The sequence below is a fragment of the Mesorhizobium ciceri biovar biserrulae WSM1271 genome (assembly GCF_000185905.1).
In the GTDB taxonomy this organism is placed as follows: domain Bacteria; phylum Pseudomonadota; class Alphaproteobacteria; order Rhizobiales; family Rhizobiaceae; genus Mesorhizobium; species Mesorhizobium ciceri.
The window spans coordinates 4,009,128-4,063,822 of record NC_014923.1 but is presented as its reverse complement, the minus strand read 5'-3'; the positions used below and the strand labels follow the sequence as shown (position 1 = coordinate 4,063,822).

General features: G+C 60.8%; 60 protein-coding genes and 1 tRNA gene (2 of these 61 cut by a window edge). 31 read left to right on the top strand and 30 right to left on the bottom strand.

Going from position 1 to position 54,695, the window contains the following annotated elements; translation table 11 throughout:
• Positions 1–674, top strand: partial view of a nicotinate-nucleotide--dimethylbenzimidazole phosphoribosyltransferase gene (locus MESCI_RS19760; RefSeq protein WP_013531715.1) — the 3' portion only. Its footprint begins 325 nt before the window's first position; only the last 674 of its 999 coding nucleotides appear in the window; the start codon falls outside the window, past its left edge; the stop codon is at positions 672–674.
• A gap of 11 nt (positions 675–685) precedes the next feature.
• Here the strand turns inward: MESCI_RS19760 and MESCI_RS19755 are convergent, their stop codons facing one another.
• Positions 686–2,206 (bottom strand): sensor histidine kinase, encoded by a 1,521-nt coding sequence (locus MESCI_RS19755; RefSeq protein ID WP_013531714.1) that lies wholly within the window; start codon positions 2,204–2,206, stop codon positions 686–688.
• Between the two features lie 75 nt (positions 2,207–2,281).
• Here MESCI_RS19755 and MESCI_RS19750 point away from each other — a divergent pair, with 75 nt between their 5' ends.
• From MESCI_RS19750 to MESCI_RS19735, 4 genes are all read left to right on the top strand, one after another.
• Positions 2,282–2,902: a thermonuclease family protein gene (locus tag MESCI_RS19750; RefSeq protein ID WP_013531713.1), complete on the top strand. Its 621-nt coding sequence runs from the start codon at positions 2,282–2,284 to the stop codon at positions 2,900–2,902.
• 43 nt (positions 2,903–2,945) lie between these two features.
• Positions 2,946–3,557 (top strand): glutathione S-transferase, encoded by a 612-nt coding sequence (locus tag MESCI_RS19745; protein WP_013531712.1) that lies wholly within the window; start codon positions 2,946–2,948, stop codon positions 3,555–3,557.
• On the top strand, positions 3,497–4,177 hold the full coding sequence (locus MESCI_RS19740; protein WP_013531711.1) for a uracil-DNA glycosylase family protein: 681 nt from the start codon (positions 3,497–3,499) through the stop codon (positions 4,175–4,177). Before MESCI_RS19745 ends, MESCI_RS19740 begins: the two co-directional genes overlap by 61 nt.
• Before the next feature lie 108 nt (positions 4,178–4,285).
• Positions 4,286–4,777, top strand: coding sequence for an Lrp/AsnC family transcriptional regulator (locus MESCI_RS19735; protein ID WP_006205209.1), 492 nt, complete (start codon positions 4,286–4,288; stop codon positions 4,775–4,777).
• A 27-nt stretch (positions 4,778–4,804) separates the two neighbouring features.
• Here the strand turns inward: MESCI_RS19735 and MESCI_RS19730 are convergent, their stop codons facing one another.
• The 12 genes from MESCI_RS19730 to moaA all read right to left on the bottom strand — a co-directional run bounded on the left by MESCI_RS19730 (position 4,805) and on the right by moaA (position 14,094).
• Positions 4,805–5,374, bottom strand: coding sequence for a DUF3299 domain-containing protein (locus MESCI_RS19730; RefSeq protein WP_013531710.1), 570 nt, complete (start codon positions 5,372–5,374; stop codon positions 4,805–4,807).
• 124 nt (positions 5,375–5,498) lie between these two features.
• Positions 5,499–6,203 (bottom strand): DNA alkylation repair protein, encoded by a 705-nt coding sequence (locus tag MESCI_RS19725; RefSeq protein ID WP_013531709.1) that lies wholly within the window; start codon positions 6,201–6,203, stop codon positions 5,499–5,501.
• A gap of 9 nt (positions 6,204–6,212) precedes the next feature.
• Positions 6,213–7,082, bottom strand: coding sequence for an NAD(P)-dependent oxidoreductase (locus MESCI_RS19720; protein WP_013531708.1), 870 nt, complete (start codon positions 7,080–7,082; stop codon positions 6,213–6,215).
• Between the two features lie 117 nt (positions 7,083–7,199).
• Positions 7,200–8,021, bottom strand: a complete 822-nt coding sequence (locus tag MESCI_RS19715; protein ID WP_013531707.1) for an ABC transporter permease — start codon at positions 8,019–8,021, stop codon at positions 7,200–7,202.
• On the bottom strand, positions 8,018–8,737 hold the full coding sequence (locus MESCI_RS19710) for an ABC transporter permease (RefSeq protein ID WP_013531706.1): 720 nt from the start codon (positions 8,735–8,737) through the stop codon (positions 8,018–8,020). The genes MESCI_RS19715 and MESCI_RS19710 overlap by 4 nt, the downstream gene beginning before the upstream one ends.
• A gap of 80 nt (positions 8,738–8,817) precedes the next feature.
• Complete coding sequence (locus MESCI_RS19705) at positions 8,818–9,603, bottom strand: ABC transporter substrate-binding protein (protein ID WP_013531705.1); 786 nt, start codon at positions 9,601–9,603, stop codon at positions 8,818–8,820.
• 157 nt (positions 9,604–9,760) lie between these two features.
• Positions 9,761–10,270, bottom strand: a complete 510-nt coding sequence (mobB, locus tag MESCI_RS19700) for a molybdopterin-guanine dinucleotide biosynthesis protein B (RefSeq protein WP_013531704.1) — start codon at positions 10,268–10,270, stop codon at positions 9,761–9,763.
• Entirely contained in the window at positions 10,267–10,893 is a 627-nt protein-coding gene (mobA, locus tag MESCI_RS19695; RefSeq protein WP_013531703.1) for a molybdenum cofactor guanylyltransferase MobA, read from the bottom strand. Before mobA ends, mobB begins: the two co-directional genes overlap by 4 nt.
• A 55-nt stretch (positions 10,894–10,948) precedes the next feature.
• On the bottom strand, positions 10,949–11,869 hold the full coding sequence (locus MESCI_RS19690; RefSeq protein ID WP_013531702.1) for a DMT family transporter: 921 nt from the start codon (positions 11,867–11,869) through the stop codon (positions 10,949–10,951).
• 220 nt (positions 11,870–12,089) lie between these two features.
• Positions 12,090–12,449: a hypothetical protein gene (locus MESCI_RS19685; RefSeq protein ID WP_013531701.1), complete on the bottom strand. Its 360-nt coding sequence runs from the start codon at positions 12,447–12,449 to the stop codon at positions 12,090–12,092.
• A 119-nt stretch (positions 12,450–12,568) separates the two neighbouring features.
• Positions 12,569–13,042, bottom strand: a complete 474-nt coding sequence (locus tag MESCI_RS19680; protein ID WP_013531700.1) for a hypothetical protein — start codon at positions 13,040–13,042, stop codon at positions 12,569–12,571.
• Between the two features lie 56 nt (positions 13,043–13,098).
• Positions 13,099–14,094, bottom strand: coding sequence for a GTP 3',8-cyclase MoaA (gene moaA, locus MESCI_RS19675; RefSeq protein ID WP_013531699.1), 996 nt, complete (start codon positions 14,092–14,094; stop codon positions 13,099–13,101).
• Positions 14,095–14,293: 199 nt separating this feature from the next.
• On the opposite strand from moaA, the gene MESCI_RS19670 reads away from it, so the two are divergent.
• Positions 14,294–14,647 (top strand): gamma-butyrobetaine hydroxylase family protein, encoded by a 354-nt coding sequence (locus MESCI_RS19670; protein ID WP_013531698.1) that lies wholly within the window; start codon positions 14,294–14,296, stop codon positions 14,645–14,647.
• Positions 14,648–14,719: 72 nt separating this feature from the next.
• Positions 14,720–15,331: a pyridoxamine 5'-phosphate oxidase family protein gene (locus MESCI_RS19665; RefSeq protein ID WP_013531697.1), complete on the top strand. Its 612-nt coding sequence runs from the start codon at positions 14,720–14,722 to the stop codon at positions 15,329–15,331.
• A gap of 18 nt (positions 15,332–15,349) precedes the next feature.
• Here the strand turns inward: MESCI_RS19665 and MESCI_RS19660 are convergent, their stop codons facing one another.
• Positions 15,350–15,802 carry a MarR family winged helix-turn-helix transcriptional regulator gene (locus MESCI_RS19660; RefSeq protein ID WP_013531696.1) on the bottom strand — a complete coding sequence of 151 codons (453 nt, stop codon included), beginning with the start codon at positions 15,800–15,802 and terminating at the stop codon, positions 15,350–15,352.
• 47 nt (positions 15,803–15,849) lie between these two features.
• On the opposite strand from MESCI_RS19660, the gene MESCI_RS19655 reads away from it, so the two are divergent.
• Complete coding sequence (locus MESCI_RS19655) at positions 15,850–16,758, top strand: alpha/beta hydrolase (RefSeq protein ID WP_013531695.1); 909 nt, start codon at positions 15,850–15,852, stop codon at positions 16,756–16,758.
• Between the two features lie 13 nt (positions 16,759–16,771).
• Here the strand turns inward: MESCI_RS19655 and MESCI_RS19650 are convergent, their stop codons facing one another.
• Together MESCI_RS19650 and MESCI_RS19645 are read right to left on the bottom strand one after the other, a co-directional pair.
• Positions 16,772–17,167, bottom strand: a complete 396-nt coding sequence (locus MESCI_RS19650) for a rhodanese-like domain-containing protein (protein ID WP_013531694.1) — start codon at positions 17,165–17,167, stop codon at positions 16,772–16,774.
• Between the two features lie 55 nt (positions 17,168–17,222).
• Entirely contained in the window at positions 17,223–17,837 is a 615-nt protein-coding gene (locus tag MESCI_RS19645; protein ID WP_013531693.1) for a TetR/AcrR family transcriptional regulator, read from the bottom strand.
• A gap of 99 nt (positions 17,838–17,936) precedes the next feature.
• Between MESCI_RS19645 and MESCI_RS19640 the strand changes: the two genes are divergently transcribed.
• Together MESCI_RS19640 and MESCI_RS19635 are read left to right on the top strand one after the other, a co-directional pair.
• Positions 17,937–18,683: a 3-oxoacyl-ACP reductase family protein gene (locus tag MESCI_RS19640; protein ID WP_013531692.1), complete on the top strand. Its 747-nt coding sequence runs from the start codon at positions 17,937–17,939 to the stop codon at positions 18,681–18,683.
• Between the two features lie 210 nt (positions 18,684–18,893).
• Positions 18,894–20,783 (top strand): L,D-transpeptidase family protein, encoded by a 1,890-nt coding sequence (locus tag MESCI_RS19635; protein WP_013531691.1) that lies wholly within the window; start codon positions 18,894–18,896, stop codon positions 20,781–20,783.
• A gap of 1 nt (position 20,784) precedes the next feature.
• Here the strand turns inward: MESCI_RS19635 and MESCI_RS19630 are convergent, their stop codons facing one another.
• Positions 20,785–21,267: a hypothetical protein gene (locus MESCI_RS19630; RefSeq protein ID WP_164919948.1), complete on the bottom strand. Its 483-nt coding sequence runs from the start codon at positions 21,265–21,267 to the stop codon at positions 20,785–20,787.
• 153 nt (positions 21,268–21,420) lie between these two features.
• Entirely contained in the window at positions 21,421–21,678 is a 258-nt protein-coding gene (locus MESCI_RS19625; protein WP_013531689.1) for a PepSY domain-containing protein, read from the bottom strand.
• A gap of 671 nt (positions 21,679–22,349) precedes the next feature.
• Here MESCI_RS19625 and MESCI_RS19615 point away from each other — a divergent pair.
• The 8 genes from MESCI_RS19615 to MESCI_RS19580 all read left to right on the top strand — a co-directional run bounded on the left by MESCI_RS19615 (position 22,350) and on the right by MESCI_RS19580 (position 28,683).
• Positions 22,350–22,703: a hypothetical protein gene (locus tag MESCI_RS19615; protein WP_013531688.1), complete on the top strand. Its 354-nt coding sequence runs from the start codon at positions 22,350–22,352 to the stop codon at positions 22,701–22,703.
• A gap of 613 nt (positions 22,704–23,316) precedes the next feature.
• Positions 23,317–24,636: a site-specific integrase gene (locus tag MESCI_RS19610; protein WP_013531687.1), complete on the top strand. Its 1,320-nt coding sequence runs from the start codon at positions 23,317–23,319 to the stop codon at positions 24,634–24,636.
• Between the two features lie 4 nt (positions 24,637–24,640).
• Positions 24,641–25,420: an immunoglobulin domain-containing protein gene (locus MESCI_RS19605; protein ID WP_164919947.1), complete on the top strand. Its 780-nt coding sequence runs from the start codon at positions 24,641–24,643 to the stop codon at positions 25,418–25,420.
• A gap of 85 nt (positions 25,421–25,505) precedes the next feature.
• Positions 25,506–25,736, top strand: coding sequence for a MerR family transcriptional regulator (locus tag MESCI_RS19600; protein ID WP_013531685.1), 231 nt, complete (start codon positions 25,506–25,508; stop codon positions 25,734–25,736).
• Positions 25,737–26,112: 376 nt separating this feature from the next.
• Positions 26,113–26,322 carry a hypothetical protein gene (locus tag MESCI_RS19595; protein WP_013531684.1) on the top strand — a complete coding sequence of 70 codons (210 nt, stop codon included), beginning with the start codon at positions 26,113–26,115 and terminating at the stop codon, positions 26,320–26,322.
• Positions 26,313–27,668, top strand: a complete 1,356-nt coding sequence (locus MESCI_RS19590) for a phage/plasmid primase, P4 family (RefSeq protein ID WP_013531683.1) — start codon at positions 26,313–26,315, stop codon at positions 27,666–27,668. Before MESCI_RS19595 ends, MESCI_RS19590 begins: the two co-directional genes overlap by 10 nt.
• A 71-nt stretch (positions 27,669–27,739) precedes the next feature.
• Positions 27,740–27,967, top strand: a complete 228-nt coding sequence (locus tag MESCI_RS19585) for a hypothetical protein (RefSeq protein ID WP_164919946.1) — start codon at positions 27,740–27,742, stop codon at positions 27,965–27,967.
• Between the two features lie 272 nt (positions 27,968–28,239).
• Positions 28,240–28,683, top strand: coding sequence for a terminase small subunit (locus MESCI_RS19580; RefSeq protein ID WP_013531682.1), 444 nt, complete (start codon positions 28,240–28,242; stop codon positions 28,681–28,683).
• 85 nt (positions 28,684–28,768) lie between these two features.
• Here MESCI_RS19580 and MESCI_RS19575 read toward each other — a convergent pair whose 3' ends face one another.
• Positions 28,769–29,212 (bottom strand): hypothetical protein, encoded by a 444-nt coding sequence (locus MESCI_RS19575; RefSeq protein ID WP_013531681.1) that lies wholly within the window; start codon positions 29,210–29,212, stop codon positions 28,769–28,771.
• Positions 29,213–29,517: 305 nt separating this feature from the next.
• On the opposite strand from MESCI_RS19575, the gene MESCI_RS19570 reads away from it, so the two are divergent.
• A complete protein-coding gene (locus tag MESCI_RS19570) occupies positions 29,518–30,291 on the top strand; it encodes a recombinase family protein (protein WP_013531680.1) in 774 nt (257 codons plus the stop codon).
• A 195-nt stretch (positions 30,292–30,486) separates the two neighbouring features.
• Here MESCI_RS19570 and MESCI_RS19565 read toward each other — a convergent pair whose 3' ends face one another.
• On the bottom strand, positions 30,487–31,050 hold the full coding sequence (locus MESCI_RS19565) for a hypothetical protein (protein ID WP_245268551.1): 564 nt from the start codon (positions 31,048–31,050) through the stop codon (positions 30,487–30,489).
• Positions 31,051–31,227: 177 nt separating this feature from the next.
• Between MESCI_RS19565 and MESCI_RS19560 the strand changes: the two genes are divergently transcribed.
• A complete protein-coding gene (locus MESCI_RS19560; protein WP_164919944.1) occupies positions 31,228–32,829 on the top strand; it encodes an adenylosuccinate synthetase in 1,602 nt (533 codons plus the stop codon).
• Entirely contained in the window at positions 32,822–33,514 is a 693-nt protein-coding gene (locus MESCI_RS19555) for a DUF7002 family protein (protein WP_013531677.1), read from the top strand. Before MESCI_RS19560 ends, MESCI_RS19555 begins: the two co-directional genes overlap by 8 nt.
• Before the next feature lie 32 nt (positions 33,515–33,546).
• On the opposite strand, the gene MESCI_RS19550 is transcribed toward MESCI_RS19555, so the two are convergent.
• Positions 33,547–34,905 carry a hypothetical protein gene (locus tag MESCI_RS19550; protein ID WP_013531676.1) on the bottom strand — a complete coding sequence of 453 codons (1,359 nt, stop codon included), beginning with the start codon at positions 34,903–34,905 and terminating at the stop codon, positions 33,547–33,549.
• 305 nt (positions 34,906–35,210) lie between these two features.
• Between MESCI_RS19550 and MESCI_RS19545 the strand changes: the two genes are divergently transcribed.
• The 3 genes from MESCI_RS19545 to MESCI_RS19535 all read left to right on the top strand — a co-directional run bounded on the left by MESCI_RS19545 (position 35,211) and on the right by MESCI_RS19535 (position 37,794).
• On the top strand, positions 35,211–36,248 hold the full coding sequence (locus tag MESCI_RS19545; protein ID WP_013531675.1) for a hypothetical protein: 1,038 nt from the start codon (positions 35,211–35,213) through the stop codon (positions 36,246–36,248).
• On the top strand, positions 36,245–36,820 hold the full coding sequence (locus MESCI_RS19540; protein WP_013531674.1) for a hypothetical protein: 576 nt from the start codon (positions 36,245–36,247) through the stop codon (positions 36,818–36,820). Before MESCI_RS19545 ends, MESCI_RS19540 begins: the two co-directional genes overlap by 4 nt.
• 113 nt (positions 36,821–36,933) lie before the next feature.
• On the top strand, positions 36,934–37,794 hold the full coding sequence (locus MESCI_RS19535) for an ATP-dependent DNA ligase (protein WP_013531673.1): 861 nt from the start codon (positions 36,934–36,936) through the stop codon (positions 37,792–37,794).
• A 48-nt stretch (positions 37,795–37,842) separates the two neighbouring features.
• Here MESCI_RS19535 and MESCI_RS19530 read toward each other — a convergent pair whose 3' ends face one another.
• The gene (locus tag MESCI_RS19530) at positions 37,843–38,673 is read right to left on the bottom strand and encodes an eCIS core domain-containing protein (RefSeq protein WP_013531672.1); all 831 of its coding nucleotides are present in this window, start codon (positions 38,671–38,673) and stop codon (positions 37,843–37,845) included.
• Between the two features lie 267 nt (positions 38,674–38,940).
• Positions 38,941–39,234 carry a hypothetical protein gene (locus MESCI_RS19525; RefSeq protein ID WP_013531671.1) on the bottom strand — a complete coding sequence of 98 codons (294 nt, stop codon included), beginning with the start codon at positions 39,232–39,234 and terminating at the stop codon, positions 38,941–38,943.
• 647 nt (positions 39,235–39,881) lie between these two features.
• Here MESCI_RS19525 and MESCI_RS19520 point away from each other — a divergent pair.
• Positions 39,882–40,961 carry an MrcB family domain-containing protein gene (locus tag MESCI_RS19520; RefSeq protein WP_013531669.1) on the top strand — a complete coding sequence of 360 codons (1,080 nt, stop codon included), beginning with the start codon at positions 39,882–39,884 and terminating at the stop codon, positions 40,959–40,961.
• Between the two features lie 136 nt (positions 40,962–41,097).
• Positions 41,098–42,108: a hypothetical protein gene (locus MESCI_RS19515; protein ID WP_210161351.1), complete on the top strand. Its 1,011-nt coding sequence runs from the start codon at positions 41,098–41,100 to the stop codon at positions 42,106–42,108.
• A 104-nt stretch (positions 42,109–42,212) separates the two neighbouring features.
• Here MESCI_RS19515 and MESCI_RS19510 read toward each other — a convergent pair.
• Both MESCI_RS19510 and MESCI_RS19505 read right to left on the bottom strand, forming a co-directional pair.
• Positions 42,213–42,287: transfer RNA gene (locus MESCI_RS19510), tRNA-Val, on the bottom strand.
• 129 nt (positions 42,288–42,416) lie between these two features.
• The gene (locus MESCI_RS19505) at positions 42,417–43,100 is read right to left on the bottom strand and encodes a phosphoglycolate phosphatase (RefSeq protein ID WP_013531667.1); all 684 of its coding nucleotides are present in this window, start codon (positions 43,098–43,100) and stop codon (positions 42,417–42,419) included.
• 319 nt (positions 43,101–43,419) lie between these two features.
• Between MESCI_RS19505 and rpiA the strand changes: the two genes are divergently transcribed.
• The 3 genes from rpiA to gor all read left to right on the top strand — a co-directional run bounded on the left by rpiA (position 43,420) and on the right by gor (position 46,248).
• On the top strand, positions 43,420–44,151 hold the full coding sequence (rpiA, locus tag MESCI_RS19500) for a ribose-5-phosphate isomerase RpiA (RefSeq protein WP_013531666.1): 732 nt from the start codon (positions 43,420–43,422) through the stop codon (positions 44,149–44,151).
• The gene (locus MESCI_RS19495) at positions 44,138–44,740 is read left to right on the top strand and encodes a DUF2059 domain-containing protein (RefSeq protein WP_013531665.1); all 603 of its coding nucleotides are present in this window, start codon (positions 44,138–44,140) and stop codon (positions 44,738–44,740) included. The genes rpiA and MESCI_RS19495 overlap by 14 nt, the downstream gene beginning before the upstream one ends.
• Before the next feature lie 116 nt (positions 44,741–44,856).
• Positions 44,857–46,248 carry a glutathione-disulfide reductase gene (gor, locus tag MESCI_RS19490; RefSeq protein ID WP_013531664.1) on the top strand — a complete coding sequence of 464 codons (1,392 nt, stop codon included), beginning with the start codon at positions 44,857–44,859 and terminating at the stop codon, positions 46,246–46,248.
• Positions 46,249–46,308: 60 nt separating this feature from the next.
• On the opposite strand, the gene mgtE is transcribed toward gor, so the two are convergent.
• Positions 46,309–47,673 carry a magnesium transporter gene (gene mgtE / locus MESCI_RS19485; RefSeq protein ID WP_013531663.1) on the bottom strand — a complete coding sequence of 455 codons (1,365 nt, stop codon included), beginning with the start codon at positions 47,671–47,673 and terminating at the stop codon, positions 46,309–46,311.
• A 272-nt stretch (positions 47,674–47,945) separates the two neighbouring features.
• Entirely contained in the window at positions 47,946–49,850 is a 1,905-nt protein-coding gene (locus MESCI_RS19480) for an ABC transporter ATP-binding protein/permease (RefSeq protein WP_164753936.1), read from the bottom strand.
• Positions 49,851–50,452: 602 nt separating this feature from the next.
• Between MESCI_RS19480 and MESCI_RS19475 the strand changes: the two genes are divergently transcribed.
• Entirely contained in the window at positions 50,453–50,881 is a 429-nt protein-coding gene (locus tag MESCI_RS19475) for a hypothetical protein (protein ID WP_013531661.1), read from the top strand.
• Between the two features lie 38 nt (positions 50,882–50,919).
• Here MESCI_RS19475 and MESCI_RS19470 read toward each other — a convergent pair whose 3' ends face one another.
• Complete coding sequence (locus tag MESCI_RS19470) at positions 50,920–51,600, bottom strand: DsbA family oxidoreductase (RefSeq protein WP_013531660.1); 681 nt, start codon at positions 51,598–51,600, stop codon at positions 50,920–50,922.
• A 17-nt stretch (positions 51,601–51,617) separates the two neighbouring features.
• On the bottom strand, positions 51,618–53,438 hold the full coding sequence (locus MESCI_RS19465) for an extracellular solute-binding protein (RefSeq protein WP_013531659.1): 1,821 nt from the start codon (positions 53,436–53,438) through the stop codon (positions 51,618–51,620).
• Positions 53,439–53,698: 260 nt separating this feature from the next.
• On the opposite strand from MESCI_RS19465, the gene MESCI_RS19460 reads away from it, so the two are divergent.
• The gene (locus MESCI_RS19460; protein ID WP_013531658.1) at positions 53,699–54,328 is read left to right on the top strand and encodes an invasion associated locus B family protein; all 630 of its coding nucleotides are present in this window, start codon (positions 53,699–53,701) and stop codon (positions 54,326–54,328) included.
• A 73-nt stretch (positions 54,329–54,401) separates the two neighbouring features.
• On the opposite strand, the gene hspQ is transcribed toward MESCI_RS19460, so the two are convergent.
• Positions 54,402–54,695: the 3' portion of a heat shock protein HspQ gene (hspQ, locus tag MESCI_RS19455; RefSeq protein WP_027161605.1), read on the bottom strand. 30 nt of this gene lie beyond the right edge of the window; 294 of the gene's 324 nt are visible here — the last part of the coding sequence; the start codon falls outside the window, past its right edge; the stop codon is at positions 54,402–54,404.

The following is a 54,695-nucleotide window of genomic DNA, read 5'->3' as shown; positions in this document are numbered from 1 at the left end:
TTGCCTACGATCTCGGGCTTAAGGTCTTCGATCTTGCCCTGCACATCCCGACCGCCGACATCACCGAAGAGGCCGCGCTGGACGAGCGTGGCTGTGCCGCCACCATGGCCTTCGGCATGGAAGCGATCGCCGGCGGCACCGATCTCTTGTGTCTCGGCGATCTCGGCGTCGGCAACTCCACCGTCGCCGCCACCCTGTTTGCGGCGCTGTTCGGGGGTAGGGGCGCCGACTGGGTCGGCCCGGGGTCAGGTGCCGATGCGGCGATGCAGGCACGCAAGGCCGGCGTGGTCGATGCGGCGCTGGCTTTTCATGGCGGCCATCTCGGCGACCCGCTCGAGGCGCTGCGCCGGGTCGGCGGTCGTGAGTTCGCAGCGATCGCCGGTGCCATCCTCGCCGCGCGGATGCAGAAGATCCCGGTGCTGCTCGACGGAGTGGCCGCGACGGCAGCCGCAGCGGTACTGCATGGCGTCAATCCCGCCGCGCTCGATCATTGCCTGCTGGCCAGCCTGTCGCCGGAACCCGCGCATGCACGCGCCGCCCAACGGCTCGGCCTGCGCCCGTTGCTTGATCTGGGCATCAGCCATGGCGAAGGGGCAGGGGCCGCCCTTGCCGCGGGTCTGGTCAAGGCCGCCGCCCTGACCAGTTCGGGCATGGCTGCGGCGGTACGCGGTTAGGGCTTGAGGTATTACCGCCGTCGAGCCGCCACCGCTGCTGTCGGCAGTGCTGGCAATTCCTCCATCACCCGGCTCAGCGGGAAGATGGCGATCGCCTCGGTGCCTTCGCGCAGCTTGGAATGAAGTTCGAACTCGCCGCCATGCATTGCGAGCAGCCCTTGCACGATCGGCAGGCCAAGCCCGGTGCCTTGCTCGGCGCTCTTGATGGCGATGGAGCCCTGGCCGAAGGCGGAAAGCACGATCGGGATCTCGTCTTCCGGTATGCCCGGGCCATTGTCCTTGATCGAAATGTATTGTCCGCCGCCCGCCGTCCAACCGACACGGACACGGATTTCGCCGCCGGTGGCGGTGAATTTTATCGCGTTCGACAGAAGGTTGAGCGTGATCTGCCGCACGGCCCGTTCATCGGCGAACAGCCGAGGCAGCTCGTGCTCGAAATCCTGGACGACACGGATATCCTTGTTGCGCGCCCTCAACTCCATCATGTGACAGCAGTCCTCGACGATACCAAGCAGCATCACCGGCTCTTCATTGAGCTGGTAGCGGCCGGCCTCGATGCGTGACAGGTCGAGAATCTCGTTGATCAGGTCGAGCAGATGCTGGCCGGATTCGTGCACGTCATGGGCGTAGTCACGATAGGTGGGATTGCTCATCGGTCCCAGCACCTCGTTCGACATCACCTCGGAAAAACCGAGAATGGCGTTGAGCGGCGTGCGCAATTCGTGGCTCATCGAGGCGAGGAACCGCGATTTCGCCAGATTGGCGTCCTCGGCCCGCCGCCGCGCTTCGTCCGACATCGATTTCGCCGTCTCCAGTTCGGCGATCAGCGCATCCTTTTCGGAGCGGAACGACAGCATCATCAGGGACGAGTGGTTGAGATGACGGGCCACATAGGCGAGAAACGGCAGCGACACGACCAGCAGCGCGGCCATGATCGCCTCGACCGGCATCCATAGCTTGGCGCCGGCATAGGCGTAGAGCGCCACGGGAACGGCAAAGGTCGCCAGCAGCGCGCCGCGCAGAGACGAGGTCATCACCGCGGTCGCCGCCATGGCGAACAACAGCACCACGGCCTTGACGATGTGGAACGGATCGACCTCGCAGACGCTGCAGCCAAGCCACACGAACCAAGCCCAGCCGAGACCGCACAGGAAATGGCCGATCAGGAATTCCCGCCGTGCTTGCAAAGGGTTGAGCTCGGAAGCTTCAGTGCGCTCTATGCGCCGCGCCATGAAGGCAACGATAGTGTAGCAGGTTAGCGTGAACAGCGCCCAAAGCCCGATCTCGTTGCCGATTCCGGCCAGCCGGCCACCCGCGGCAATCGCCAGCACGAGAAGCGGGATGGCGATGGCGCCGCTTGTCATCGCTCGGGCATGCAGCTTCAGCAGTTCGCGATCGAAATCGGGATTGCCGGCCTGCTGCGAAAGACGGTCACGCGTCTTGCGCACCGCGCGCGCGACATCGCTGTTGCGATGGCGTTTCCTGCGGTCCACAATGAACTTGTCCGCTGTGTTCGAGCGTTGCAAGGGCATCAAAACTTCAATTTATGCGAGCAGCGGTTTCCAAGTGTTAAGCTACGTTCGAATGATTAACCAACCGTTTGCCATATGAGCCGTTCATGGTCGCCGAAGCCGCGCCGGCGATACGTTGCGCGCCCCAGAAGCCTGTGGCGCCGGCTGGTGGATTACGGGCTTGCCGTCATCATCCTCGGACTGCTGATCCTGCTGGCGGCCCGCCTCGACCGGGTGGAGACACGCAAGACGCAAGGCGTGGCAATCATCAACGACGGCGATTCGATCACGCTTGGCACCGAGCGTATCCGCATGCGCGGCATCGATGCTCCGGAATACACGCAGACCTGCCGCAAGAACGGCGCGGACTATTCCTGCGGCACGCTTGCGCGTCAGTCGCTCGTTCGCCTGATCGCCGGCAAGCCCGTCTCTTGTACCGGCTGGCAGCGTGATCGTTATGGCCGGCTGCTCGGCGACTGCACCGCCGGCGGCAAGGATCTCAACCGCGCGCAGGTCGAGGCGGGCTGGGCGGTTGCCTATGGCGACTTCGAGAGCGAGGAAGCCATTGCCCGCGCGGCAAAGGCCGGCATCTGGGCGGGAACGTTCGATCAGCCGCAGAATTGGCGAGACAGCCATCACGGCGAAGTCGTCGAGAAGAAGCACGGCACACTGGCGTCGATCGGCGATGCCGTGCGCGAGATTTTTCGCTTCTGGTGATGCGCATCCTGGAACTGGAACCGAGGACGAACAGGAGGATGGAATGAAGCTCTTCGACGGTGGCCGGGCGCCCAATCCAAGGCGGGTCCGCGTTTTCCTGGCCGAGAAAGGCATCGAGGTTGCGCAGGTGCCCATCGATATGGGCGCGTTGGAACACAGGCAACAGGCGGTCAGCTCGCGCAACCCCTTGCAGCGTCTGCCGGTGCTGGAACTCGACGACGGCACCGTCATCACCGAATCCGTCGCCATCTGCCGCTATTTCGAGGAACTGCATCCGGAGCCCGCTTTGTTCGGGCGTGGCGCACTCGGCAAGGCGCAGGTCGAGATGTGGCAGAGGCGGATGGAATTCAATTTACTCAGCTGCGTCACGCAGGCCTTCCGGCACATCCATCCTGCCATGAAGGAATGGGAAATCCCGCAGGTCCCTGATTGGGGTGAGGCCAACAAGCCGAAGGCCGTGGCGTTCCTCAGGCTGCTGGACGGCGAACTGGGCAGCCGGGAGTTCATCGCCGGTGACAGCTATTCGATCGCCGACATCACCGGCCTGATCGCTGTCGACTTCATGAAGCCGGCACGCATCAAGGTACCGGATGAGTGCGCGAATGTGTTGCGCTGGCATCAAGCCGTTTCCAGCCGGCCGAGCGCATCAGCCTGAGAATGACTGCCGAACTCGAAAACCTCGTCGCCAGGGTCCGCGCCTGCCGCATCTGCGTGGAAAATCCGGCCGGCAAGCCGTTGCCGCATGAGCCGCGACCAGTGCTGCGCCCATCATCCACCGCCCGGATCCTGATCGCCAGCCAGGCGCCCGGCACCAAAGTGCATCTGTCGGGCATGCCGTTCACCGACGCTTCCGGCGACCGCCTGCGCAGCTGGCTTGGCGTGACGAGCGACGAATTCTACGACATCGAAAAATTCGCAATCGTCCCGATGGGCTTCTGCTTTCCCGGCCAGGATGCCAAGGGGGGAGATCTGCCGCCGAGGCGCGAATGCGCGGCGGCCTGGCGCGCACCTTTGATGGCCTCTATGCCACGGATCGATCTGGTGCTGACGATCGGTATCTACGCGCAGTCCTGGCACATGGGTGCGGCGCGCCGGCCCTCACTGACGGAAACGGTCATGGACTGGCGCTCCATCTGGGAGAATTCCATCGGTCCGAAAGTGCTGCCGCTGCCGCATCCCTCGTGGCGCAACACGGGCTGGCTGAAGAAGAATCCGTGGTTTGAAATGGATTTGCTGCCTTTTCTGCGTTCGGAAATCCGCTATCGTCTCGGCTGACCTTTCAGCAAGAAATCACTCGCTTTTTGCCCGATCAGCAGAATTTCTTTCTTGTGAAAGGCCTGGATAAGGCAGAGTATAGGCATTCTATTCCCTTGGGAGCACGATATGGATCGCCTCGATAGAAAAATTCTCCGCCTCTTGCAGGAGGACGCGACACTCGCGGTCGCCGATGTCGCCAAGAAAGTCGGGCTGTCGACGACGCCTTGCTGGAGACGCATCCAGAAGCTCGAGGAAGAGGGTGTCATCAAGCGGCGCGTTGCCATTCTCGACCATGAAAAGGTCAATGTGCGCGTCACCGTCTTCGTGTCGATCCGCACCAATTCGCATAGCCATGAATGGCTGCGGCGTTTCTCGGAAGTCATCCAGGAGTTTCCCGAGGTGGTCGAGTTCTACCGCATGAGCGGCGACGTCGATTATCTCCTGCGCGTCGTGGTGCCCGACATCGCCGCCTATGACGCCTTCTACAAGCGGCTGATCGCCAAGATCGAAATTCGTGACGTGTCGTCGTCCTTCGCCATGGAGCAGATCAAGTACACGACCGAAATCCCGCTCGACTACATGGTTCTGGACAAGGAATCGGGTGCCAACGCTGCCTGAGCTGAACGTCACATAAAGTCATCTCGCTTAGTTCTTCTTTTTGTTGAGGAAACTCCAGGGTGAGTTCACCGGCAGCGTGATCGTATCCGGCACGGTCTCGACGCTCACCACATCTGCCTTGCGCACGCTGTAGCCAGACTGGATGATGCTGACGCCGTCGAGGATGAACAACTGGCTCTTCTCCATGTCCGGCTTCAGCGCGCCGGTGACCGCTACAGGCTGATAGGCCTCGGACATCTTGTAGGGACGGGCCGGCGTAACCAGGACAATCTGGTTGGGCGGCGGCGTCGGCATGTGACTGCAGGCACCCGTCCAGGGTACCAACAGGAACTGGTAGACAAGATCACCGTCGCGATCGACCGGCAATGCGTAGCCGGCTAGCTGAATGCTTTTGTCCTGAAGATTGACGGACAGCGTTTCGCCATGGTCGGGCAATTTTGCCGCGATCATCGGCAGCCCGACGTTTTCGGCGGCGGATTGCGTAGCCGGACGCAGATCCTTCCAGAATATGTGCGCAGTCTCGGCCGAGGCATCGGCGGCAGCGGACACAAACAAAGCGGCAGCGAGCGCCAGGGTTGATTTTAGAGGATTGCTCATCGGCCGCTTCCTTTGAGCCTCAAGTAAAGACGCCGCTGCCAAAGACGTCAACGCTCGAGGCGCATCACATGTCGGCAGCCACTTCACATGTCGGCGAGATCCTGACATGGCGGAACGCGCGCCGTCAGCCTTTCCTGGCGGCGATCCGCGCGAGCGTCTTGGCATTGGTCAGCTCCCTTACGGCGTCCTTGCCGATCCAGCGCGCCGTCTTGTCTGCCGACTGCGCCAGCCGTTCGGCGACAGCCAGTGCGGCACCGTGCATGTCCATCGATCGTTTGCCGATCGACCGAAGCGCCCAGTTAACGGCTTTCTTCACGAAATTGCGGCTGTCGGCGGCATACGCTTCGATGATCGGCAGGAAGGCGAGGAAGGTCGTCTCCGGCTCCTGCTTCCGGTGGACGACAGACCAGGCCATCATGGCAAAGGCCGTGCGCCGAACGAATTCCCGCTCGTCGGCCGCAAACTCGGCGATCAGTTCTTTCCAGGCGTCCGTATCGACAAAGAGATCCGAGACGCCGTCGACGATGTCCCAGGAGTCGAAACTCGCCGCCCATCTCCTTGCATCTTCAGCAGAAAACCGTTTCGGGTCAGCCGTGACGGAAGCGATGAACTGCGCCTCCACGATGCCGGTGTCCCACAGCTCGAAGGCGCGCTCGTGGTTGCGTTTGATCGTCCTGGCGATCTGCCGCTGCATACCGTGCGAGATGCCAAGTGCACGGTCGATCTTGATGCCGTAGCGCAACATGCCGAGGCGGTTCTCCTCGGATCCGATGGCGCGCAGATGGGCGACGATTTCCGCGGCACTGGATTGAGGCGAGAGCTCTGCCACGGCAGAGACCTATTTTTCGAGACGGGCGAGCAGCGAGGACGTGTCCCAGCGCTTGCCGCCCATCGCCTGCACATCCTTGTAGAACTGGTCGACGAGTGCGGTGACCGGCAGTCTGGCGCCATTGCGGTCGGCCTCGGCCAGGCAGATGCCGAGATCCTTGCGCATCCAGTCGACGGCGAAGCCGAAATCATATTTGCCGGCGTTCATCGTCTTGTGGCGGTTCTCCATCTGCCAGGAGCCCGCGGCGCCCTTGGAAATCACCTCGATCACCTTCTCGATGTCGAGCCCGGCCTTCTTGCCGAAATGGATGCCTTCGGCCAGGCCCTGGACGAGGCCGGCGATGGTGATCTGGTTGATCATTTTGGTGAGCTGGCCGGCACCGGCCGACCCCATCAAGCCGACCATGCGGGCAAAAGCGTCGATGACAGGCTTCGCTTTGTCGAAAGCGTCCTGCTCGCCGCCAACCATCACGGTCAGCACGCCGTTCTCGGCGCCGGCCTGGCCGCCCGAGACCGGCGCGTCGAGAAACGAAAATCCGCCGGCTTGCGCCGCCGCTGCCAACTCGCGAGCGACCTCGGCCGAGGCGGTGGTGTTGTCGATGAAGACCGAACCCTTCTTCATCGATTTGAAGGCGCCTTCCGGACCGGTCGTCACCGAACGCAGATCGTCGTCATTGCCGACACAGGAGAACACAAAATCCTTGCCCTCGGCGGCCTGCGCAGGGGTCGCCGCCAGGCTACCGCCATGCTGGCCAACCCATTGCTCGGCCTTGGCCTTGGTGCGGTTGTAGACGGTGACGTCATGGCCGCCCTTGTTCTTCAAGTGTCCGGCCATCGGATAGCCCATCACGCCAAGACCGAGAAATGCCACAGATGCCATGAGCTTGCCCTGCCCTTCAGAATGGAAACGGAATTTGCTGCGAAAGCTCTAGGCTCTGCGCTCAATTCGTCAAGACGCGTAGAGCCTGATCGACTGGTGCAGCCGAATTGAAAATCGTCAGCGTTTCAGGTGAACGGTGATCCGGCGCTCGATCCATTCGACGCCATGCCGCAAGATCTCGACCATCACCAGATAGACGAGGGCGACCCAGATATAGGCCTGGATGTCGAACGAGTTGGCGAAGGCGAGCTTGGCATTGCCCATCAGATCGTAGACCGTGATGATGGCGACGATGGCGGACGCCTTGACCATCAGGATCAGTTCATTGCCATAGGGCCGCAAGGCAACGATCAGGGCTTGCGGCAGGATGATCTTGCGCAACGTCTGCAGCTTATGCAGGCCAAGCGAGGCCGCCCCTTCCCATTGCCCTCTTGGCACGCTCTCTATGGCGCCGCGCAGAATCTCCGCCTGGTAGGCGGCCGTGTTGAGCGCAAAGGCAAAGACGCCGCAATTGAACGCGTCCTTGAAAAAATCCCAGAGGCCGACCGACTGGAGTTCGACGCGGAACGAACCCAATCCGTAGTAGACCAGATAGGTCTGGACCAGCAGCGGCGTGCCGCGGAAGAAATAGACGTAGCAATAGGCGAGGCCGGACAGGATCCGGTTGCTGGACATGCGCCCGTAAGCGACGGGCACCGACAGGATCGCGCCGAGTACCATCGATATGGAAACCAGCGCCAGCGTGACCCCAAGCCCGCTCAGATAAGCCGGCGCATATTTGGCAAAGAAATCAGGATTCCAGGCAAAGAAGAGATAGCTGACGATGCCGATACCGAACAAAATCCATAGGCCCACCAGCGCGTAACCGGCGATACGCCTGCGCGGCCAGCCGCGCGCCCGTGGCGGCGGACGTTCGACCATGGTGGCCGTGGCGCTCATTGCTGCGCCTCCCGCCGGCCAAGCGAGCGCAGGATCGCATTGGTGGCGAAGGACGACAGGACGGCCAGGCCAAGAAAGACCAGCGAGGCGACGCCGAAGAACAGGAAAGCGTGCTTGGTGACGCGGGCCGCAATGCTGGCATTGCGCAGCGTCTCGGCCAGGCCGACGACCGACACCAGCGACGTGTCCTTCAGCAGGCTGAGCCAGCAGTTCTCCAGTCCAGGAAACGCGATGCGCAGCAGCTGCGGCACGATCACCTTGCGCATGGTCAGCCAGTTCGAAAGACCGATGGCGTAGCCGCCCTCATACTGGCCTTTGGGAATGGCGCGGAAGGCGGAAAGGAAAACCTCACTGGCATAGGAGGAGAAGATCAGTGCAAGCACGATCATGCCGGCGACAAAGCTGTTGACGTCGATGGTGACGTCAGGCCGGAAATACCTGACGAGATGCTGCAGCAGGATCGGCATGCCGAAAAAGAACAGGAACAGCGTCACCAGTTCCGGCAGGCCGCGAAAGACGGTGGTGTAGATGTTGGCGGCAAGGCGCAGCGACGGTTCTTCGGACTGCTTGGCGAGTGCAATGAAAAAGCCGATCGTCAATCCGATGGGCAGCGTGGCAAGCGCCAACGCAATGGTGATCAGTGCGCCATAGGCAATATCGTCAAGCCAGCCTTCAGGTCCCCAACTGAGAAGTGTCCATATGCTCTGGGCTGGCATCGACCGGTCTTATCCCCACGGCATTCCCAAGACGAATAGAAAGACGGCGGGGAAATTCCCCGCCGTCTTGACCTGGCTTATCAGGACTCGGCGCCGTAGACGTCGAACTTGAAATACTTGTCGTTGATTTCCTTGTATTTTCCATTCGCGCGAATGGCGGCGATGGCCGAATTGAGCTTGTTGACCAGGTCGGTTTCGCCCTTGCGTACGGCAATGCCGGCACCAGGCCCGAAAATCTCGACCGGCTGCGGCGAAGGTTGGCCGAGGATCTTGCAGCAGGCGCCGTCAGGCGAGTCCAGAAACTGCTGCAGCACGACGATATCGTCCTCGATGGCGTCGAGACGACCATTGGCAAGATCGGCCTGCTCCTCGGGGCTGCTCGGATAGCCCTTCACGGTGCTGTCGGTGTAGGTCTTCGAGGCATAGTTGAAATGCGTGGTGGTGGTGGCGACGCCGATGGTCTTGCCGGCGAGATCTTCCTTGGTCACGCCTTTCAGCGTGCTGTCCTTCGGCACGGCGATCGCCGAGGGCGTGTTGTAGTATTTGTTCGAGAAGTCGACCTTCTCCTTGCGCTCCGGCGTGATCGACATCGAGGCGACGATGGCGTCGAATTTACCGGCCTGGAGGGCTGGAATGATGCCGTCCCAATCCTGGGCGACGAAGGTGCACTTGACCTTCATCTCATCACAAAGCGCCTTGGCGATGTCGATATCGAAGCCCACGAGCTGGCCATCGGCGGTAAGGTTGTTGAAGGGCGGGTAGGCGCCTTCGGTGCCGATCCTCAGGGTCTTTTCCTGGGCCTGGGCGACGCCGAGCGTCAGCAGCGCGGCCGAAGCGGCAAGCGCGATACGCAGTGAAATACGCATGATGGTCCTCTCTTTATGGTCCCGGCCGTCGTTCCGAACGGCTCTGTGGGGCGGTGCTTTTGACCGCCCGCTGGCGCGATACTCCCACTCTTTCCAAGAAAAAAGCAACTGCAAAACCATAAAAATGGGCAAGGCTATTCTGCCGTTGCGTCAGCGCTCAAGCAACGAGCCCGGTGGTGCGCTCGATGAAGTCGGCTATCGATTTTGCATCGTCGAGATCGAATACCGGCAGCAGCTCGCCTTCAATGGCAAAATCGGCGGCGACAGCGACGATGTTGGGGTCCTCCGCTGAAAGCGGCGTGCGGTCCTTCGCATCCAGCCGGCGGGTTTCGATCTTGCTGTGGGCTTCGCGCTTGTAGCCCTCGACCAGCACGAGGTCGCAAGCGGCAAGCCGCGACAGGACAGTCTCCAATGTCGGCTCATCCTCGCCGCGCAGCTCGTGCATCAGTGCCCAGCGAACGCCGGAGACGATCGCGACTTCGCTGGCGCCGGCCTGCCGGTGGCGAAAGCTGTCCGCGCCAGGTTTGTCGATGTCGAAGTCATGGTGGGCATGTTTCACCGTCGACACCTTCCAGCCGCGCCGGACCAATTCGCTGACCAACCTCTCGGTCAAAGTCGTCTTGCCGGAATTCTTCCAGCCGGTGATGCCGAAGACACGTCTGTTCATGGCTTGATGCTCTGCAACAGACGCTCGGCAGACACAAGATCGTCCGGTTCATTGATGTTGAAGAAAGGGTCGATCCCCGCCGATGGCGGAACCGGGAACTCCACCTCGACAAAGCCGTGCCGGTCGATGAAAGCCGAAACCCGCCTGATATCTTCATCGACCAGAAAGTGCCGCAAGGCATCGCGGCAGCCGATCGGCCAAAGCGCGAAGGTCGGATGCCGCTTGCCGGCCGAGCGGGCAACGGCAATAGAACCGGGGCTTTGATCGGCGGCCCCTGCCAGACGCTCGACAAGGTCCAACGGCAGGAAAGGCGTGTCGCCGGCAGCGCTGACGATCGCCTTGCAAGACCTGTTGGCCGCGGCCCATTCGAGGCCGGTCAGGATTCCGGCGAGCGGACCGGCAAAGCCGGGCACGCTGTCGGCAAGCACCGGCAGTCCAAAGCGCAGGAATCGTGCAGGGTCGCCATTGGCGCTGAGCGCCATCGATTCTATTTGCGGGGCGAAGCGCGACACGACCTGGTCAAGCAGGCAGCCATCGCCAAGCGGCAACAGGCTCTTGTCGCCGCCGCCCATCCGCCTCGACTGGCCACCGGCCAGAACAATCCCCGCAATGTCTCGCTTCATGCCACGAAGCCTGTACGCCAGCCGTCGGAAATCACAAGAACCTTCAATGATCTGGCTAGATTCCGTCCGGAACCATGCTTGGCCCCGTGCTTTCGGCGACGATCTTGCGCCGGCCGACGACCCGCTCGCGGTAGAGCGCATAGAGGCCGGAGCCGATGATGATGGTGGCGCCGACGATCATCGGCAGATCGGGAATGTCCGCGAAGATGAACAGGCCAAGCAGGATCGACCAGATCAGGGCCGTGTAGCGGAACGGCGCGATGAAGGAGATGTCGCCCGCCCGCATCGCCATGATGATGAACTGGTAGCCGATAATCACCAGCACAGCAGCCAGGGCCAGCAGGGCCGTGCTGTTGCCCGTCATCGGCGTCCAGCCGCCCATTGCCGGCAACAGCGCCGCGCCGACGATTGTCATGGCAAGCGCGGTCGCGGTCGACACCAGCAATGTCGGAATGGCCTTGGGGATCCGCTTGGTGGCGAGATCGCGCACCGCGCAGCAGGCGACGCTGGCCAGCGCCGACAGCGAGTAGACGCTGAACCCTTCGAAGCCCGGCCGCACGATGATCAGCACGCCGGCAAATCCGATGGCGATGGCCAGCCAACGCCGCCAGCCGACAGTCTCGCCAAAGACAAGTGCCGCTCCCATCGTCACCGCCAGCGGCAGCGCCTGCAGCACCGCCGAAACATTGGCGATCGGCAGATGGGCGAGGGCGACGAGGAAACTCACCGTTGCGCCGGCCTCGCTGATCACGCGCAAGGCGACCAGAGGCTGCAGCATCGAGCCCGGGCGGGCGAGAGCGCCGCGCTGCCAGGCCAGCAGGCCGACGAAAAGCGAAGCGAAAGCCCCACGGATCAACATGACCTGCGCCATGTTCATCGATTGCGACGAGTATTTGGTTATGGCGTCGTTGAGGGTGAAGCCGGCCATCGCCACCATCATGAACAACGCGCCGCGAAGATTTGGAGACAGGGGCAAGACGGCTACCGGTTCTGCTAATACATATCGCCCAAAAGTGACCTCGGTTTTGGGGAAACGACATGCATAAGAAACAAAGACCTGAAGCGCGTGGCCTGAATCCGTTCAAACGCGACGCGCTTTAGGCAGCAAGCCTGTAACAGTCGGGCATGAAACAGCAACAGCAAAGGACTGGGCCACAGCCTTGTTTGTGGCCCGGAATATCGCTGCGATGGCGAACTTACTTCTTCGGCGTAAGCACCTCGGTGCCATTGCCTTCCTTGCCGGCGATCGTCCAAAGACCGTGCAGCGAACCGTCCGCCGCCACCTTGTAGACGACGAGGCCAATATCCTTGTCCATGACATAGCCGGCGGAGAAGGCATCATCGTTGCGCATGCAGATGCCGTCGGAAGATGAGCCACCAGTTTCCCAATGGATCGCGCAGGTCGTCCCGCTGGTCAGCGTGATGGTGGCTTCGCCGCCATAGGCCGAGCCGTCGAAATTGGTGCCGGCAACCGTATAAGTGCCGCCGATCGACTGCGCCGCCGCGGGCACGGCCGCGAGGCCAAGCAGTGCCAGAGAAAGAACGAGTTTGCGCATGGTGTATCCCCCTGTGAGCGAAGAGCAGCTTCCAGAGGAAGGCTAGGCTGGAACAGACTGGCCGTAAATCCGGCTGCGGTTCGCGAACAAGACTTTTTCTGGGGTGTGGTCCGAAACCGTCATGGCCCCTTGAGACTGCCGGCGATGGCGCCGACCAGCGGATCGTATTTCGACTTCAGCGCCGGCGGGTAGTCGACCCAGACCGTACGGATGATACCGTCTTTCCCAAACAGACGTCGCTCGTAGAATATCTTTCCATCCCTTAGGCCCGACAGCACGGCCCAGTCCTTTCCGGCCTTGCTGTAGGTGATCTTGTAGCCCGGCTCCTTGCTCGCCTTCTCCGCCGCGACAAAGCCTTTCGGCGTGTCGTCGTCGACGTTGAGGATGCCCGAGCAGATCAGGCTGGCGCCATCGGCGCTCAGCCATTGCTGTCCGTCGCCATTGTCGGGCTCCGGCTGGCGATCGGTGAAGACATCGTCGGGAAAGGTGCAGACAGTGCCGAAGCGATCGTTCACATAGGTGAATGGCGCGGCAATTGCGTTGCTCGCCGCGATCGCAGCGAAAAACGTCCCGATTGAAAAGAGCTGCCGCATGTCTTGCCCTGAAGGCGATGACCGCACGGCAAGTCTTGCACAGATCGGCGGAAAGATCAGCCGCCAGTGACGCTCATGTGGCGCGACACCGATGGGCGGCTGGTGCGGCGGTCGATGATGAAGTCATGGCCCTTGGGCTTGCGGCCGATGGCTTCGTCTATTGCTTCGGCGACCAGCTCGTTGCCTTCCGAGGCGCGCAAGGGCGCGCGCAGATCGGCGGCATCTTCCTGGCCGAGACACATATAGAGGGTGCCGGTGCAGGTCAGCCGGACGCGGTTGCAGCTCTCACAGAAATTATGCGTCATCGGCGTGATGAAGCCGAGCCGTCCGCCGGTCTCGGCGACCTGGACGTAGCGCGCCGGGCCGCCGGTCTTGAAGGGAATGTCGGTCAGCGTGAACTGGCGTTCGAGCGACGCGCGCAGCAGCGACAGCGGCAAATACTGGTCGGTGCGGTCGGCATCGATCTCGCCCATTGGCATGGTTTCGATGACCGTCAGGTCCATGCCGCGGCCATGCGCCCAGCGCATCATCTCGGGCAGCTCGGCGTCGTTGAAATCCTTCAACGCCACTGCGTTGAGCTTGACCTTGAGCCCGGCCGCCTGCGCGGCATCGATGCCTTGCATGACCTTGTCGAGATGGCCCCAGCGGGTGATCTTGTGGAATTTGTCGGCATCGAGCGTATCGAGCGAGACGTTGATGCGCCTGACGCCGCAATCGGCGAGTTCGGCGGCAAAGCGCGACAGCTGCGAGCCGTTGGTGGTCAGCGTCAGTTCTTCCAGCGCGCCGCTTTCGAGATGCCGCGACAGCTGGCGCACCAGATGCATGATGTTCTTGCGCACCAGCGGCTCACCGCCGGTCAGCCGCAATCGCCTGACGCCCTTTTCGATGAAAACCGTGCACAGCCGGTCGAGCTCTTCCAGCGACAGCAGGTCCTTCTTCGGCAGGAAGGCCATGTCCTCGGCCATGCAATAGGTGCAGCGGAAATCGCAGCGGTCGGTAACCGACACGCGGAGATAGCTGATCGTGCGGCCGAAAGGATCAATCATGTCCATGCTTCAAGCGCTTCCCGTGGCCGTGAACGGCTTCGTTATATACCGCTATGTGATACGATCCGGCCTGCTGTTCAAGATAGCGCCTCTCGATCTTTGGTAACATCTCTCAGCCGACATCGCATGTCGGTCGGTCTCATCAGACCTTTTCCCGTTTGGCGAAGCGGCGTAGGGAAGGGCGGATGACACGGGATCGAACAGCATGACCGCACCGAAAGAACTCAGGGTTTCCAAGGACCGCAAACTTCTGTCCGTCACCTTTCCCGACCACCATCCGTTCGAACTGCCGGCGGAACTGCTGCGCGTCGCCTCGCCATCGGCCGAAGTGCAGGGCCATTCGCCGGATCAGCGGGTGACGGTCCCCGGCAAGCGCAATGTGGCGATCCTGAAGATCGAGCCGGTCGGCAACTACGCCGTGCGCATCACCTTCGACGATTTCCACGACACCGGCATCTTCACCTGGAACTACCTGCATACGCTCGGCCACGAGAAGGATGCGCGCTGGGAAGCCTATCTCGCGGAGCTTGCGGAAAAGGGATTGAGCCGGGACCGCTAGATTGATTCCTCTCGCTGTCGTCAAAACGTCATCGAGATGGCGTAGCGCCGGCAAAGGTTTGGAGGCGAAAACATGTCCGTCATCACCACGGTCGAGCAGCTCGAGGCACTCTATGGCGTTCCAGGCGAGGCCTCGCTGGTCAAGGAACTCGACCACGTCATTCCCGAATACGCCGCCTTTATCGAAGCCTCGCCCTTTGTCGCACTGGCGACCAGCGGACCGGAGGGGCTGGACTGTTCGCCGCGCGGCGATCTCGCCGGCTTCGTGCGCATCCATGATCCGAAAACGCTGATGATGCCGGACCGACGCGGCAACAACCGCGCCGATTCGCTGAAAAACATCGTTCGCGACCCACGCGTCGGCCTGCTGTTCCTGGTGCCGGGCTCCGGCACGACGCTGCGCGTCAATGGCCGCGCCCACATCACAACGGATACAGCGCTGTGCGCGTCATTCACGGTGGACGGCAAGGCGGCGCGATCGGTGACCGTCGTCGACATCGATGCGGTCTACTTCCAATGCGCCCGGGCCATCGTCCGCTCCGAGCTCTGGAACCCGGCAAGGCATGTCGAGCCGAAGTCGCTGCCGACGCCCGGACAGATCCTGGAAATCACCAGCCGCAAGAACATCGACGGCGAAACCTACGACAAGGAATGGCCGGAACGGGCGAAGAAGACGATGTGGTAGGGTTGGGCTGAAGGGCGCTCAAGCCTCATTCAGCACATCATAGATCTTGCGCATCTGCTCGCCGATCATGTCGCATTGCTCCGGCGTCGACTGGCTCATCGCCTTCTCGATCAGCGCCATATGCACTTTCAGCGCCTGCATCAGCAGCGCCTCGCCGGCCTCGGTGAGCGCGAGCCGCAGGATGCGCTTGTCCTTCTCGTCGCCTTCGCGGCGCAGCAGGCCACGCGCTTCCAGCTGCGGCAACAGCATGGTGATGTTGGAGCGGCCGACGAGCAGCTTGCGGGCAAGATCGTGCTGCGACATTCCGGGGTGGCGATAGAGGTTCATCAGCACGTCGAGCTGCGCCGGCTTCAAATCGAGCGGCGCAAGTTTCACCGCCAGCGTGCGCTCCAGCACATGGCAGGCGCGCGCCACCGCGACCCAGTTGCGGAAACGCGGGTTGTCCCAAGGCAGCTCTTGTTTATTGTTCATCTTTGAACTATTATGTTCATGCTTGAACGTATGGATGGATTCTCACTATGGCATCATTCGGGCTGAAGGTCATCCGGGGCGTGTTCGGTGCGGCAGAGCGTGTCGCGCCGCGGCTCAGCGGACGCGCGGCGTTCGAATTGTTCTGCCGCACCCCGAATGTCAAGGCGCTCAGCGATGGCGAGCGCCGCGCTGTCGAGCGTGCGGCGGGGTTCATGACCGAGGCGCGTCATCACCGGCTGAAGACCGCGACCGGCTGCGTCATGGTGCACGAGTTCCGGCCCGAGCCGGGCAGGGCGGCCGTCGGCACGGTGCTCGTCGTCCATGGCTGGCGCTCGCGCACCGAATATATGCGCGCCTTGATCGAAGGCTATCGCGCCGCCGGCTACAGGGTCGTTTCGCTCGACCTGCCTGGCCACGGCCAGTCGCAGGGCCGGCGCCTGAACATGGTCAATGCGGTGGATGCGGTGCGGGTTGCCGGCGAATGGTTCGGCCCGTTCGTGGCGGCGGTTGGCCATTCCTTCGGCGGCGCCGTCGCCGCCAATGCCATCGCCGGTTCGGTCAAGAACATCCCGCCGCTGGCGGCGGGACGCCTGGTGCTGATCGCGGCGCCAAGTTCCCTGCCGGCGATCTTTGCCGACTTCAGTCATATGTTGAATGTCGGCCCGCGCTCGCAAGCCGCCATGGCGGACCGGGTCGAGCATCTTTCCGGCCGGCCGCTGCACGAATTCACCGGCGACCGCCAGCTCGCCCAGGCACCGGTGCCGACCCTGGTCATCCACGCGCCGGACGACCGCGAAGTCTCGGCCGATCACGCAAGGCGCTATGCCGGTGCCGGCGGCCATGTGCGGCTCTACTGGGCCGACGGGCTTGGCCATCGCCGCATTCTTGCCGACAAGGGCGTGGTCGAACGCGCGGTCGGCTTCGTGACGCATCGCGAGCCATTGCTGCTGCATTGAGCGGCGGTCGAGATTATTTCTTCTTCTCGCCGGGTTCGACCGGCAGTCCGGCGGCCTTCCAGGCGGTGTAGCCGCCGAGGATGTGCTTGACCGGCGAAAGCCCCATGTCCTGCGCCGTCTTTGTGGCCAGGGCAGAGCGCCAACCGCCGGCGCAGAAGAACACGAAGCTCTTTCCCGAGGCGAAGAACGGCTTGTGGTAAGGGCTTTCGGGGTCGATCCAGAATTCCAGCATGCCGCGCGTGACATGCTTGGCGCCCGGAATCCGGCCGTCGCGTTCCACTTCGCGTGGATCGCGCAGATCGACGAAGATGGTGTCTTCATCGTCGAGCAGCCCGGCCGCTTCCTCCGGCGAAACCACCTCTATCACGGCGTTCGCCTCGTCCAGCAGCTCGCGATAACCCTTTTTCACGCTCTCGTCCCTCCCGGCCTTGCTGGCGGATTTCGAGCACACCAGCCGGCGTTTGTCACGCCGCGTTGCCGCCGGCCAACGTCTGCCAGGCAGCCATGGCCCCGGCAACCGTCGCCAGCAGGGCAGCGTGCGAGGCGCCGTCTCGCGCCTGGATCGACATGCCGTGCTGGACCGTGGCGAAGAAGGTCGCGGCAGCGCTAGCGTCGAAATCCGCCGGCAATTCGCCTTCGGCAATACCGCGCTCCAGACGTTTTTGCAGGGCGGTGTGGTTTTCGGCACGACGGCGGCGCAGATCGTCGCAGATGGCGCCGCGGCTCGAATCCTGATGCAGTGCGCCCAGCGTGATCAGGCAGCCCTGCGGGCGATCGCTCTGCGCATAGGCTTTCGCCGTCAGGCACAGGAATTGTTCGATCGCCTGCCGCGCGGTCGGAGCCTCGTCCAATGCCAGCCAGATGTCGGCACCCTCGGTGTGCGAGTAAAAATCCGTCGCCTCCAGGAACAGCGCCTCCTTGCTGCCGAAGGCGGCGTAGAGGCTGGGCGAGTTGATGCCCATGGCGGCGGTCAGCTCGCTCATCGATGCGCCTTCGTAACCACGCGCCCAAAACACCTGCATCGCGCGGCGCAGGGCTGCGGTTCGATCGAAGGTGCGGGGACGGCCTCGTTCCGACATGACGCTCTTTCTGTGTTGATCGATACATAATTTAGTTGACGCCAGCGGGCAAGGCTGACAGATATTTATGTATCGATCATTACATAAAAGGAGAATTCGATGTCTTCCAGCAGATTGAACGGCAAGGCCGCGCTCGTCACCGGCGGCAGTCGCGGCATCGGCGCAGCGATTGCGCGGAGGCTGGCGGCCGATGGCGCCAGCGTCGCGCTGACCTATGTGCATGGCGAGGAACAGGCCCGCGCTGTCGTCGCCGAGATCGAGGCCAAGGGCGGCCGCGCCATCGCGATCAAAGCCGACAACCGCGATGCGGTCGCCCTAGACAAGGCAGTCGATGACGCCGTAACCGCCTTTGGCCGGCTCGACATCCTGGTCAACAGCGCCGGCATCTGGCGCGCCGCCCCAATCGACACGCTGTCGCTCGCCGATTTCGACGAGACCATGGAGGTCAATCTCCGGGCCCCGTTCATCGCTTCCAAGGCCGCGGCCGCCCATATGGGTGAGGGCGGCAGCATCATCTCGATCGGCAGCAACCTTGCCGAGCGGGCGACCGACGGCAGCCTCACGGCCTATTCAGCCAGCAAGGCGGCGCTGGTCGGCCTGACCAAGGCGCTGGCGCGTGACCTCGGCCCGCGCGGCATCACCGCCAATGTCGTCCACCCCGGTTCGACCGACACCGACATGAACCCGGCCGACGGCCCGCATGCCGAGCATCAGCGCCGGAAGATGGCAACGCCGCGCTTCGGCAAGGCCGACGACATTGCCGGCATGGTCGCCTGGCTCGCAGGCCCGGAAGGCCGCTTCGTCACCGGCGCTGCCCTGACCATCGATGGCGGCGCCAACGCCTGATCCCGCGGGGATTTCCGGCTGGGGCGGAACCACCCTCCGCTCCAGCCGTCACGATCTTGTGAAACCGTTCTGCAACAGGCTTTCCAAAATTTATGAAAGCTTAACGAAATCGGTATGAATCAGTATAGTCGCGCCTTACATCCGCCATGCGGTGAGCGGGACGATCGAGCGTGCGGAACGGGAACCGGTTGCGGCCGGAGCGGGTGATTCATGAAATTCCTCGGAAACAAAGCAACCGTGATGCCGCTGATGGCAATCACGGCGACGCTGGCTTTCGGTGTACCCCAGGCAGGCGCGCAGGGGCTCTTCGACATGCTTTTCGGCGGCGGCGTCAGGCATGCGCCGAAAGGCGAGTTTCCGCCCCCGCCACCGAAGAACAAGCCAAAGCCGAAAGTGTCCGGTGGCGGCGGCGGCAATGTGAAGATCAGCAGCCCGTCCTACTACACCTACAAGGCCGACCGGCTGGTTCGCGTCGACTTCTCGGCATTGGCCGCGACGCCGGCGCCGGCGACACCGCAGGACGCCGCCTTCGTCCCGTCGGCTACGGGTGCCGCCTTTCGTGATGCGGTTGCCAGCTTGGGCGACTACGAACTCTTAGCCGAGCCCGACATCGCCAAGGCGCTGATCGCGTACTACTCGGCCAATCCGGATTTCATCTGGATAAGCGGAACCAGCCTCAACAGCCGTGCGCAGGATGCGGTGCGGGTGCTTGGCGAGGCTTCAAGCTATGGCCTCACGCCCGCCGACTATACGGTCGAAGTGCCCGCTGCCGGCGCATCGACGACCGACGCCAATGCGCAACTGAAAGAACTCGTCCGTTTCGAGATGTCGCTTTCGGCGCGTGTGCTGCGCTATGCCCACGACGCCCAGAACGGCCGCGTCGATCCCAACCGCATGACCGGCTATTATGATTTCCCGGCCAAGCCGCTCGATCTGCAAGGCGTGCTGAAAACGCTGGCTCATACCCAGCAGGTGCGCACCTATCTCGAATCGCGGCACCCGCAGAATGCGGAATACCAGGCGCTGCGCGTCGAACTGGAAGCGCTGCAGGCCAGTGCGGAAAACGAAATCGTCGTCGACCCCAAACTGCTGCTGAAGCCGGGCGAAACCAGCCCCGAGCTGCCGAAGCTGCTGACCCTGATCGCGCGCAATCTCGACGACGAGATGGGCGGCGCCTATGGCGAGGTCCTGTCAAGGCTGGCCACCAGCGACGTCTATGATCCGGAATTGGTTCCGGTTATCAAGGCCGTGCAGCAGAAGGCAGGCATGAAGGGCGACGGCGTCATCGGCCCGCGCACCGTCGCGTCGCTGGCCGGAACATCCAAGGCCGACAAGCTGCTGAAGGTGGAAGTGGCGCTGGAGGAACTGCGCTGGCTGCCCTCCGATCTCGGCAGCCCGCGCGTCTTCATCAACCAGCCGGCCTTCACCGCGAGCTACATCGACAATGGCGAGGAAAAGCTCAGGACGCGTGTCGTCGTTGGCCGGACCACCAACCAGACCTCCTTCTTCTACGACCAGATCAAGCAGGTCGATTTCCATCCCTATTGGGGCGTGCCCCAGTCGATCATCGTCAACGAGATGCTGCCGAGATTGCGCAACGATCCGGGCTATCTCGACCGGGCCGGCTATGAGGTGACGGATTCGCGCGGCAAGCGCATTCCTTCGTCGGCGGTCAACTGGGGCGCCTATGGCTCGAACATCCCATACAGCGTGCGCCAGCAGCCGAGCGAGGCCAACGCGCTGGGCGAGTTGAAGATCCTGTTCCCCAACAAGCATGCGATCTACATGCACGACACGCCACAGAAATCGTTCTTCCAGCGCGATATGCGCGCGCTCAGCCATGGCTGCGTGCGGCTGCAGGATCCGCGCGGCATGGCGGCGGCGGTGCTTGGCACCTCCGTGGACTATATCGCCGAAAAGCTGAAGCACGGCCACGCGACCGAGAACGTGACACGCACGATCCCGGTCTATGTCGCCTATTTCACCGCCTGGCCCGATCTGTCGGGCAAGGTCGAATATTTCGGCGACGTCTACGACCGCGACTCGCGGCTGAAGCAGGCCCTGGATGTCACGGAGGCGGTTCGCTCGCCTTCGAGTTGATTTAGCGCTCGAACAGTGGCCGTCGGAAGCCGGCGTCGCGCCCAGCGATCAGCCAATAGAGCAACCCGGCGACAAGGCCGGCAGCGGCAATGATGCCGATGTCGACCCAACGCTCCGGGTCCATGTCCTCCGGTGCGCTCGGCCAGATCAGGGCGAAGCCGCCGACTGCGGTGCCGGCGCCGAAAACCATGTGCAGCAGGACATTGCGCAACGAGAAGAACTCGGCAATCAGCGCGAAGATCAACGTCTGCAGCGCGGTCACCACGATCGTCAGGAAATAGACGAACATGCCGAGCGGCGGCACCAGCAGCACCGCGATCGGCGAAACGCCCATGACGTCGAAATAATTGGGCGCGTTGGGCAAGGAACTGAGCACGCCATAGATCACCGCCACGGCGATCAGGCCGACCAGCACCGATACGAAGTAGCCGGCCAACATCATCAATATGCGCTTCATCACGTGCTTTGCCGTCGCCATCCCCATCCCCCAATGCGGCGCCCGGAGCTATTCCAGGAAACGACAGTCAGCCATCAAAGCACGACTGACGCAAGGGGAGGTGCCCGCGCCAGGGCGATCGCCGAAGTTGGCGCCGGGAGCCTGTGACGCAGCCGAGAACGAATTCGCGTCGGAGCGTCCCTATTTCGGCTCCGCCGTCACAGGATCATAGGTGATTTCGACCTTCGCCTTGTCCGCCGTGTAATAGGTGACGGTGTAGGCGCCGCTGTCCCAGTCGACCTCGTCCACATAGCGAAAGCCGTCGCGCTGCTCGACCTTGGCGATGATCTCCGACAGCTTCTTGGCATTGGGCGGCGGCAGCGGCTTGTCGTCCGCGGCCAAGGCCGGCGCGACGGCGAAAAGAACGGCGACGCTTGTCGCCAGCAGAAATCTGGACATGGCTTTCCCTCAAGTTTCGTCGGACAGAAACTCGCTGGCGTACCGGTTTGTTCCGCGGGTGGAATGCGTGCCGATTCAGTCCACCGGTTTGCAGCTGCCCGAACGAGGGGCCGCTGCCCGCTTGACTTACGCGGCGCGTCGTTGAGCGGGGTGGAGACCTGAACGGGTTCGGCGAGGGTCGACGGCGGTCACGATGCTGTGGTGGTGATCGCAATAGACGCGATCCGCCGAAGTTGGCCCGGCACAAAAACGATAACCGCCGGGTACCGACCGGTCTTCGCTTACCGGGAAGCGGCACTGATAGACGCCTAGCTGAATGAGGGGGACGTCTTTCGAAATTGGTCTGACATTTTCAGGCATGGTTTTTCAGGTTCCTGGTTCATAGCCATTGCCGGCTGACGGCCGCTATGCGACCGCGTCAAGCGAGCTTCTCTCGTTTGGAGGGCTGTGGATCACCATATGGTGTCGATCGCAGCGTCAATGAAGGCCGAAACCCCGCTTTCGCAAGCCAATCCTTGCGACTTAAGGCCACACTGGCTGCTGGGCGGGCGAGCTACGGGAGCGAGTACATTTTGTCAGCAGACAGTGCGGTCGCGTCCCGGAGCATCTCTTCGAACCGTTGCGCCGGTGCTATGGTGTGCCTGCATGATCAGACAGCAGGGATATGAGGCATGCCCGAAATCACACGCCGTACACTTCTTGCGTTCACCGCCGTGGCCTCGGTTGTTGAACCGACGTTTGCCGAAGCGGAAGGGGCCTCACCCGAATTGCGGGCGCTGATCGGAGCCCATGAAGCCAGCTATGTCGGGCTTCACAGGGTTGTTCATCAAGCGGGCAGCAGCAGCCACGATCGCAAGAGGGCAGACCGGATTGAACAGGAAGCATTGCTTGCCATCTGCTCCTATCCTGCGATCAGCCGAGGCGACCGCCGGGCCAAGGCCGATTACCTGTTGACCGCCGAGGCTCGGGGCGAACTCGACCTGGAAGAGCACATGCAGGCCATCCTGCACGCGATGAAGCGCTGATCGCGGCTCGACCGGCGTAGGGCAGAGTTTGGCCCCATCGACAGGAGTTCATGCGCGGCGACTATCTCGCCGCCTTCCATTGCTGCGACTACGCATCTTTGGCTAACGGACGAAGCGGTCAGCGACCTGTCGGGCAAGTGGCGCTCGATGAAGCCCGGCCCATGGAGCAAGCCCGAGCGCTGAGCCGGAACAACGCTATACGGTCTTTTGCGCCGACGACCGCATCGACGTGTCGTTTTGGATCGCGAACAGATGAAGGTCCGAAACGGCTCCGACGTCTGCCCGTTCCAGAGATATGCGAGCTACAGCAGCGCGTGGAATTCGCCCAGAAGAATTTTGGCGGGCAAGGGGCGGGGTGTAGTTGCTAGGCATTTTGGGGTGCGGCGTTCAGGAGGGCCGATGGTGGGCGATGCAGGGATTGAACCTGCGACCCCACCCGTGTGAAGGGTGGTTCGACGACTTTCTGCGGCTTTCCGCAAGCCACTGTTCTCCTACCAAGCCTTTCTTTTAAATTGCTTTTTCTTATGTGGCACCATATCGTGTTTTCTCCAGCCGCCTGCGTGGTGACGACCCGGTGACGACCCGGGATCGTCACGACAATAGGAAAACCTTCATGAGTGCAAGAACAAAGAAACTCACCAAATCGGTGGTTGATGCCATCGAGCCGAAAGGCAAAATCTTCCGGGTTTTCGACACCCAACTGAAGGGGTTTTGCGTGCGCGTCGGCCCGTCCGGCGATAAGCGCTGGCAAGTCGAGTATCGGCCCTATCCCGGCGGGCGCGGCGTCGCCATCAAGCGGATTACACTCGGCTCGACCACCGTGCTGACGCCGGATCAGGCGCGCGATCAAGCGAAAGAGACATTGGCGGCGGTTAGCAATGGCAAAGACCCGGTTGCAGAAAAGCAGGTCAAACGTGACGAAGACAAAATCAGCGATCTGATCGATCTCTACGAACAGAAGGGTTGCACCGTGCGGCGCGGCGATCAATTGCTGCCGATGAAGCCGCGCAATAAGGCCTACACGATTGCCGGCCTGCGCCATCACGTCGTGCCGTTGATCGGCAAAAAGCGAATTTCCGAAGTCACCTCGCGCGATATCGAGCAGTTGGTGGCGGACATAACGGCGGGTAAAACCGCTAAGGATGAGAAGATTGGGCCACGCCGCCGCATTATCGTCAAAGGCGGGGCAGGCGCGGCGCGCAAGGTTGCCCGCAACCTGTCGTCCGTCTTCAGCTTTGCTGTACGGCGCAAACTGATTGCGCAAAATCCGGTGACCGACGCCGAGATCAACAAGGTCGACGGCAAGCGAACGCGGTATCTCTTCCTCGAAGAAATCGGCCGGCTCGGGAAGGCGCTAGATGAACTTGAGGCCGAAGGCGTCAACCCGAAAGCGCTTGATATCGTTCGGCTGTGGGCGCTTACCGGCTGCCGTCGTGACGAGATCGCCGCGCTCAAATGGTCGGAAGTCAACATCGACCTCGGCTGCCTCGTACTCGACGACACTAAGACCGGAAAGAGCGTCCGTCCGCTCGCGGCACCGGCGGCGGCGCTGCTGGCGGCGCTACCGCGCTATGCCGACGCCGATCGGCCGGAGGGTCGGTCGAAGTGGGTGTTTCCGGCGTCGCGCGGTGACGGGCATTTCCAAGGCACCAAGCGGATTTGGCCAAAAGTAACGAAGAAGGCAGGGCTGCCCGGTGTGACCCCGCATGTGCTGCGCCATTCCCTCGGCTCGGCTGCCGTATCGGGCGGTATGGCGCTGCCGATGGTCGCCGCCATTCTCGGCCATGCCGACACCCGCTCGACGCAGATCTACGCGCATGTCCAGATGCATCCGGCGGCGAAGGCGGCAACCCGTGCGGTCAGCGGCATCGCCGCCGCACTCGCAGGCAAGAAGGCTGGCAAAGTGTTGCCGATGAAAAAGCGGGCGGGATGAAGGCGTGATCCGGAAACCGCCGACAGATGGTAAACCGCCATTCGTCCACTCACAGCGACAGGAAAGGGCCGAGGCCCGGAAGGCTGCCGCCGAAGCTGAGGCGCGATACTCAGCAATCTTCTCGGCTGAAGCGGTTGACCGAATTGTCGAGGCGGTAGCAAAGACCGCAGCAATCCCCGAAAAACTGGACCGGGGGAAGCTTGGCCGCGATCTGGATCGGGCGGTGTTTTGGCTCCGGAGGTTCGAGGATGTTGCTCTGTCGCAGCCTTGGACTGGGATTCAGCAACACGGGAAGAAATTGATCAAAGCAGCGCAGGCTTTCACGGACCTGTGGATGCAGGACAGTGATGGTGGCCGATGGTGGCGCGACCAAGTGGCCCCTTATTTGGACCTTGCGAAGGCTACGGCTGGTTTCGAAGGACTGATCGCCAAGCTGATGTCGGAACGGTTCACGGCGTCGAAGGAGCCGATGGACGAGCAGCAACCCGGCAAATGGCCGCTGCGCTGGCTGCTGGAGCGAGATGGACCGGAGAGTGTTCTGGAATGGTGGCTTGGCGAGCATCTGGCGATCCTCTTCGAACATCACTTCAACATGCCCGCAAAGGTGAAGCAATCGCGCTCGATCTCCAAGGACGGTGAGGTCGTTGCCGTCAGAGGGCCTTACATCGCCTTCGCCCTGGCCGTTCTGCAGGACGCCGGGGTGGGAAATGCGGACGGGAGCCCAATCAAGGCAACGTCGATCTTGCAATTCCGAAGAAGGGAAATGCGAAAGTCGCGAAAATAAATTTTGCATTTCAACGTGTGGACAGGCCAAGGACGAGAAAAGGTGCCTCTCGGAAAAGAAACGCGGTCCAATCCGGGAGAACATCGTGACCCTGCTGCTCACCACTCGCGACGCATCGGCCTACCTCAGGGAGAAGCACGGCATTAAGCGAGCGCCGATTACCTTGGAAAAGCTGCGGACGCTCGGCGGCGGCCCGGCTTTTAGAAAGCTCGGCGTTTCCGTTTATTACCGGCCCGAGGAATTGAGCGAATGGGCAGAAGGCCGTCTGTCGCGGCCGCTGCGCTCGACCAGTGAGTTACCCGACCACGCAGCATAAACGAAACCCGCCGGGGCTTGACGCCACAGCGGGGTTCGGGATTTCAGTTCGGGGCTTGGATCGCCCGGAAGATAAGTCCCACCTTATGCGTCGTCAAGCCATCCGGCCTCTCTCGGGAGGGCCCGATGCGTGCGCCGCACGACACCAACGATGGCGAACCGCGCCATATCATTCATCAATCAACTGCGGCGAGCTTTCACGCTCTGAATGCCCGCCGTACTGCGTTTGGTCTGGTGCCAGTGCACCCAGCGTCATCGCTCGCCCCACATGAATGCGAAGGGCGTTCTATCGAAGCTGCTGCTGCCTGCGCATGGCGGCGTGATCATCGCCTTGTTGCCGTCCTGTCTGGTCGCGCCGCGCGGCGACGGAGAGCGTGATGAGCGGCAAGCCGCCCGACATTACTGTGACGGCGCTGTTCACCGCTGCCGCCGCTGCGGCACGCAAGGAGAGCCGGCGCTACTGGTCGATGAATGACAAGCGTTTTCCGATACAGGAACCATCGTTCTGGCCAGCAACACCTGAAGGCATCGACGACACCTTGGCGGGACGTCGCCGCCGGCGGCGGCAGAAGGGGATGTGGACGTGAAGAACGAAAGGCGCATCCACGCCGTCGCCGAATTGGACACCGTCAAGGAACACACCGACGAGGCGCTGGCGCTTGAGTTCGCTCGCCGCCATGCGATGCGAACCCGGTACGTCGACGGGTGGTCGCGCTGGATGCTTTTTGACGGCGTCGTCTGGGCACCCGACGAAATCCTGACGGTATATAACTATGCGCGTGCCCTGTGCCGCGACGATGCGGCCAATGCTCTGCCCAGAGATGGGGGGAGGATACTATCTGCCAAGACGGTTGCCGCCGTCGTCTCGCTTGCTCGCTCGGATCCGGCGCTCGCCGCCGTGGTCGACCAGTGGGACGAAGACCCGATGGCCCTGAATTGCGATGGCGAAGTCGTCCAGCTTGGTGCAGAGGGTTGCAGCCGCCGCGTCATTCCCGGCGATTACATGACCAAGTCAACGGCTGTCGGGCCCGGGGGCGACTGCTCGCTATGGCTGGAGTTTCTAAACCTTGTGACCAGCGGCGACGGCGCGCTGATCGACTACCTTCAGCGGGTGTGCGGCTACTGCCTGACCGGCCTTACGGTTGAACACGCGTTGTTCTTTCTGTGGGGACCGGGCGGCAATGGTAAGTCAACCTTCATCGAAACCATATCCGGCGTCGTCGGCGACTATGCCAAGACCGCCGGCATCGATACTTTCACGGCCTCCGCGTCCGACCGCCACCCTACCGACCTCGCTGCCCTGCAAGGCGCAAGGCTGGTGACGGCCACTGAAACGGCCAAGGGCCGCAGTTGGGACGAAACTCGTATCAAGACGCTGACAGGCGGTGACCGTATCTCGGCGAGATACATGCGGCAGGATTTTTTCGAATACAGCCCGCAATTTAAGCTCATGATTGCAGGCAATAACAAACCGGCACTGGTCAACGTGGATGATGCTTTCCGACGGCGTTTTCACATGATCCCCTTCATCGTTCGCATTCCGGACGACAAGCGCATCCTCGGCTTTTCTGACCGGCTTAGGGAAGAATGGCCGGGCATTCTGGCATGGATGATTGAAGGTGCCGGGCACTGGCGGCGGCTCGGCCTATCGCCGCCGCCTGCCGTGGTTGCCGCTACGCAGGAATATCTTGATAGCGAGGACACCATCGGCGCTTGGCTCGAAGAATGCACCGAAAGGGTTGCCGACGGGTTCGAAAGTCGCCAATCGCTGTTTTCGTCATGGAAAGCTTTTGCAGCCCGCACTGGCGAGAACCCCGGTACACAAAAGCAATTCGTCAGCGCGCTCGCTGGTCGCACCGGCATCTATCCGCACAAGCGCCACGGCGTCCGGGGTTATCTCGGTATCCGCATCACATGGGAAAATGCGGCGTAGTCTTCAGTGTGAAACTGACGCTGAGCTTGTCGCATTTGGCTGCAAGCTCCAATATGTGCTTGGCATAAGGCATGGGGAAAACTGCATGGTCGCACGCGAAATCAATATGGACCACGGTGCGGGTTCGGAATGACGATCTTAAAACCGTGTTGGTTGTCGAAACGGATTTAAGTCTGAACCGAGACGCGCCGGACTACGACGAAGTCGCGGCCAACGACCTTTTTGCCGCTGTTGTGGAATTTGTGAAGACGAATGCCGCAACAATCGACGAAGCTGATATCATACCCATCCGCCCCTAATCGAAGAAGCCGGCCCGACGTTATTGGCGACCGACCAACAGCCTGCCGCGAAAGTGTCTCTGTAGGCCAGAGCGGCGACCTTCGGGGCACTTGGGGCCCTTCGCTCCATAATCGACGTAGTGATGTCGTCGAGCGCCATTTCCGACCTATACGTCTATACGGGACGCACCTGCCCCAAGTGCCCCGACTGGGTAGTTGCCAACTAGCGAATGGGTTCATGCCCTCAAAACCCTGTGGTGCAGTTCCGACCAATGCGGTATCATGACACCACAATGGCAAATGACAATTTGAACATACGGCAGGAACGTTTCTGCCTCAGCCTTGCTGAGGGCCTCCCGCAATCTCGCGCATATGTTGACGCTGGCTATGCTGCGCGTGGTAATGCCGCTGAAGCGAGCGCTTCCCAGCTTCTAAGAAATCCTAAGGTCGTCCGCCGCCTTGCCGAGTTGCAGGCGAAGGCTGCGAGGCGTTCGGAGATCACGGTCGACGATTTGATTGTAGAGCTCGATGACATGCTCAAGTTGGCGCGCGCCACCAAAAATCCGTCGGCAGGCGTGACGGCGATCATGGGCAAAGCGAAGCTGCTCGGGCTGGTGGTGGACAAATCCGACGTTTACACGGTTTTGCGGAAGCCGGCGCGCGAACCGACCGACGTTAAACAGATGTCCCTTGAGGAGTGGCAGAGGCGTTTCGGTCCCAGCAGGTCCAAAAGTTGATTATGTATGATGCGACACGCATCGGGCCGGAATAAAAGGAGGAGGGGTTCCCCCTCCCCACAGTTTTCCGCACTAAGGCTATCGGCTAGTCAAGCTGGAAATATATACGGAGCGAGCGGTATGTCGCATCCGTTACAGCGTAGTGGCCAACACCGCCGTTCGCTTCGGAATTCCAATCATCCCATGTAAAGAGAAAGGAATTCTTGTCGCCAGTGATGGTGCGAGTACGCTTGGTAATACTGCCCTGAAAGTTGGCGTAGTTCTCGATGCTAGCTTCAGCGAGAAGGCTGGCATGAATTTCCGGCCCATGCTCTGCGAAGACTTTCAACCCGGCGATTGTGATGTCAGCACAACCCGCCATGAAGTTCTCGATTTGACTTGGGGTCATGTCGACGACATCATCCCAGATGTAGCCTTTTGGGTTTTGCGATGATGCCGTTTCCCGCACTGGAAAAAGCTTCGCCAGCAAATCCGCTCGCGTTGCAGGCTTCAGTTTGCTAAGGTCGGCGTCGGTAAGCACTAACTGCATCGGTATCTCCATGCGTTTGAGTTTGCCATGTGGGCAGGTCAAACTGCGATTTGACCTGCCCACCTTGTAATTTGGGCGAGAGGACCTGCCCGGTCTTTGTATGGACGATTTGACCTGCGGTGTCAAATGCCATCTTGGCGTGCTGACATTCAATGTTGGGGCGTCGTACTTCTGTTTTCAGGTTTTGAACCTGCCCTTTCGAATTCACGGGCGGCCCCGCAAGCATCACAATTTGTCTTGATACGACCTATGTGTAAGTTTTATGAACGAGCGTATACAGTCATTACACTATGCAGGATCGCTCGATGAAATCCGTTATTTCCTATATTCGCGTCTCAACCGACCGTCAGGGCAAAAGTGGCCTTGGTCTTGAAGCACAGCGTCAGGCAATCGTCCGTTTCGTCGAGGCCGAAGCCTCTGAGATCGTCAGCGAGTTCGTCGAGGTCGAAACCGGCAAGGGCTCGGATGCTCTCGCCAAGCGCCCACAACTTGCCGCAGCGCTGGCGGCGGCCAAGCGCAATGGTGGCTGCCCGGTGGTCGTTGCCAAGCTCGACAGGTTGGCGAGAGATGTCAGCTTCATCTCCAGCCTCATGTCGCGGCAGATACCATTCGTCGTCGCCGAATTGGGCGCGGGCGTCGATCCATTCATGCTGCACATCTACGCGGCCTTTGCCGAGCGAGAACGAACGATGATCTCCCAACGCACCAAGGAGGCCCTAGCGGCAGCAAAGGCGCGCGGTATCCAGCTTGGCGGCCCAAAGCTTGCCGAAGCGCAGCAGAGATCGAGGGCAGTTCGCATGGCACAGGCCGACGCCTTTGCAGCAAACATCCTCCCGATCATCCGCGACATACAAGCGAGCGGGGTCAAATCCCTGAGGCAGATCGCTGTGGCGCTCAATGCGCGCGGCATCGGCACGGCGCGCGGCGGAACGTGGACAGCTGTTCAGGTGACGGACATCATCAATCGAAATGCCCGCACTAAGTCTACTCCGAGCGAGTCAGCCGCTGCGGTGCCGCAAGATGAGACTGCAGAGGTTGCTGAGCCCGGCTCTCGGACACCGCTCGGCTCGCGTTGGTAGCCCCGCCCACCGGGGTTTATCGGTGGCGGGATGGGGGGCTACTTGTGGGGCCCCACTGATCCGCACGCGGTCGGCTTCCCAACCTTCCGCATCAACCACGACTTGCGAGAGTTCAGCCGGACGCGCATTGAAGTCGAGGAGGACCACCTACCCGTCGTGGCCCGTCGCAGCATGAAACAGGCCGGTCGGTCTCTATTATCGTGGACGAAGCGCCTCGAAGCGCTGGAGAAACTCCCGACGAGCGGCTCGGGGGCTGAGATGACGGATCGTGACGTCTGCAGGGATAACACCTGCCTCTTTGGCCCAACTGTCAGTCCCCGGAGCCATGACCTGTGCCTGTTCAGCGGCCAGCACGCTAAGATCGGCAACTTTGACTGCATCACGGTAGCCGCTGCTGAGCCCGAAGCGCTTCGCTATTGCATCCTCCACGTTGGCCTCGATGGCCTTATACTCTGGCAAAAGTTGTTTCAGCGGACGAGTGACATCGCCAATGAATGCCTCGGCCGCGTCGTGGAGAAGGGCCTCATAGGGATATTCAGCAGTGACGTCACTCACCAGCAGGCTATGTTCAGCGACCGAATAGAAGTCGCGGCACTGTCCAGCGTAGCGGCAGATGTGCGCCAAGCCGTGGGCTACGTCGTCAATCGTAAAATCGCTCCGGTGCGGGTCGAGAAAATCAAAGACCCTACCGCTGGCCAGCGTAATGGTGGGGCCGCGCGCGACATTCACGGCCAAGATGTTATTGCGCATAAAATTCATCTCCCTTCCTTACACAATATGGGCGTTTAGCCAACAACACGCGGTGGATAACTGAAAAAACTGCCCCCTTGAAAGCCGACTGACATTATATGACAAATCATGTAGTTGTTATGCTTGTATTTTTTGTAATGATCGCCATTTTAACTGGCGCGCCATTTTGCGCGATATGGGGGGGATATGCGTCTTGTGATAGTTCTCTCCGGCCCTGTTGGGGTCGGGAAGTCGTCGTTCGGCGATCAACTGCAAGCTCTTTTTGGCGCATACCGGGTGTCAACCAGCAGTTGGATTGTTGAACACCGTGGTGTTGCACGCGAGCGGGGCCAGCTTCAGGCTGCGGGAGACGCTCTCGATGTCGAGACAGGCGGCGCTTGGGTCGCGGAGGCGGTTGCCGAGAAAGCCTCGTCGACGGGCGAGGACGCCATACTCTTAGTCGATTCAGCGCGAATTGCGGCCCAAGTTGAAAAGCTTCGTGAGCGATTCGGCGACCGCGTCTTCCATGTTCATCTCCACGCAGAGGATGACTTGCTGGAGCGGCGATACCTGGCGCGCGACCCTGAGCACAAGGAGTTTGCAACCTACGCTGAGGTGCGGGCTAATGGCACCGAAGCGGCTATTGGCAGCCTTGCCGTGATCGCAGACCTTGTGCTGGACGCTGATTATGCCGACGCTCGCACATTGGCTGTATCGGCGATGGCTTTCCGAGGCGAGACGGCTCCGCAACCTGAGCGGCTTGTCGACGTCATCATCGGCGGCCAGTACGGCAGCGAAGGGAAGGGCAACATCTGCGCATACTTGGCTAACAGCTACGGAGTGTTGATGCGCATAGGTGGCCCCAACGCTGGTCACCTAGTGAAAGATCCGCCCTACAAATATGTCCAGCTACCCTCCGGCACCGGGACCAATAAGAAGGCGGCGATCTTGATTGGTGCCGGCTCTACCCTGTGGCTGCCACAGTTGATGCTTGAAATCATGGAGCAAGGGCTAACACCAGAGCGTCTGTCAATTGACCCGCAGGCGATGGTGATCGACGACGAGGACCGTCGCATAGAAAGCGGTGCGCTGACTTCAATCGCGTCCACCAAGCAAGGAGTAGGTTCTGCGACCGCGCGTAAGATTGTAAATCGGGGTAACGTGCCTGTCTTTGGCCCACCCGTAAAGCTGGCGCGCGACGTTCCTCAGCTCGCCAAGTTTGTTCGCGACGTTCGCGCTGAACTTGACCGCCATTTCGCCGCCGGTACACGCGTGCTGCTGGAAGGGACGCAGGGAACTCTGCTCAGCATCCACCACGGTTTCTGGCCAAGCGTCACCTCGCGCGAAACATCTGCTGCAGGGTGTCTTTCAGACGCTGGCATCGCACCCTCGCGCGTAAATCGCGTCATTCTGGTTCTGCGTACTTACCCAATCCGCGTAGGCGGAACTTCAGGTTGGATGGGGCGGGAAATAGATATGGAGGTCGTCGCTGAGCGCTCCGGCATTCCCATCGAAGAGTTCTTACGAGTTGAGAAGGGGACTATTTCCGGCAACAAGCGCCGTATGGCCGAGTTCGACTGGGCGCAACTGCGCCGCTCGGCAGTGCTGAATGGTGCCACCGACGTGGCTGTCACGTTCGCGGACTATTTGGGGATAGATAACCGAAACGCGACTTCGTTCGACGAATTGAACGAAAATACACGCACATTCATCGCACGCGTGGAACGCGTGGCTGGCGCGCCAGTTACGCTCGTTTCAAAGGAGTTTGCCCTCGACGGTGTCCTTGAAAAGGGTTCCGAACATGACTGAAGAGGAACTCGTCCAGCACTATCCGCGGCTCTGGCACATGGCGCATTCGGGCGCGTGGCCAGCGATACGGGACCACGGCCTCATGAGCGCGGCGGCCTTACTGGACGACTATGGTGTCGAGGGCGACCGTCGTCATCAGTTAGGCTCTTGCAGGCGGCCTGACTCCGTACCGCTCGAAGCCGAGGGCCGGCCGGGGACTGTCCTGCGCGACCAGAAGCCGATGGACGACGGTCGGCTGGCAGGATGCCTCGACGATGGGCTGACCCCGCGCGACTGGTATGAATTGCTGAACTCGCGCACCTTCTTCTGGCTATCGCGCTCGCGCATATGGACGCTCCTCCGCGCCCGAGCCTATCGCAACGTCTCCCAGACGGTACTGACTCTTGATACGGCGCGGCTGGTGGCAGCACATCGAGATCGCATCTGGCTTAGCCCAATCAATAGCGGGGCCACCCTGTTCAAGCCGCAAAGGAGGGGCCTCGATACCTTTCGACGAATTGTTGACTTCCCGTTCGACCAGCGAGCCGAGACCCGACGCCCCGAGAATAACGTCGTTGAACTGTTGGTCGACCATTCGGTCCCAGACGTTGCCGACTACGTGTTGGCGGTACACGAAGTCCGTAATGACCAGATTCTATCCGAGATTTGGCTCGCGCCTGACAGTGGGCCGGACGATAAGCCGTGACGTTCAGCAGGAGAGTATAGTCCTTGAAGTGTTCATCGTGCGGGCCATCTAGCGGGCTGGCCAGCGCGGCGCAACACGTCTGCGATGTGGCTGGTTAGCCCGACATCGCCGATAACACTTACACCTCCGTCAGGCGGTAGTTGATCCAGAAGGACGCGGAGACGGTCGAGACCATCCTCGACCCTAAATTCCGCCCAAGTGCGCGCTTCGCCGGGGACGATAATTGTCGCCGAGCTTGACGTCGCCCCCCGGTGCAACTGAACAACCCACACGCGCTCACCGTCGTGCACCCATTCGAACTTCACCGGCCCTAGCTTGTCGCGCAGCAAGTTGTAGATTGATCGAACGCCGTCAATGACTTTGGTGGGTAGTTCTTCAGGTAGATCGATGCCGAGCATGAGCCGGTCGCCCTCGCCGGACCTCCCTTCGATTATGAGGTTGCCTTCAGCATCTACGATTGCCGCTCCAGAATGGCCGGCGGGAACGGCGTCCTGCCGCAGCACCGAGGCTACAATTTTCCCCTCAGGGTCTTCGCTCGCAAGCAGCGCGAAAGGATCCGTCCAACCCTTTACGGTGGTGTAGAGACCGGGGTGTGGTTCTATGGGGCAAGTCCGCGTCCATACTTCAGCGGAGCCTGTCGGTGTGCCGAAGACGAACGGCGCGACCCGCCGGTTAATTACCACGGTGCGCGGCACCGGCATCCCTAATGTCTGCGCCATGAGCAGGCCGAAGGTCTTGTCGCCCAGAAAGCGGCTGAAGTGATTGGGCCAACGTTGGGCAGCAGTGGTAGCATTGGGAACGTTAGTTTCGTGCTCCCAGAGTAGGGTATGGGCCCGCTGCCATCCCCTTTTGATCGGATGGATGCTGAATTCCGTCCGTTCACCCAGAGCGGCGCTGAGTTTGGGCTTGAACCCGTAGACAGTTGTCAGAATGTCCATCGCTTGACCGAACGGCAGCGAGGCTACACCCGGCTTCTCTACGCATCTCGGGGTATCGTCCGGCGCGAACTCAACAGTGTCCCCTTGCAAGACGCCCGATACACCCCCGTCATGAACGTCGATAGTTTCATTGACGATTAGGTGAAGCCCATCAGCGGCGAGCCGGTTTGCGTGAGCCAGCACGTCATCGAGCAATTCCAACCCATAAACGAACTCACGGCTGCGGGGGTCGTGCGGGCGGTAGCTGCGCACATTCACCTTGCCTTCGCCACTTCGCGCTATCAATTCGGCTATTGCCTCGTTGATCGTCGCGAAGCGATGGTTCGGCGAGTAGCCAGCGATGCGGCTGTAGAACTGCTTAAGCACCCCTGCGTTTGGGCGAAGAGCGACGAACTGCGCCACATTGCCGACAGCTGCCAGCCCGTCGAGCACTTCGTCCTTCTGTAGCTGCATTCGACTCTATTCCCCTCTTTTGCTCGGTCCGATGCTCGCGTCAACGCTGTGCAGCGGGAGCTGACATACCTGCAGAGAGCTTGTTTATCCACCCAGAACGAGGCGAAGTTTGCTTCTCGGTTTTGGCCACCTGTAAGCGCATTGTCGCCTCGCGGCCAGACCTCATAGCGCGGCAATTGCGCCGGGTCGGGACCTTCTGAAAGTGCGATCCCACGCGACCAATTTGGATCATCTGCTTGGCAGGCATTGCCAAACAATGTGATGTGAATGTCTACTCCCGACTCTATTGCGTGAGGGGAAAGCCGATGCCAACAGCCTATCACATGGTCCACTATAGAAACTTTGTTTCTTCTAGTGGCGATGGAGTGAGATTAGAATCTCTCAGTCGATCCGTACTGGATCAGAAGGATCAGCAAGGATCTGCGCTCTGGGCGCGCGTTCTTGACCGTGTCCAAAATATTGATACTGGGGGCGCCCGGCAACTTGTCTTGAATAAAGTGGCCGATCTGTCTACAGCCGTTTTTGGTGAGGTCTGTCTCGTAGACACCAAGGGTCTTCAGGCGCTGCTGCAACTACAACGTTCCACCGTTGCACTCTCTGACAAAACCAAAGCAGAAGTGTTCAATTTGGACGAGCGTCTGGCGCCAGCTGGGTCCCAGTTCCTGAGAGGGATGGCCTACTGGCTGGCTATCGGGAACCACCTCTTCTTCGTCAAAACAAGCGGGATGACAGCCGACTTGATCAAAGGTCATTTCGAGTGGCTGCTGAAAAGCCATCCCAATGGAATGGCAAGCACCGAGAGTTTTTCCCTTCAATCGGAATTTGATCGATCTCAGCTGTCCGGCGACATAGGCGACATTCGAAACCTACGTGTCAAAGGCAGTGCGGTTCCGACTTTTAGAGTCGATACGGTGGAACCTGACAAACCGTCAGGCTTTCGTCGGACAATGCGCACGGTGACGGACAGATTGGTCCAGTTTCAGCAAGCTGTGCCCATAGTAGAGGCGCTACTCGGACCGGCTAGGACCGAGTCCTTGGTCGCAAGCCTAGGGCCGGACGAATATCTCACCGTTGACGCTTCGGTGAAGGTTCGTGGCAGACGAACCGAGGAATCCAAGGCAAATTTGAAGAAGCTTGCTAACGATTTGGCGGACATAACCGACGGAACCGTCCAAGTTGAGGGACGGGATGGAAAGCTCTCGGATGGCGACGCAATTCTCCGCACGAACATGCCTTTTGACCTTCCGCACGACGGCTCCAACTTACTGGACTTCAACAATGTTGCCGACCAACTGCAGGAAGTGTATTCACGATTTGTTCGTGATGGTAAGATCATTGCATGACCTTCAGGATAATCACGGTCTTCGCGCTCGCCTGCGCCATCGGGTTGGCTGCATGGCGCGTTGATCTGCAATATCTATTTACGGCGTTTCAACCCACTACGGTTGCACTCTCCATAATGGCGGCTGCTGTGTTGGTGAGGCTGAATCGAGGCATGCCAACGCTAGATTGGAAAAGCCTTGACCCGAGGGGGCGGAAGAACCTCACAGCCAAAATAGTAAAATTGCAGCAGGAATACCTGTCGATCCTTGGCATCAATGTAGCCCTAGTTGGAACCCTGATCTATCTAGTCGTTGTCACGCCACCTGCGACCGCGCTTTGGCCCGAATGGGTGCGGCGGTCGGTTTCAGGGGGGTTGGCGGGTGGTATGGTCTTGGCCTTGGCGCGCATGGCGCTCGTAGTTTGGCGAGACTATGACATCGTAAAGCTTCAGAAACTGCTCATCGACACTGCCGCCGACAAAGAATTCCAAGCGGCGCAAGAAGCAACTGCTGCAGCAGCACTCGGCACAATGAGGGGTGGCCTGCGTCCGCTAGAACCTACCAAAGTGTCAGACTGGGACCCGCAAAAATAGGCGTTGCCGCTCGCTCGGGTATTTTCGGCGCGGGGCGTTCAGGTCGTAGACTGGTACATTATTGGAATCTAAATTAGCTGAACGGATTGAATCGCGGTTTCGCGAGTGCGTTCATGCGTTTGAAGTTCATTGAGCCCCTGATGCCGACCTTGGTCGATAGGCCACCCGAGGGCGGGGACTGGATTCATGAAGTCAAATTCGACGGCTACCGCTCGCAGATGATCATCGACGAGGGAGGCGCACGTATTTTCACCCGGCGCGGACTCGACTGGTCATCGAAATATCGTGATCTGGCGGCGGCGGCGGCATTGCTCAATGTCGAAAACGCCATCATTGACGGCGAGATCATCGTTTTGAATGCCGCCGGACTTTCCGATTTCGCAGAGCTGCGCAAGGCTATCACTCGCCGGCAGCACGACCTCTATTTTGTTGCATTCGATCTTCTGCATCTCAACGGCCACGACCTGTGCGATATGGCGCTGGAGGACCGGCGCGAAATCTTGGAGGGTATGATCCCGCCCGACATACGCATCCAGTTCAGCCAAGCGCTACCGGGGGAGGCGAGTGCAGTCTATCACCTTGTCGACCAAGCCGGACTTGAAGGCATGGTGTCGAAACGTCGGGACAGTAAATATCGCAGCGGACCGTCGACCAGCTGGCTGAAAGTCAAGTGCTTTGCAGTTGGCGAGTTCGACCTACTCGGAGTCGAGCGTGAGGCAGGCAAGCCGGCCTTCGCGCTGATGGCTGAACGCGGCACAGGTCGGTACGTCGGTTCGGCGTTCATCACCTTGAATCGGGAATTGCGCGAGAGACTCTGGAAACGCGTTCAGGAGCACGCAGGGCCGCCACCGCAGGGCATCAAGCGGCCGGCGACGCAATGGGTCAAGCCGGGACTGATCGGCCGTGTGAAGCACCTGCGGGGCGAGGAAGACCTTCGACATGCCTCGCTACAGGACTTCCGGGAAGAACCATAGTTCGGGCTTCATACGACAGTGGCAGAGTATCTCGACTTTCAATCGAGGCTATTGACCCTTCGACTTTTGCCAAGCCAGAAAACCGTTCCCTTTTGCATAGGCCGGCTTTTCTACGCTACCTGAGTTTCGAGCATATCGTATCGCGAATCTGCGTACACCCCAAGCTTGATATTGCTCGACATGCTTTAGTTCATGGGCCCAAATAGAAGGATCGGCCGCTTCGCCTGGACCCCGAAAGACGACAACATCAATTAATGTGACGGCGTCTGCGAATCCACCTTGTTCAAGCAGCCGTGCAAGATTGACGAAACCTTTGTCCTTTATCTTGTAGCGGACCACTTTCATGGAATCCTTGGTTGAGTATCCTTTCAGTTGCTTCTGAATTTCTGGAGGAATTGGCATTGAACCCTTAATGGCAGAGTTGTGCGAAGCTCGGATGGCATGCTCCAGCGCAGGGCCGGTCAAAAAGTTTGCTTGAAGCTCGTTAAGTGCATCGGCGACAGCTTGAACGGCAGTCTTGGTAGCATTCGCAGCGTCTTGCGCTGCTTTCTTGGCCGCAATCTCAGCGTCTTTTTTTGCTTTACTCGCCGCAATCGCAGCGTCTCGCTTTGCTTTGCTCGCCGCAATCGCTGCGTCGCGCTTTGCTTTGCTTGTGGCCCTCGCTGCGTCGCGCTTTGCTTTGCTTGTGGCCTTCGCTGCGGCTTGACCAGCCTTATCTAACTGTTTTCTCGCCTTATCTACCTGTTTTTTAATGGGGTTGAGCTGGCATGGCTCGACAATACCGCATTTTGCGAAGGCAGATGGGACCGGTGCAAGTCCATAGACAAGAGCAATCAGGGAAATTTGCAGTGACGCAACAATTATCCATTGCCGAGGCATAGCCGCAGCCCTCCGCCTATAATTTCAGATGTCGCTAATGTTATAGTAAAAACTCCCGGTCAGAAAGTCGTTTCCTGCTCAGACAATGGTTGGACGCAAGTGCGGGGATAATATCGCAGTGATGGAAAGCTCTGCTTCCGTCCTTGGCGTTCTCTCTCCGGGCAATGTTCGGTGGCAATCAGCCGCTTTAGCGATCTACGGACCTCGCCACGAATCCAAGTCGGCGTATTCATCCTGATGTCTCGGCGAGTTCATCACGATGCCCACTTACGCGTTGCCATCCACGACGCTTTCATCATCGATTGCGTACAGCACCGGCAAATAGGCGTTAGCGACAAGCCAATCTGCGATGATCGTCCCGATCAGGTCAGCTTTCGAAATCTCCATCTCGGCTGAGATGCCCGACAGCGCTTCGTCCACTCTGGGATCGAGGTCGATGCCGTCAGTATTCCTGATCATCAGCCCCGCCCGCCGAAGCATGACCTGAAGATTGGCGCGGGATACATCCGCAATTCGGTCGGAAGCGCTTTGGAGTTCTTCTGCGAAGGTCGAGCGGGTCATGGGTGCCTTCCTACTGAAAGATATCGTTCGCCGTCTTCACGATGGACGAGGCAAAACCAAATGCGACTGCTGATGGGGCCGAGCGAAGCCGAACCCGCCAAGCTTTCCGCTCTCGGCCTTGCGGTGTGGCAGGCAGCCATTAGGCGTCGGCCGGGGATACTCCTTATCCACTACAACAGCCGACATGTGATGGAGAAAATCATTACGCCCGGTGAGGTGAGTATCCCGCCGCAGACCATTGTCGACGAGAGCGTGCATGCTGGACTGGATGTGTCGCTGGGAGATCTACGCGAGTGGCACAGCCTGCGGGCTTGGTGCAGAAAGTGCTCGCATCACGCGGAAGTAAAACCTGCCTCCCTTATCCGCAGGTACGGCAAAGGTGCCTTGTTTAGTTCGCTCGAAAGATCCCTGCTATGTACCAGCTGCGACAGAGGTGCCCCTGTTAGGCTGGAAATTCACAAGGTGCCGAGGAATTGAGCTCTCGATTTCCGCCTGCCAATTCGGCAAAAGCGCGTAGTTAGAAAAAATAGTCGCTCGGAATGTCTAAGATGCGGCAACATGGCCGCGCGGCGAAGCAGAGACGCTGGGCTGCTTGGCCGATCCTAGGCCGATCTGATGGTAGGCGAGCAAGCGGTCTGGAAAAATTGATGCGAGAGACAATTCAAGAAATAGTGTCGCTGCAGGCAAACTACAGCGCGAGTAAGACGCCGGACATGGACCGGCGCGGTGTTCTTATTCGGAGGGCACTCCCGGCAGAGTTGGCGTCCCGCAGTACCGTGCTCAGAGCAGCACTCGGCAAGTACGGCACAGACGCCAGATCAGAGGGCAAGGACAATCAAGGCCAAATGTCTCGCATTCCATGGGTGCGTTGGTTCTCGGAATCTAGGTCGCCCTCCGCTACCAGTGGCTGGTACGTGGTTTATCTCTTCCATCCCGACGGGTCGGGTGCGTCTCTTTGCTTGAGTCATGGCTCGACGCAAATCGTTGGAACAGGCTTCGTAAATCGGAGCGACGCCGAGGTTGCCGAGCTTATGCGTTGGGCGGCCAGCGTCCTTGGGTCTGAGTTTGCGGCGGATTCTGGTATCCGCCTCGGTGTCGACCTTGGCGCGTTCGATCTTGCACGCGGCTATGAGCGAACAACTGTTGCCTCCAAGTTCTATCCGAAAGGACGCATCCCGACCGAAGATATCCTGTTCGCCGACCTAGTGCGCTTTATGGGGCCGTTGGCCAAGCTCTACGAGGCACAGGAGTCTGGCGTTGCCCCTGGCAGCATTAGCGCCGAAATGCTGGGGCTTTATGATGAGCTCGAAAGGACGTCCTCGCCGCTTAAGGAGCGACCTAAGGGTCAGGGACGCATGAGCGCTCCGATGCGAAAGCTCGTCGAACTCCATGCTATGAGATTTGCCGAGCGATGGCTGAAGGACGAAGGCTTCACGTACAAGAATGTGTCGGCTACCGACAGCTGTGATTTCCGCGCGCAACGTGGTGGCGAAGATTGGGCGATTGAAGTCAAGGGAACCACAGGAGGACTGATCAGCGTGCTTCTTACCCGCAATGAAGTCGCACTCCATCGAACCTGCCATCCGCGCAACGCCCTGCTGGTGGTGCACGGGATACAGCTGTTGGAAGGAGAAACCAGCCCGAGAGGAGGTGAGTTAACCGCTTTCTCGCCTTGGCAAGTGGAGGAAGATCGATTGAATGCGCTCGCCTTCGAGTACCGTCTTTAGATTTTAAGGTGCCACGCCAACCGATGGGGCAAACAGCGAAGGTGCGCGGGCGAAACGAAGCTGGCCTTTCGATTTGGGCATGTACGGCGCTTTCACTGACAAATTGTAAAGCGGCAAGTGGCGTTGGCTGGGGAATATGATGAACGGGCTTCTGACAAATATAGGCATTGATATTACGGCAAAATGCGGAGTCGCTCCTTCGTCTTTGCTCAAGAATGCGGCTGTATTGCACGAATACGTATTTTTTCACTCTGGGCTTTACGGCGGGCTGGCTGATGCCTTCAACTTCACCAATGCCGAGCTCGTTGCTTCTTGGGCGTCCATGGACAGAGATGTAGCGTCGCAGCTCGCTACCAATCACTCGTTCGTATCGCTCTTCCCGGACGTGCGCGAGCTGTCGGCCAGCTTTTCCGATTTCAATCCTTTTCGAGCGTCTGAATACTCTCGACGCTTGGCTGAATCGAAGCAGTCCTTAAGCGTCACACGGAAAATCGTTTCGCGAACATTTGATGTAACTGAGGGGGAAGTTGAAGCCGGGCGAATTGGCAACACTTGGTCGAACATCCCTCAGTTTGTCGCTCAAGACGCAGCTCTGCTGGCGGAGGTTCGAAGGTATGATCCGTCGATCATGGGAGTCTTTTCAGAAGCTCACGCTACCCTATTGGAGATAGAAAACGATCATAGACGCCCGGAGCAACAGACTGAAGAACTTACAATTTTGCTTGGCCGGTCACAGGAGACGAGTTCGTTTCCCGACTTCAGTGCGTTCAGTTGGGACGAGATCATTGAGTTGCGGCGGGACCCACATATATCAGCCTTCAGAGCGGAGATGACTCGGCTTGTATCAGGGTTCAGCCCTTGGTCAGACGAAGAAATGATCCTCGGCGAGCATTACCTCAGAACGCTGGAGGAGCTATCGAAGCAAGTTAAGCCAAGTGTCAGCAAATCCATTATCAGCCTGCTCATCGGGCAGATTCCTACTGGCCCCTTCCCAAACCCGTTGTCGCTGATTGGTGAGATCTTAGAACTGCGGCATCAGGCGAAGCTGACCGACGATTATGGCTGGCTCTATTTCGTACAAAAAGCGAAATCCGTTTCAGATCGTCGTAGACCCAAACGCAGTAGGGGGACTGCCGACCCAAAATAGCCGGTGCAGACATACCCGGTGACGACCCGGTGACGACCCGGGGCCAGAGCGGATCGCAATCCTGCGCCTATACTGCTGTAACGCCTTGGTTTTGTTAAAAAGTTTGGTGGGCGATGCAGGGATTGAACCTGCGACCCCACCCGTGTGAAGGGTGTGCTCTCCCGCTGAGCTAATCGCCCGCTCGTTGCCCGAAGGCCAAGCGAGCCGCGATATAAGGGAGGCAGGTGCGGGAAGTCAAGGCGCTGTCCGGCGTTCTGACGAGGATCGGTTTTGCTGTGCTTTGCGCCCTGTCTCCCGCCGCCTTCCGGTCAGTTTCCGGCGGCAGCAATCAGCCTTTGCGCCAGGTCGAGCGTCAGCGCGTCGAAATGCGAGATCACCGCCGAGGGTTCGAATTCGCGCACATGGCGGTCGGTGTAGCCGAAATCGACCGCCACCACCGGAATGCCGGCGGCTTTCGCCGTGTCGATGTCGGTTTGCGAATCGCCGACCATCAGGGCGCGGTGAGGGTCGCCGCCGGCCAGCTTTATGGTCTCGATCAAATGGCGCGGGTCGGGTTTACGGAAGGCGAACGTGTCCTGGCCGGCGATCGCCGCGAAATGTTTGGTCAGGCCGAGCGCCTCGATCAGCGCCAGCGAGTTGGCTTCGTATTTGTTGGTGCAGATGGCGAGGGTATAGCCGGCCTCCTCGAAGCGCGCGATCGCCTCGACGACACCGGGGTAGGGGCGTGACTTGCCAGGGATGTTGAGCGTGTAGTGGTCGAGGAAAAGTTTCAGCAGCCGGTCGTGCTCCTCGACGGCAAGCGATCGCTGATGGGCGGCGTGCGCCCGCTCGATCATCACCCGGCCGCCGTGACCGACAAAGCGCCTGAAGCCGGCTTCGTCGACCGCCGCGATCTCGCTGGCGGCAAGGCTGTGGTTCAGGCTGTCGAGCAGGTCCGGCGCTGTGTCGATCAGCGTACCGTCGAGGTCGAACACGATGATCGGTTGGGTCATGGTCTGTCCTAGGCAGGTGTGCAATGGGCAGGCGATAGCGGCTGCGGCGCGTCGAGGCAAGCGCTGGGCCGGCTCGTTCAGGCGGGGCCTGCTTATCAGGCCGGGCATTCGCGGCTGGACGCCGCTATTAAAAAACCCGCCTCGACGGCGGGCTGTTGGCGCAAATCAGCACCATGGGCAAAAATGTAGCATAGCTGCACTCACCGGTCAAGGAAATAATTCCTACGCCGGATCACCTGGGGACCCGCCGCCTGGGGCTTTGACCGGACCGGCAAAAATGCTACGAGCCCGACAGCGAATTTCCGGGGCAATAACCGACATGGATGCAAGGCAGTTGAAGGTCGAAGCCGCGCGGGCAGCACTCGCCCATGTAAGCGACGGCATGCGACTCGGCATCGGCACCGGCACCACGGCCGAGGAGTTCGTGCGGCTGCTTGCCGAAAAGGTTGCAACCGGCATGGCGATCATCGGCGTGCCGACTTCGGAGCGCACCGCATTGCTGTGCCGCGAGCTTGGCGTGCCGCTGTCGACGCTGGAGGAAACGCCAGAGCTGGATCTCACCGTCGACGGCGCCGACGAAGTCGACCCGGAACTGACCCTGGTCAAAGGCGGCGGCGGCGCGCTGCTGCGCGAGAAGATCGTCGCCGCGGCGTCCCAGCGCATGATCGTCATCGCCGACCGCTCCAAGATGGTCGAGACGCTCGGCCGTTTTCCCCTGCCGATCGAAGTCAATCCGTTCGGCCTGCGCGCCACTGAAATCGCGGTTGCCGCGGCGGCTGAAAAGCTCGGTCTTTCCGGACCGGTCACATTGAGGATGACGGGCGGGCAGGCTTTTGTTACAGACGGCGGCCATTTTATCCTCGATGCATCTTTTGGCCGCATTCCGGATACAAGAGCGCTTTCGAATGCTCTCCACGCCATTCCGGGCGTGGTCGAGCATGGTCTTTTCATCGGGCTGGCTTCAGCGGCCATCATCGCCGGCGGCGACGGTATCCAAACCGTCCATGCCGCCCGAAAACCAGGGAGTTCTACCGATCATGACATTGCATAACCGGGTTCGCAGCCTTTCCGTCCTTCTGGCGGCCTCGGCCGTTTTCGCCTTCTCGTCGCCGGCGTTTTCGCAGGATGTCACGGAAGCGCACCTGAAGGCCGCCCGCGCGGCGGTCGCTGCGATCCACGCGACCGACCCGTTCGACAACATCCTGCCGCAGGCAGCCGCGGCGCTCGAATCGCAGCTGATCCAGAAGAACCCGGACATGCAGGAACTGATCGGCAAGACGATCAACGAGAAGGCTCTGGCGCTGGCCTCGCGCCGCGCCGACCTCGAGAAGGAAGCAGCACTCGCCTACGCGAAAGTGTTCTCCGAAAAGGAACTGACCGACATCGCCGCCTTCTACAATTCCGATTCGGGCAAGAAGCTGCTCGATAGCGGCCCGACGGTGACCCGCGAACTGGTCAAGGCAGCCGACATCTGGCAGAACGGCCTCGGCCGCGATCTCGCCCAGCAGGTCGGCGAAACGCTGGCCGCAGCCGCCAAGGCAAAGGCGCAGGCAGCACCTGCCGCGCCCGCCGACGGAGCCGCCGCTCCGGCCGATGGCGCAGCGCCTGCCGACGGCGCGGCCCCCGCGGACAACAACTGACCCGCATTTTCAAATGGCCTGGCGGCCTACTGCGAAAGCCCGGCCTGTCCGGGCTTTTCTTTTGCCGTTTTGCGGCCTACCTGTCTGACACATTTCTGAAGCCTGGGAGCCGCGTCATGGCCGGTTACGACTACGATCTTTTCGTCATCGGCGGCGGCTCGGGCGGGGTGAGGGCGGCCCGCGTCGCCGCGGCTCTCGGCAAGCGTGTCGGCATCGCCGAGGAATACCGCTATGGCGGCACCTGCGTCATCCGCGGCTGCGTACCGAAAAAGCTCTACGTCTATGCCTCGCAATTTCCCGAGCACTTCGCCGACGCCGCCGGCTATGGCTGGACGGTGCCGGAAGCCAGTTTCGACTGGCAGACGCTGGTCGCCAACAAGGATCGCGAGATCAGCCGGCTGGAGGCGATCTACGTCAGGAACGTCGAGGGCGCCGGCGGCGAGACCTTCCACTCGCGCGCCATGATCGTCGATCCGCATGTCGTGCATCTCCTGGGTGAGGATCGCACCGTCACAGCAGACCAGATCCTGATTGCCACCGGCGGCCGCCCGGCGGCGCATCCGGCGCTGCCCGGCCACGAACATTGCATCTTTTCCAACGAGGCTTTCGACCTCAAGGAATTGCCCAGGGCGATCATGATCGAGGGCGGCGGTTACATCGCCGTCGAGTTCGCCAACATTTTTCACGGTCTCGGCGTCGACACCACGCTGGTCTATCGCGGCAAGGAGATCCTCAGCCGGTTCGACATGGACCTGCGGCGCATGCTGCACGAAACCATGGAAAAGAAGGGGATAAGGATCCTCTGCCATTCCGTGTCCGAATGGATCCGCAAGCGGCCGGACGGCCGGCTCGACGCGCTGGTCAGCGGTGGCGAGGTGCTGACCGTCGACCAGGTGATGCTGGCCATCGGCCGCATTCCCAACACCGAGAATATGGGCCTGGAAGGCATCGGACTGGAGATGACCAAGACCGGCGCCATCGCCGTCGACCAATATTCCCGCACCAATGTCGACAACATCTGGGCAATCGGCGACGTCACCAACCGCGTGCAGCTGACGCCGGTGGCGATCCATGAGGCGATGTGCTTCATCGAAACCGCCTTCAAGGGAAATCCGACCGCTCCCGATCACGAGACGATCGCGACCGCCGTCTTTTCACAGCCCGAGATCGGCACTGTCGGCCTGTCGGAGGACGACGCCGTCAAGCGCTTCCCCGACATCGAGATCTACCGCGCCACATTCCGGCCGATGCGGCACACCCTGTCCGGGCGCGACGAGAAGATGCTGATAAAGCTGGTGGTCGATGGCGCGTCGAAGAAAGTGCTTGGCGCCCACATATTGGGGCCGGACGCCGGCGAGATGGCGCAGCTTCTCGGCATCCCGCTGAAGGCCGGCCTGACCAAGGGCGATTTCGACCGTACGATGGCCGTGCATCCGACAGCGGCGGAAGAACTGGTCACCATGTACAAGCCGACCTATCGCGTGAAGGACGGCGAGCGGGTCGATTGACGGCAAAGCCGGGTTGAGGAACTCCGCCGCGGCAAGGACATGCCACGGCGGAGATGGTTGCTACAGCAGCGTGCCGCGCAGGATCACCAGCGCCACCGAGAAATAGATCACCAGCCCGGTGACATCGACCAGCGTGGCAACGAACGGCGCCGATGCGCTGGCCGGATCGAAGCCGATGCGCTTCAAGGCGAACGGCAGCATCGACCCCGACAGCGAACCGAAGGTGACGATGCCGACCAGTGCAGCACCCACCGTGGTGGCGATCAGCGGCCAGTGCGGGCCATAGTCGTAGAAGCCCATATACTGCCAGAGCGCGATGCGGCAGACGCCGACCACGCCGAGCATGGCGCCCAGCACCAGGCCGGTGGGCAGCTCGCGCAGCGCCACCCGCCACCAGTCGCCAAGACCGATCTCGCGCAACGCCAGCGCGCGGATGACCAGCGAGGTCGCCTGCGAGCCGGAATTGCCGCCGGAGCTCATGATCAGCGGGATGAACAGCGTCAGCACGATCGCCTTCTCCAGCTCGCCCTCATAGCTCTGCATGGCGTTGGCCGTCAGCATCTCCGAGATGAACAGCGCGCACAGCCAGCCGCCGCGTTTCCTGATCATGGCGAGGAAGCTCATCTTCATGTACGGCTCGTCCAGCGCCTCCATGCCGCCGAAACGGTGCACATCCTCGGTCGTCTCCGCGATCATCGTGTCGATGATGTCGTCGATGGTGACGATGCCGAGGATCTTGCCATGGTCGACGACCGGAACCGCGAGCAGATCGTATTTGGAGATCGTCTGCGCCAGCGTTTCGCGATCGGTCAGCGGGCCGACCGTCACCGGAAGATGATCCGGCGCCACCGTCATGATCGAATCGTCCGGCTCACCGGTGATCAGCCGGCGCAGGCCCGTCGAGCGCACAAGCAGGTGCGTTTGCGGATCGACGATATAGATCGCATAGACGGTCTCGCGCGTCCGCTCCACCTTGCGGATGTAGTCGAGCGTTTGCCCGACGCTCCAGTCCGAGGGCACGCTGACGAACTCCGTCGTCATGATCGATGCGGCACTGCCTTCGGGATAGCCGAGGATGGAGAGCAGCGTTGCGCGCAGCGGCGGCGCAAGTCCGCCGAGCAGCTCGGAACGCGCCGGCTCGTCGAGCTCGCGCAGAATGTCGGCTGCCCGGTCGACCGACATGGCGGTGAGCAGCTTGCCCGCCTTGGCGCGCGGCAGCGCCTCCATGAGTTCCGACGCGCCGTCGAGTTCCGGCTGATCGAAGATCTCGACCAGACGTTCGAACGTCACTTCACAGAGCAGTTCCGTCGCGGTCTCTCGAGGCTCCCTGTTCAGGGCCTCGACAATGTCGCCGACGTGATCGTTGGCTAGGATACGGGCAATCGCGACGGCCTCGTCGCTTGCCACCGTGGTAAATTCGTTCATGGCTCACTCCTTGCCGTCCGGCAGGACATGAACCATGTGAGGTCACGTCAGGGCGGACGGCTGTTGCGTTCGACTGTGACTGTCGCCAGGCATGGCGCGGTGACCTTTCCGCTTGCGGGTTCGCGTTTGATTGTCTGCAAGCGGGCGCAACATAGGAGCGCGCCTTGCCGTGTCAATCGCGGTGAGGAGGGAAAATGCCGACGAGCAGCCGAGATCGCGAGACTGTGATCACCGGCCGCCGTTCGACCAGGCAGACCAGGGCGGAATAACCGTTATTTCTGCTTCAGCCGGCGCGAGAAGCGCAGCCACTTGTCCTCGACCGGCCTTGGGGCCGGCCTTGGCTGCACCAGAATGGTGGTGAGTTCGGCGGGGAGGGTCGGAACCAGCGGCTTCTTGGTGGCGACGCCGTCGGCGATCGCGACGATGCTGTGATAGAACTCGCTGCCCGTCATCGATCTCGGCGCCACCGCCTCGTGCATGACGCTGATCACCGTGACATCGGGGCAGTTGTCCTTGATGGCCTGGTGGAAGGCGACCTTGCCATCGGGGTCGAGCGCGCCGGTCGCCTCGTCGAGGAACAGCAATCCCGGCTGCTGCAGCACGATGCGAGCCACCACCAGCTTCTGTTTCTGGCCGCCCGACAGCACCTGGTCCCAGCTTTTGCCTTCGCGGCTTTCGTCGGCCATGTGCTCGATGAAGTCGCCGAGCCCCGCCTTGTGCAGCGCCGACGCCACCTGCGCATCGCCATGGTCGTGCTCGGAGCCGGGCAGGCAGACCAACTGTTTCAGCGACACAGGCTGCAGCTTGACCTCCTGGGCGGCATAGAAACTCTTGACGCCTTCGGGGAAGACGATGGTGCCGCGGCCATAGGGCCACAGGCCGTTGATCGCCTTGATCAGCGAGGTTTTGCCGCAACCGGACTCGCCTTTCAGGAAAGTCCATTCGCCGCGCCGGAAGCGCAGATTGGCGGCGCTGAGAAAGGGCGTCGCGTCCTCGCCCTGATGCGCCAGTTCGAGCTTCTGGATGGTCAGGCCGAAAACCGGGTTCTGGCTGGCATAGTGGAAGTCGGAGCGGCCGGTCTGGCTGTAGAATTCCTGCGGATGCTGGACATTCTCGATCGCATTGGCCAGCTCGGTGACACGCTGGCTGTTGGCGCGCAACGTGGCGATGGCGGGCATGACGTGGATGAACCACGAACACTGGCCGATCAGCGAATTGACCAGTTCGGAGCCGGTTATGTAGCCCTTGAGGTCGAGACCGTTGTGGATGAACGGCACCAGGCCCGGTCCGTAGGCGACAATGCGGGCACCGATGAAATTGTAGATCAGCTCGAACGACATGTAGACGGTGTTGACGATGTTCAGCCGCGTCCAGGTGCCGTCGATGTCGACATAAAGCCGGCCATGCATGGTCCTTTGCACGCCTTCGCCCTGAGACGCCGCGACATGGAAGGAGCGGCGCAGGAATGTCGTCAGCTCGCCGCGATAGCTGCCCTCGGCCTGCTGCATCCTGACGTTGAGGCGCTCGAGCAGGCCGCCGAGCTTGACCGCGATCCAAGTGTTCAGCGGCACGTAGGTGGCGACGGCCAGGAAGGCGAGGATGGCGCTGCCATAGCTGCCGAGAAATTCCAGCCCCTTCACCTCGACGGAGTTTTCGAGCAGCTTCTGGCCGACGAAATAGAGCGATGTGGCAACGCCAAGCACGCCCATGGCGAGACCGATGGCGCCACCGGTCATGTCCTTGATGGATTCCTGGACGCGCTGGTCGATGTTGTCGGGGGCCGGTGCGCCGCTGCCGGTCGACGCGTGCTGGGCATGGAAATGCGTATGATTGCCGTCCAGCAGCGCTTCATTGAAGCGGCTGTCCAGCCAACCGCGCCATTTGCGGTGCAACGTCGCCGAGACAAGGTTGCGGATGCCGGTGAAGCCAGCGTCCTTGAGTACGACCAGCAGCACGAGGACGCCGGCATTGACCAAAAGCGAGCGAAGCGGCGTGGTGTTGGCGGCGTCATGGAAGAAGGCGATGGAATTGACCAGTTCGCCCGAGGCTTCGGCGAACCAGACACCGGCCTTGCTGGACAACGCCGTGAGCAGCGCGATCACCAGCGTCAGCGTCCAGGCTTCCTTCCAGCGGTCGGAAACCCAGTAGGCCCGCATCAGGCCCCAGAAGCTGCGCATCGACGACACCGGCGTCAGAAGCGATCGCCCTGCGGCATCGCGAGGTGTTTTTTCCGGTACTGACTCTTGCGATGGTCTACCGACCCGAATCACTATCCCGCCCAAACCTTTTTTCTTTTGTTACGGATGGTAACACCAATTGATCATTTTCCATTAATTTAAAACCGGGCCGACCGGATTGCCCCGGCAGCCGTTGCCGTGAGGCAACAGATTACATGCTGAAATATAGCGACAACAGTCGACAAAAATCCGGATATTGCTTTTAATTTCATGTGCTTGATATATCGAGGCGTGGCGTTGGCACGGCTTCCCCTAGGGAAGGCTTTCACACGGTTTCGTGAACTCGAAATCATATTGAGCGACCGGTTTTCTTACTGTGGACGGCTCAAAGAGCTCGAAAATCTGCGGCTCGTGACACGCCAGGATTGCCGTGGTCGTCCCTGCCGGGGGCAGGAATTGACGGGAGAATCGATCGAGCGGCGCGTTCCGTCTTGTCGGATCGGCTGAGGGACTGCGTTTGACAATTCATCCGCCTGGGATTGAACCTTGCCCGGCATCGGCGACACTCATGCATGTCCGGTTCTTCAACGAGGAAGCTCCCAATGCTTGCACGCACGGCCGCAATCCTGTCCCTCTTTGCCTTTGTACCTTTGGCGCATGCCGGCGAGCAAAGCATTCCGGCCAGCGCCGAGGGCCAGATCGAGTTAAACACGCCGTCCGGCAACATCGGCTGCATCTACACGCCCAAAGGCGGCACCGGCACCTATAAGCCGAGGGATGGCGGCCCGGAGCTGAGCTGCTCGCGCGTCGAGCCGAGCTACCTTACGATTATCCTGGGTCCGAAGGGGCCAGCAACGCTGATCAAGAACCCAGGCGAGCAGGGCTGCTGCAGCGATGTCAACAAGCTTGGCTACGGCAACAGCTGGAGCGCCGGGCCGTTCTCGTGCCAGTCGTCAACCAAGGGACTGACCTGCACGGCCACGAACGGCCATGGATTTTTCATCAGCAAGGCCAAGGCGACGGCGAAGTAACGTCTGCCGCTGTCGCGGAGAGGAGAGGCCGGCCGGCCTCAGCCGGCCTTGTCCAGTTCGCCGCGCGCCTTGGCGGCCGCCACCTGGCGAATGGCATCGGCCAGCGTATCGGCATCCTGCGCGCCCATGACGGCGTATTTGTCCTCGAGCAGGAAGCACGGCACGCCAGAAATGCCCATGCGCGACGCGGTGGCGATCTCGGTGCGCACCGCCTCGACATCGGCCTCGGTCGGCAAAAGCGAGGCGACCACGGACGCATCCATGCCGGCCTCGCGCGCCGCCTCGACCAGCACGGCATGATCGCCAATGTTGGCGCCTTCCTCGAAATTCAGCTGGAACAGCCGCCGTACAAGCCTGTTCTGAATGGCTTCGCCGGCGGCCCCTGCCCAGCGGATCAGCCGGTGCGCATCCAGCGTATTCGGCGCCACTTTGATGGCGTCGAAGGCAAAGGAAATGTCTTCCGCTTCGCCCAGCGGCTCGATGCGGTCGTGAATCTCGCGGATACGCTCGTCGCTGCCGAATTTTGCCAGCATGTATTCGCGCCGGTCCTTGCCTTCAGGCGGAATGGTCGGATCGAGCTGGAACGGCCGCCAGCGGACATGCACGTCGACATCGCCGACGGCGGCGATTGCCCTGTCGAGCCGCTTCTGGCCGATGAAGCACCAGGGGCAGACGACATCGGACACCACATCGACGGTGATGGCGTTCAATTCGCTCATCTCGATCTCCTGATCCCTCAGTTGGGTTTGCGCCACCATGTTGGCAGTTGATACCCGAATATGGGCGTCTTTTGCGGATGTTCCAGGTAGTTCCAGTAGGCGATCCATTGCTGCGTGTTGTACTGCATCGGCACCATGTAGTTGCCGGAGATCAGCAGCCGGTCGAGAACGCGAACGGCGGCAACATAATCCTCCTTGGAACGGGCGCGCAGCATCGCCTCGATTGCCGCGTCCACAGCCGGGTCGGCGACGCCGGCGAGATTGAACGAGCCTTCCGTCCGGGCGGCAGTCGAACTCCAGCGCCCGCTCTGCTCGATGCCGGGTGACAACGAATTGTTGAAGCCGCTCGATCCGACCAAGACCTCGAAATCGAAGCGCTGCTTGCGCGACTGGATCTGATCGCCGTCGAGGCTGCGAATGGTGAGATTGATGCCGATCTTCTCCAGCGTGCGCTGATAGATGCCGGCAAGGCGCTCCTCGTCCTGCGAAGCGGTCAGGATCTCAAAGCCGAAGGGTTTGCCTTCGGGATCGAGCATCGTTCCATTCTGCACGTGGTAGCCGACACTTTTCAAAAGATCGAAAGCTGCCTTCAAGACGCGCCGATCCTGGCCCGATCCGTCGGTCACCGGCGGCCGCCATGTGCCGTCCATGACATCGGCCGGCACGCGGCCGGGGTAGGGCGCCAGAAGCGCTTTCTCCCTGTCGTCGGCCGGATGGCCGAGCGCGGAAAGCTCGGAATTCTGCCAGTAACTCATCGTGCGCGTGTATTTGCCGCCGAACAGGTTCTTGTTGGCCCATTCGAAGTCGTAGAGCATGCCGAGCGCGCGCCGCACGACCGGGTTGGCGAATTTCGGCAACCGCGTGTTGAACAGGAAACCGGTCACCACCGGCGGAATGCCGGTGTCGAAGGTTTCGGCGATCACGTCGCCCTTGTGGAAGGCCGGAAAATCGAGATCGCGCTCGCGCTTCACCGGATCGCTGTCGTCATCGATGGCGCAGAGGCCTTTCTTGAACGCTTCGAGCTTGGCGTTGGCGTTGAGGAAATACTCGATGGTGATCTGGTCGTAATTGTCGAAACCGCGCTTGGCGGGGACATCCTTGCCCCAATAGTCCGGGTTGCGCTTGAAGACGATGCGCTGGCCTGGCTGCACCTGCGCGATCGTATACGGACCGCTGCCGATCACCGGCTTGAGCGTCGTCCTGTCGAAAGTCTCCTTGTCGAAGGCGTGCTTCGGGATGATCGGGGTCAGCGCGATGATCAGCGGGAATTCGCGATCGGCCTTGTCGTTGAAGGTGAAGCGCACGCTGTGGTCGCCGGTCTTTTCGAGCTTGGCGACCCTGGCCATGCGGTCGCTGTAAGGCGGGCGGCCTTTGTCGGTGTAGACATCATAACTGAACAGCACGTCCTCCGGCATCACCGGCTGACCGTCCGACCATTTGGCCCTCGGATTGAGATGGAACTCGATGCTCTTGCGCTCCGGATCCATGTCGGCGCTGTCGGCCAACAAACCGTAGAGCGTGAAAGCCTCGTCGGCATTGCGCTGCATCAACGGCTCGAAGACCAGATTGCCGAAGATCGTATCCATCATGCCGCGCGCCGTGGTGCGCAGGCTCTTGAGGATGAAAGGGTTGAGATTGTCGAAGCTGCCGACGACGCAATAGGTGATCGAGCCACCCTTCGGCGCGTCGGGATTGACGTAGTTGAAATGCGTATAGTCGGGCGGCAGCGCCGGCTCGCCCTGCATGGCGATGGCGTGCTTCGGCTCCGAGGCGGCCGGCTGATGCGAAAGGGCGAGAAACGATATCGCGGTGATCAGCCAAACAAGAACGCGGCCCATGACCGTCTCCTTACTGGGCGGCTTGATGATTCGGACTGCACCCTAGCATGGCGCCACCGCGCTCCGGCCAGATACATCAGCCCAAATCGCACGGCCCAAATCGCACGGCCAAGAATCGCAGGCGCCGGGCTGGATTCGGCCTCGCTTGCAGTGTAACACGCCCTCCGAAGTCATTCTGTTGCCTCATTTCGGCAACAGGTAGCTGGACCACACGGCACGAAGAAGCCGGTCCCGGGATCATTTGAGAGGAAGTGCACGACATGACGAGCCTGAACAGCAACGCGTACCGCCTGTCGGTCATGGCCGCTGGCGTGGTCGGCTTTCTCGGCGCAGGGCTTCCCGCCGCTTCCGCACAGCAGCAGCAGCAGATTCCGCAAGGCTGGTTCAAGGCCTGCACCAAGCAGGAAGACGTCGACATCTGCAACGTCCAGAACATCACCACTGCCGGCAATGGCCAGCTGGTCACCGGCGTCAGCCTGATCGAGCTCAAGGGCAAGGTGAACCGCAAGGTGTTCCAGGTGACGGTTCCGACCGGCCGTCTGGTGCCTCCCGGCATCGGCCTGCAGATCGACACCGGCAAGGCGCAGAAGCTCGACTATGTGATCTGCTTCCCGGATCGTTGCGTGGCCGAAGTGCCGCTGACCGATCAGCTCGTCGCGGCATTCAAGAAAGGCCAGGCGATCACGCTGACTTCCGTCAATTTCCAGAACCAGCCCAATCCGATCAAGATCGCCCTGCAGGGCTTCAGCGGCGCCTATGACGGCCCGGCGCTGCAGCAGTCGGACATCGAGGACAGGCAGAAGAAGCTTCAGGACTTCGTCGCCAAGAACAACCAGGATTTCGCCAAGAAGCTCAAGGAAGAGCAGGACAAGGCGAAGACCGCCAACTGATCGGCCGATATCGCCGAGCCAACAAAAAAGCGGGGTTCATGCCCCGCTTTTTTTGTGATTGTCTTCCAGTAGGCTAATGCGTGGACTGCCGTTTCGGCTGGTAGCCGCCGTCCGGCCTCTTGTCGAACATCTCTTTGATCTGCGGATGCCGGACCGGCTCGCCCGACTGATCCTCAAGCAGATTCTGCTCGGAGACGTAGGCGATGTATTCGGTCTCCGAATTCTCGGCGAGCAGATGATAGAAAGGCTGATCCTTGCGCGGCCGCACGTCGGCGGGGATGGCTTCGTACCATTCGTCGGTGTTGGCGAATTGCGGATCGACATCGAAAATGATGCCCCTGAATGGAAACAGCCGGTGGCGAACCAC

Coding starts and splice junctions, on each gene's coding strand:
- MESCI_RS19720 (WP_013531708.1), bottom strand. CDS start 7,082: ATGGCATCTGTGGCATTTCTCGGTCTTGGCGTGATGGGCTATCCGATG.
- MESCI_RS19715 (WP_013531707.1), bottom strand. CDS start 8,021: ATGAGCGCCACGGCCACCATGGTCGAACGTCCGCCGCCACGGGCGCGC.
- MESCI_RS19615 (WP_013531688.1), top strand. CDS start 22,350: ATGCCCGAAATCACACGCCGTACACTTCTTGCGTTCACCGCCGTGGCC.
- MESCI_RS19575 (WP_013531681.1), bottom strand. CDS start 29,212: ATGCAGTTAGTGCTTACCGACGCCGACCTTAGCAAACTGAAGCCTGCA.
- MESCI_RS19655 (WP_013531695.1), top strand. CDS start 15,850: ATGGCATCATTCGGGCTGAAGGTCATCCGGGGCGTGTTCGGTGCGGCA.
- MESCI_RS19735 (WP_006205209.1), top strand. CDS start 4,286: ATGGATCGCCTCGATAGAAAAATTCTCCGCCTCTTGCAGGAGGACGCG.
- MESCI_RS19505 (WP_013531667.1), bottom strand. CDS start 43,100: ATGACCCAACCGATCATCGTGTTCGACCTCGACGGTACGCTGATCGAC.
- mgtE (WP_013531663.1), bottom strand. CDS start 47,673: ATGAACGAATTTACCACGGTGGCAAGCGACGAGGCCGTCGCGATTGCC.
- MESCI_RS19680 (WP_013531700.1), bottom strand. CDS start 13,042: ATGCGGCAGCTCTTTTCAATCGGGACGTTTTTCGCTGCGATCGCGGCG.
- MESCI_RS19665 (WP_013531697.1), top strand. CDS start 14,720: ATGTCCGTCATCACCACGGTCGAGCAGCTCGAGGCACTCTATGGCGTT.
- MESCI_RS19540 (WP_013531674.1), top strand. CDS start 36,245: ATGACCTTCAGGATAATCACGGTCTTCGCGCTCGCCTGCGCCATCGGG.
- MESCI_RS19530 (WP_013531672.1), bottom strand. CDS start 38,673: ATGCCTCGGCAATGGATAATTGTTGCGTCACTGCAAATTTCCCTGATT.
- MESCI_RS19470 (WP_013531660.1), bottom strand. CDS start 51,600: ATGAGCGAATTGAACGCCATCACCGTCGATGTGGTGTCCGATGTCGTC.
- MESCI_RS19515 (WP_210161351.1), top strand. CDS start 41,098: ATGATGAACGGGCTTCTGACAAATATAGGCATTGATATTACGGCAAAA.
- rpiA (WP_013531666.1), top strand. CDS start 43,420: ATGGATGCAAGGCAGTTGAAGGTCGAAGCCGCGCGGGCAGCACTCGCC.
- MESCI_RS19730 (WP_013531710.1), bottom strand. CDS start 5,374: ATGAGCAATCCTCTAAAATCAACCCTGGCGCTCGCTGCCGCTTTGTTT.
- MESCI_RS19550 (WP_013531676.1), bottom strand. CDS start 34,905: ATGCAGCTACAGAAGGACGAAGTGCTCGACGGGCTGGCAGCTGTCGGC.
- MESCI_RS19685 (WP_013531701.1), bottom strand. CDS start 12,449: ATGCGCAAACTCGTTCTTTCTCTGGCACTGCTTGGCCTCGCGGCCGTG.
- MESCI_RS19640 (WP_013531692.1), top strand. CDS start 17,937: ATGTCTTCCAGCAGATTGAACGGCAAGGCCGCGCTCGTCACCGGCGGC.
- MESCI_RS19750 (WP_013531713.1), top strand. CDS start 2,282: ATGAGCCGTTCATGGTCGCCGAAGCCGCGCCGGCGATACGTTGCGCGC.
- MESCI_RS19745 (WP_013531712.1), top strand. CDS start 2,946: ATGAAGCTCTTCGACGGTGGCCGGGCGCCCAATCCAAGGCGGGTCCGC.
- MESCI_RS19660 (WP_013531696.1), bottom strand. CDS start 15,802: ATGAACAATAAACAAGAGCTGCCTTGGGACAACCCGCGTTTCCGCAAC.
- MESCI_RS19520 (WP_013531669.1), top strand. CDS start 39,882: ATGCGAGAGACAATTCAAGAAATAGTGTCGCTGCAGGCAAACTACAGC.
- MESCI_RS19465 (WP_013531659.1), bottom strand. CDS start 53,438: ATGGGCCGCGTTCTTGTTTGGCTGATCACCGCGATATCGTTTCTCGCC.
- MESCI_RS19645 (WP_013531693.1), bottom strand. CDS start 17,837: ATGTCGGAACGAGGCCGTCCCCGCACCTTCGATCGAACCGCAGCCCTG.
- MESCI_RS19475 (WP_013531661.1), top strand. CDS start 50,453: ATGCTTGCACGCACGGCCGCAATCCTGTCCCTCTTTGCCTTTGTACCT.
- MESCI_RS19595 (WP_013531684.1), top strand. CDS start 26,113: ATGAGCGGCAAGCCGCCCGACATTACTGTGACGGCGCTGTTCACCGCT.
- MESCI_RS19545 (WP_013531675.1), top strand. CDS start 35,211: ATGCCAACAGCCTATCACATGGTCCACTATAGAAACTTTGTTTCTTCT.
- MESCI_RS19710 (WP_013531706.1), bottom strand. CDS start 8,737: ATGCCAGCCCAGAGCATATGGACACTTCTCAGTTGGGGACCTGAAGGC.
- MESCI_RS19535 (WP_013531673.1), top strand. CDS start 36,934: ATGCGTTTGAAGTTCATTGAGCCCCTGATGCCGACCTTGGTCGATAGG.
- MESCI_RS19635 (WP_013531691.1), top strand. CDS start 18,894: ATGAAATTCCTCGGAAACAAAGCAACCGTGATGCCGCTGATGGCAATC.
- MESCI_RS19495 (WP_013531665.1), top strand. CDS start 44,138: ATGACATTGCATAACCGGGTTCGCAGCCTTTCCGTCCTTCTGGCGGCC.
- MESCI_RS19555 (WP_013531677.1), top strand. CDS start 32,822: ATGACTGAAGAGGAACTCGTCCAGCACTATCCGCGGCTCTGGCACATG.
- MESCI_RS19580 (WP_013531682.1), top strand. CDS start 28,240: ATGGCAAATGACAATTTGAACATACGGCAGGAACGTTTCTGCCTCAGC.
- mobB (WP_013531704.1), bottom strand. CDS start 10,270: ATGAACAGACGTGTCTTCGGCATCACCGGCTGGAAGAATTCCGGCAAG.
- MESCI_RS19630 (WP_164919948.1), bottom strand. CDS start 21,267: ATGGGGATGGCGACGGCAAAGCACGTGATGAAGCGCATATTGATGATG.
- MESCI_RS19565 (WP_245268551.1), bottom strand. CDS start 31,050: ATGAATTTTATGCGCAATAACATCTTGGCCGTGAATGTCGCGCGCGGC.
- moaA (WP_013531699.1), bottom strand. CDS start 14,094: ATGGACATGATTGATCCTTTCGGCCGCACGATCAGCTATCTCCGCGTG.
- MESCI_RS19525 (WP_013531671.1), bottom strand. CDS start 39,234: ATGACCCGCTCGACCTTCGCAGAAGAACTCCAAAGCGCTTCCGACCGA.
- MESCI_RS19755 (WP_013531714.1), bottom strand. CDS start 2,206: ATGCCCTTGCAACGCTCGAACACAGCGGACAAGTTCATTGTGGACCGC.
- MESCI_RS19585 (WP_164919946.1), top strand. CDS start 27,740: ATGGGGAAAACTGCATGGTCGCACGCGAAATCAATATGGACCACGGTG.
- MESCI_RS19625 (WP_013531689.1), bottom strand. CDS start 21,678: ATGTCCAGATTTCTGCTGGCGACAAGCGTCGCCGTTCTTTTCGCCGTC.
- mobA (WP_013531703.1), bottom strand. CDS start 10,893: ATGAAGCGAGACATTGCGGGGATTGTTCTGGCCGGTGGCCAGTCGAGG.
- MESCI_RS19610 (WP_013531687.1), top strand. CDS start 23,317: ATGAGTGCAAGAACAAAGAAACTCACCAAATCGGTGGTTGATGCCATC.
- MESCI_RS19670 (WP_013531698.1), top strand. CDS start 14,294: ATGACCGCACCGAAAGAACTCAGGGTTTCCAAGGACCGCAAACTTCTG.
- MESCI_RS19705 (WP_013531705.1), bottom strand. CDS start 9,603: ATGCGTATTTCACTGCGTATCGCGCTTGCCGCTTCGGCCGCGCTGCTG.
- MESCI_RS19460 (WP_013531658.1), top strand. CDS start 53,699: ATGACGAGCCTGAACAGCAACGCGTACCGCCTGTCGGTCATGGCCGCT.
- MESCI_RS19570 (WP_013531680.1), top strand. CDS start 29,518: ATGAAATCCGTTATTTCCTATATTCGCGTCTCAACCGACCGTCAGGGC.
- gor (WP_013531664.1), top strand. CDS start 44,857: ATGGCCGGTTACGACTACGATCTTTTCGTCATCGGCGGCGGCTCGGGC.
- MESCI_RS19480 (WP_164753936.1), bottom strand. CDS start 49,850: ATGCGCAGCTTCTGGGGCCTGATGCGGGCCTACTGGGTTTCCGACCGC.
- MESCI_RS19560 (WP_164919944.1), top strand. CDS start 31,228: ATGCGTCTTGTGATAGTTCTCTCCGGCCCTGTTGGGGTCGGGAAGTCG.